Source organism: Dongia sp. (assembly GCF_041905885.1).
Lineage (GTDB): Bacteria > Pseudomonadota > Alphaproteobacteria > Dongiales > Dongiaceae > Dongia.
Genome location: NZ_JAYRKD010000005.1, coordinates 223,384 through 277,350, shown reverse-complemented (window position 1 = coordinate 277,350; position 53,967 = coordinate 223,384). Strand labels below are relative to the sequence as shown.

General features: G+C 65.3%; 62 protein-coding genes (2 of these 62 cut by a window edge). 52 read left to right on the top strand and 10 right to left on the bottom strand.

Annotation, left to right across the window (positions count from 1 at the left end; all coding sequences use genetic code 11):
• A protein-coding gene (locus tag ACH2CY_RS07635) for a DUF445 domain-containing protein (RefSeq protein WP_395017780.1) crosses the window boundary here: on the top strand, positions 1-454 show its final stretch. It extends 803 nt beyond the left edge of the window; only the last 454 of its 1,257 coding nucleotides appear in the window; its start codon lies off the left edge, out of view; it ends in the stop codon at positions 452-454.
• Here the strand turns inward: ACH2CY_RS07635 and ACH2CY_RS07630 are convergent.
• From ACH2CY_RS07630 to ACH2CY_RS07615, 4 genes are all read right to left on the bottom strand, one after another.
• Positions 451-720, bottom strand: a complete 270-nt coding sequence (locus ACH2CY_RS07630; protein ID WP_395017777.1) for a Flp family type IVb pilin — start codon at positions 718-720, stop codon at positions 451-453. The genes ACH2CY_RS07635 and ACH2CY_RS07630 overlap by 4 nt on opposite strands.
• 74 nt (positions 721-794) lie before the next feature.
• Positions 795-1,019, bottom strand: coding sequence for a hypothetical protein (locus ACH2CY_RS07625; RefSeq protein ID WP_395017775.1), 225 nt, complete (start codon positions 1,017-1,019; stop codon positions 795-797).
• Positions 1,016-1,357 (bottom strand): hypothetical protein, encoded by a 342-nt coding sequence (locus tag ACH2CY_RS07620; RefSeq protein ID WP_395017773.1) that lies wholly within the window; start codon positions 1,355-1,357, stop codon positions 1,016-1,018. The genes ACH2CY_RS07625 and ACH2CY_RS07620 overlap by 4 nt, the downstream gene beginning before the upstream one ends.
• 104 nt (positions 1,358-1,461) lie before the next feature.
• The gene (locus ACH2CY_RS07615; RefSeq protein ID WP_395017772.1) at positions 1,462-2,151 is read right to left on the bottom strand and encodes a S24 family peptidase; all 690 of its coding nucleotides are present in this window, start codon (positions 2,149-2,151) and stop codon (positions 1,462-1,464) included.
• Between ACH2CY_RS07615 and ACH2CY_RS07610 the strand changes: the two genes are divergently transcribed.
• The 16 genes from ACH2CY_RS07610 to ACH2CY_RS07535 all read left to right on the top strand — a co-directional run bounded on the left by ACH2CY_RS07610 (position 2,129) and on the right by ACH2CY_RS07535 (position 11,188).
• A complete protein-coding gene (locus ACH2CY_RS07610; protein ID WP_395017771.1) occupies positions 2,129-2,593 on the top strand; it encodes a GcrA family cell cycle regulator in 465 nt (154 codons plus the stop codon). The two genes, ACH2CY_RS07615 and ACH2CY_RS07610, sit on opposite strands and share 23 nt — an antisense overlap.
• Positions 2,590-2,826: a winged helix-turn-helix domain-containing protein gene (locus ACH2CY_RS07605; RefSeq protein ID WP_395017769.1), complete on the top strand. Its 237-nt coding sequence runs from the start codon at positions 2,590-2,592 to the stop codon at positions 2,824-2,826. Before ACH2CY_RS07610 ends, ACH2CY_RS07605 begins: the two co-directional genes overlap by 4 nt.
• The gene (locus ACH2CY_RS07600) at positions 2,808-3,053 is read left to right on the top strand and encodes a hypothetical protein (RefSeq protein WP_395017787.1); all 246 of its coding nucleotides are present in this window, start codon (positions 2,808-2,810) and stop codon (positions 3,051-3,053) included. Before ACH2CY_RS07605 ends, ACH2CY_RS07600 begins: the two co-directional genes overlap by 19 nt.
• A gap of 4 nt (positions 3,054-3,057) precedes the next feature.
• Positions 3,058-3,312: a hypothetical protein gene (locus ACH2CY_RS07595; protein WP_395017767.1), complete on the top strand. Its 255-nt coding sequence runs from the start codon at positions 3,058-3,060 to the stop codon at positions 3,310-3,312.
• Positions 3,302-4,699 carry a hypothetical protein gene (locus ACH2CY_RS07590; protein WP_395017765.1) on the top strand — a complete coding sequence of 466 codons (1,398 nt, stop codon included), beginning with the start codon at positions 3,302-3,304 and terminating at the stop codon, positions 4,697-4,699. The genes ACH2CY_RS07595 and ACH2CY_RS07590 overlap by 11 nt, the downstream gene beginning before the upstream one ends.
• Positions 4,689-5,042 (top strand): hypothetical protein, encoded by a 354-nt coding sequence (locus ACH2CY_RS07585; RefSeq protein ID WP_395017763.1) that lies wholly within the window; start codon positions 4,689-4,691, stop codon positions 5,040-5,042. The genes ACH2CY_RS07590 and ACH2CY_RS07585 overlap by 11 nt, the downstream gene beginning before the upstream one ends.
• Positions 5,043-5,113: 71 nt before the next feature.
• Positions 5,114-5,809: a hypothetical protein gene (locus ACH2CY_RS07580; RefSeq protein ID WP_395017762.1), complete on the top strand. Its 696-nt coding sequence runs from the start codon at positions 5,114-5,116 to the stop codon at positions 5,807-5,809.
• Complete coding sequence (locus ACH2CY_RS07575; protein ID WP_395017761.1) at positions 5,806-6,225, top strand: hypothetical protein; 420 nt, start codon at positions 5,806-5,808, stop codon at positions 6,223-6,225. Before ACH2CY_RS07580 ends, ACH2CY_RS07575 begins: the two co-directional genes overlap by 4 nt.
• Positions 6,222-6,824, top strand: coding sequence for a hypothetical protein (locus ACH2CY_RS07570; RefSeq protein ID WP_395017759.1), 603 nt, complete (start codon positions 6,222-6,224; stop codon positions 6,822-6,824). The genes ACH2CY_RS07575 and ACH2CY_RS07570 overlap by 4 nt, the downstream gene beginning before the upstream one ends.
• A gap of 45 nt (positions 6,825-6,869) precedes the next feature.
• Complete coding sequence (locus ACH2CY_RS07565) at positions 6,870-7,070, top strand: hypothetical protein (RefSeq protein ID WP_395017757.1); 201 nt, start codon at positions 6,870-6,872, stop codon at positions 7,068-7,070.
• 144 nt (positions 7,071-7,214) lie between these two features.
• A complete protein-coding gene (locus ACH2CY_RS07560; RefSeq protein ID WP_395017755.1) occupies positions 7,215-7,532 on the top strand; it encodes a hypothetical protein in 318 nt (105 codons plus the stop codon).
• 41 nt (positions 7,533-7,573) lie between these two features.
• The gene (locus ACH2CY_RS07555; protein ID WP_395017753.1) at positions 7,574-9,277 is read left to right on the top strand and encodes a portal protein; all 1,704 of its coding nucleotides are present in this window, start codon (positions 7,574-7,576) and stop codon (positions 9,275-9,277) included.
• Positions 9,278-9,286: 9 nt separating this feature from the next.
• On the top strand, positions 9,287-9,595 hold the full coding sequence (locus ACH2CY_RS07550; RefSeq protein ID WP_395017750.1) for a hypothetical protein: 309 nt from the start codon (positions 9,287-9,289) through the stop codon (positions 9,593-9,595).
• Positions 9,595-10,428, top strand: a complete 834-nt coding sequence (locus ACH2CY_RS07545; protein ID WP_395017748.1) for a hypothetical protein — start codon at positions 9,595-9,597, stop codon at positions 10,426-10,428. The genes ACH2CY_RS07550 and ACH2CY_RS07545 overlap by 1 nt, the downstream gene beginning before the upstream one ends.
• A gap of 71 nt (positions 10,429-10,499) precedes the next feature.
• Positions 10,500-10,844 (top strand): hypothetical protein, encoded by a 345-nt coding sequence (locus ACH2CY_RS07540; RefSeq protein ID WP_395017746.1) that lies wholly within the window; start codon positions 10,500-10,502, stop codon positions 10,842-10,844.
• Between the two features lie 32 nt (positions 10,845-10,876).
• A complete protein-coding gene (locus ACH2CY_RS07535; RefSeq protein ID WP_395017743.1) occupies positions 10,877-11,188 on the top strand; it encodes a GFA family protein in 312 nt (103 codons plus the stop codon).
• Positions 11,189-11,640: 452 nt separating this feature from the next.
• On the opposite strand, the gene ACH2CY_RS07530 is transcribed toward ACH2CY_RS07535, so the two are convergent.
• On the bottom strand, positions 11,641-12,834 hold the full coding sequence (locus tag ACH2CY_RS07530) for a Fic family protein (protein ID WP_395017741.1): 1,194 nt from the start codon (positions 12,832-12,834) through the stop codon (positions 11,641-11,643).
• Between the two features lie 354 nt (positions 12,835-13,188).
• Between ACH2CY_RS07530 and ACH2CY_RS07525 the strand changes: the two genes are divergently transcribed.
• From ACH2CY_RS07525 to ACH2CY_RS07480, 10 genes are all read left to right on the top strand, one after another.
• Positions 13,189-14,109, top strand: coding sequence for a phage capsid protein (locus tag ACH2CY_RS07525; protein ID WP_395017739.1), 921 nt, complete (start codon positions 13,189-13,191; stop codon positions 14,107-14,109).
• A 71-nt stretch (positions 14,110-14,180) separates the two neighbouring features.
• The gene (locus ACH2CY_RS07520) at positions 14,181-14,675 is read left to right on the top strand and encodes a hypothetical protein (RefSeq protein WP_395017737.1); all 495 of its coding nucleotides are present in this window, start codon (positions 14,181-14,183) and stop codon (positions 14,673-14,675) included.
• A 4-nt stretch (positions 14,676-14,679) separates the two neighbouring features.
• Positions 14,680-14,874: a hypothetical protein gene (locus ACH2CY_RS07515; protein WP_395017735.1), complete on the top strand. Its 195-nt coding sequence runs from the start codon at positions 14,680-14,682 to the stop codon at positions 14,872-14,874.
• Positions 14,875-14,899: 25 nt separating this feature from the next.
• Complete coding sequence (locus ACH2CY_RS07510) at positions 14,900-15,508, top strand: hypothetical protein (RefSeq protein WP_395017733.1); 609 nt, start codon at positions 14,900-14,902, stop codon at positions 15,506-15,508.
• Positions 15,509-15,511: 3 nt separating this feature from the next.
• Positions 15,512-18,292 (top strand): hypothetical protein, encoded by a 2,781-nt coding sequence (locus ACH2CY_RS07505; protein ID WP_395017731.1) that lies wholly within the window; start codon positions 15,512-15,514, stop codon positions 18,290-18,292.
• Positions 18,289-18,804: a hypothetical protein gene (locus ACH2CY_RS07500; protein WP_395017728.1), complete on the top strand. Its 516-nt coding sequence runs from the start codon at positions 18,289-18,291 to the stop codon at positions 18,802-18,804. The genes ACH2CY_RS07505 and ACH2CY_RS07500 overlap by 4 nt, the downstream gene beginning before the upstream one ends.
• Positions 18,801-19,286 carry a hypothetical protein gene (locus tag ACH2CY_RS07495; RefSeq protein WP_395017727.1) on the top strand — a complete coding sequence of 162 codons (486 nt, stop codon included), beginning with the start codon at positions 18,801-18,803 and terminating at the stop codon, positions 19,284-19,286. The genes ACH2CY_RS07500 and ACH2CY_RS07495 overlap by 4 nt, the downstream gene beginning before the upstream one ends.
• 47 nt (positions 19,287-19,333) lie before the next feature.
• Positions 19,334-21,436: a hypothetical protein gene (locus ACH2CY_RS07490; RefSeq protein WP_395017724.1), complete on the top strand. Its 2,103-nt coding sequence runs from the start codon at positions 19,334-19,336 to the stop codon at positions 21,434-21,436.
• A complete protein-coding gene (locus ACH2CY_RS07485; RefSeq protein ID WP_395017722.1) occupies positions 21,433-23,319 on the top strand; it encodes a hypothetical protein in 1,887 nt (628 codons plus the stop codon). Before ACH2CY_RS07490 ends, ACH2CY_RS07485 begins: the two co-directional genes overlap by 4 nt.
• Positions 23,276-25,456, top strand: a complete 2,181-nt coding sequence (locus tag ACH2CY_RS07480; protein WP_395017719.1) for a hypothetical protein — start codon at positions 23,276-23,278, stop codon at positions 25,454-25,456. Before ACH2CY_RS07485 ends, ACH2CY_RS07480 begins: the two co-directional genes overlap by 44 nt.
• Positions 25,457-25,552: 96 nt before the next feature.
• Here ACH2CY_RS07480 and ACH2CY_RS07475 read toward each other — a convergent pair whose 3' ends face one another.
• Both ACH2CY_RS07475 and ACH2CY_RS07470 read right to left on the bottom strand, forming a co-directional pair.
• Positions 25,553-26,860 carry a type II toxin-antitoxin system HipA family toxin gene (locus ACH2CY_RS07475; protein ID WP_395017716.1) on the bottom strand — a complete coding sequence of 436 codons (1,308 nt, stop codon included), beginning with the start codon at positions 26,858-26,860 and terminating at the stop codon, positions 25,553-25,555.
• Positions 26,860-27,111, bottom strand: a complete 252-nt coding sequence (locus ACH2CY_RS07470; protein WP_395017714.1) for a helix-turn-helix transcriptional regulator — start codon at positions 27,109-27,111, stop codon at positions 26,860-26,862. The genes ACH2CY_RS07475 and ACH2CY_RS07470 overlap by 1 nt, the downstream gene beginning before the upstream one ends.
• Before the next feature lie 248 nt (positions 27,112-27,359).
• On the opposite strand from ACH2CY_RS07470, the gene ACH2CY_RS07465 reads away from it, so the two are divergent.
• The 10 genes from ACH2CY_RS07465 to ACH2CY_RS07420 all read left to right on the top strand — a co-directional run bounded on the left by ACH2CY_RS07465 (position 27,360) and on the right by ACH2CY_RS07420 (position 33,292).
• Entirely contained in the window at positions 27,360-28,061 is a 702-nt protein-coding gene (locus ACH2CY_RS07465) for a hypothetical protein (RefSeq protein ID WP_395017712.1), read from the top strand.
• Between the two features lie 13 nt (positions 28,062-28,074).
• Positions 28,075-28,524, top strand: a complete 450-nt coding sequence (locus ACH2CY_RS07460; RefSeq protein WP_395017709.1) for a hypothetical protein — start codon at positions 28,075-28,077, stop codon at positions 28,522-28,524.
• Complete coding sequence (locus tag ACH2CY_RS07455; RefSeq protein ID WP_395017708.1) at positions 28,517-29,116, top strand: hypothetical protein; 600 nt, start codon at positions 28,517-28,519, stop codon at positions 29,114-29,116. Before ACH2CY_RS07460 ends, ACH2CY_RS07455 begins: the two co-directional genes overlap by 8 nt.
• 12 nt (positions 29,117-29,128) lie before the next feature.
• Positions 29,129-29,449, top strand: coding sequence for a hypothetical protein (locus tag ACH2CY_RS07450; protein ID WP_395017705.1), 321 nt, complete (start codon positions 29,129-29,131; stop codon positions 29,447-29,449).
• Positions 29,450-29,462: 13 nt separating this feature from the next.
• Positions 29,463-29,717, top strand: a complete 255-nt coding sequence (locus ACH2CY_RS07445; RefSeq protein WP_395017702.1) for a hypothetical protein — start codon at positions 29,463-29,465, stop codon at positions 29,715-29,717.
• A complete protein-coding gene (locus tag ACH2CY_RS07440; RefSeq protein WP_395017701.1) occupies positions 29,653-30,195 on the top strand; it encodes a transglycosylase SLT domain-containing protein in 543 nt (180 codons plus the stop codon). The genes ACH2CY_RS07445 and ACH2CY_RS07440 overlap by 65 nt, the downstream gene beginning before the upstream one ends.
• Positions 30,195-30,608: a hypothetical protein gene (locus ACH2CY_RS07435; protein ID WP_395017699.1), complete on the top strand. Its 414-nt coding sequence runs from the start codon at positions 30,195-30,197 to the stop codon at positions 30,606-30,608. Before ACH2CY_RS07440 ends, ACH2CY_RS07435 begins: the two co-directional genes overlap by 1 nt.
• Before the next feature lie 40 nt (positions 30,609-30,648).
• The gene (locus ACH2CY_RS07430; protein ID WP_395017697.1) at positions 30,649-30,834 is read left to right on the top strand and encodes a hypothetical protein; all 186 of its coding nucleotides are present in this window, start codon (positions 30,649-30,651) and stop codon (positions 30,832-30,834) included.
• Between the two features lie 123 nt (positions 30,835-30,957).
• Positions 30,958-32,049: an alkene reductase gene (locus ACH2CY_RS07425; RefSeq protein ID WP_395017695.1), complete on the top strand. Its 1,092-nt coding sequence runs from the start codon at positions 30,958-30,960 to the stop codon at positions 32,047-32,049.
• A gap of 37 nt (positions 32,050-32,086) precedes the next feature.
• A complete protein-coding gene (locus ACH2CY_RS07420; protein ID WP_395017694.1) occupies positions 32,087-33,292 on the top strand; it encodes a multidrug effflux MFS transporter in 1,206 nt (401 codons plus the stop codon).
• Here the strand turns inward: ACH2CY_RS07420 and ACH2CY_RS07415 are convergent.
• Genes ACH2CY_RS07415 through ACH2CY_RS07405 form a run of 3 tightly spaced genes read right to left on the bottom strand, consistent with a single transcriptional unit; the run spans position 33,282 to position 36,435 of the window.
• Entirely contained in the window at positions 33,282-33,977 is a 696-nt protein-coding gene (locus tag ACH2CY_RS07415) for a DUF3142 domain-containing protein (protein WP_395017693.1), read from the bottom strand. The two genes, ACH2CY_RS07420 and ACH2CY_RS07415, sit on opposite strands and share 11 nt — an antisense overlap.
• 5 nt (positions 33,978-33,982) lie before the next feature.
• A complete protein-coding gene (locus ACH2CY_RS07410) occupies positions 33,983-36,106 on the bottom strand; it encodes a hypothetical protein (protein WP_395017692.1) in 2,124 nt (707 codons plus the stop codon).
• A 56-nt stretch (positions 36,107-36,162) separates the two neighbouring features.
• Positions 36,163-36,435, bottom strand: a complete 273-nt coding sequence (locus ACH2CY_RS07405; RefSeq protein WP_395017689.1) for a hypothetical protein — start codon at positions 36,433-36,435, stop codon at positions 36,163-36,165.
• 227 nt (positions 36,436-36,662) lie between these two features.
• Between ACH2CY_RS07405 and ACH2CY_RS07400 the strand changes: the two genes are divergently transcribed.
• The 15 genes from ACH2CY_RS07400 to ACH2CY_RS07330 form a co-directional block, all read left to right on the top strand.
• On the top strand, positions 36,663-38,480 hold the full coding sequence (locus tag ACH2CY_RS07400; protein WP_395017687.1) for an IlvD/Edd family dehydratase: 1,818 nt from the start codon (positions 36,663-36,665) through the stop codon (positions 38,478-38,480).
• Positions 38,481-38,803: 323 nt separating this feature from the next.
• Positions 38,804-40,207: a surface carbohydrate biosynthesis protein gene (locus ACH2CY_RS07395; protein WP_395017686.1), complete on the top strand. Its 1,404-nt coding sequence runs from the start codon at positions 38,804-38,806 to the stop codon at positions 40,205-40,207.
• 31 nt (positions 40,208-40,238) lie between these two features.
• Complete coding sequence (pseG, locus tag ACH2CY_RS07390) at positions 40,239-42,482, top strand: UDP-2,4-diacetamido-2,4,6-trideoxy-beta-L-altropyranose hydrolase (protein WP_395017684.1); 2,244 nt, start codon at positions 40,239-40,241, stop codon at positions 42,480-42,482.
• A 20-nt stretch (positions 42,483-42,502) separates the two neighbouring features.
• Positions 42,503-43,567, top strand: coding sequence for a pseudaminic acid synthase (gene pseI / locus ACH2CY_RS07385; protein WP_395017681.1), 1,065 nt, complete (start codon positions 42,503-42,505; stop codon positions 43,565-43,567).
• Positions 43,564-43,917, top strand: coding sequence for a Rap1a/Tai family immunity protein (locus tag ACH2CY_RS07380; protein ID WP_395017678.1), 354 nt, complete (start codon positions 43,564-43,566; stop codon positions 43,915-43,917). The genes pseI and ACH2CY_RS07380 overlap by 4 nt, the downstream gene beginning before the upstream one ends.
• An 80-nt stretch (positions 43,918-43,997) precedes the next feature.
• Positions 43,998-44,660 carry an HAD family hydrolase gene (locus ACH2CY_RS07375; protein WP_395017675.1) on the top strand — a complete coding sequence of 221 codons (663 nt, stop codon included), beginning with the start codon at positions 43,998-44,000 and terminating at the stop codon, positions 44,658-44,660.
• 7 nt (positions 44,661-44,667) lie between these two features.
• Positions 44,668-45,618, top strand: a complete 951-nt coding sequence (locus ACH2CY_RS07370; RefSeq protein ID WP_395017673.1) for a sugar-binding transcriptional regulator — start codon at positions 44,668-44,670, stop codon at positions 45,616-45,618.
• 181 nt (positions 45,619-45,799) lie between these two features.
• Positions 45,800-46,417: a superoxide dismutase gene (locus ACH2CY_RS07365; RefSeq protein WP_395017671.1), complete on the top strand. Its 618-nt coding sequence runs from the start codon at positions 45,800-45,802 to the stop codon at positions 46,415-46,417.
• 156 nt (positions 46,418-46,573) lie between these two features.
• A complete protein-coding gene (locus ACH2CY_RS07360) occupies positions 46,574-47,887 on the top strand; it encodes an ABC transporter substrate-binding protein (protein ID WP_395017670.1) in 1,314 nt (437 codons plus the stop codon).
• A 125-nt stretch (positions 47,888-48,012) separates the two neighbouring features.
• Entirely contained in the window at positions 48,013-48,885 is an 873-nt protein-coding gene (locus ACH2CY_RS07355) for a carbohydrate ABC transporter permease (RefSeq protein ID WP_395017667.1), read from the top strand.
• Between the two features lie 3 nt (positions 48,886-48,888).
• Positions 48,889-49,719, top strand: coding sequence for a carbohydrate ABC transporter permease (locus tag ACH2CY_RS07350; RefSeq protein WP_395017665.1), 831 nt, complete (start codon positions 48,889-48,891; stop codon positions 49,717-49,719).
• A gap of 22 nt (positions 49,720-49,741) precedes the next feature.
• A complete protein-coding gene (locus tag ACH2CY_RS07345) occupies positions 49,742-50,746 on the top strand; it encodes an ABC transporter ATP-binding protein (RefSeq protein WP_395017662.1) in 1,005 nt (334 codons plus the stop codon).
• Complete coding sequence (locus ACH2CY_RS07340) at positions 50,743-51,528, top strand: L-iditol 2-dehydrogenase (RefSeq protein ID WP_395017660.1); 786 nt, start codon at positions 50,743-50,745, stop codon at positions 51,526-51,528. The genes ACH2CY_RS07345 and ACH2CY_RS07340 overlap by 4 nt, the downstream gene beginning before the upstream one ends.
• Positions 51,529-51,558: 30 nt before the next feature.
• On the top strand, positions 51,559-52,332 hold the full coding sequence (locus ACH2CY_RS07335; protein ID WP_395017659.1) for an SDR family NAD(P)-dependent oxidoreductase: 774 nt from the start codon (positions 51,559-51,561) through the stop codon (positions 52,330-52,332).
• A 77-nt stretch (positions 52,333-52,409) separates the two neighbouring features.
• Positions 52,410-53,967 carry the 5' portion of an FGGY-family carbohydrate kinase gene (locus tag ACH2CY_RS07330; RefSeq protein ID WP_395017656.1) on the top strand. 92 nt of this gene lie beyond the right edge of the window, so the window shows 1,558 of its 1,650 coding nt (coding positions 1-1,558); the start codon lies at positions 52,410-52,412; its stop codon lies beyond the right edge, outside the window.

Genomic DNA, 53,967 nt, shown 5'->3' with positions numbered 1-53,967 from the left:
CTCCGACCTGAAGCACGACCCGGCCACCCGCGCCCAAGTCAACGCGATGCGCGATCGCTTCCTCGGCGCGCCGGAGGTGAACGCCTATTTCCAATCCCTCTGGCAGGACCTGCGCGCGATCCTCGAGCAGGAGCTGGCCCAGCCGAACTCGCGATTGCGCCAGGCGCTTTCCGGGATCCTGCGTTCGCTCGGATCGGCGATTGCCGAAGATCCGTCCTTGCAGGCGCGCATGGACCAACGACTGGACGAGGGCATCCAGACCCTGATCGTGCCCTGGCGCAAGGAGATCGGCCGCTTCGTCGCCGACGTCGTCAAGAGCTGGGAGACCGGCACGATCGTGGACCGGGTCGAGCTCGCCGTGGGCAAGGACCTGCAATACATCCGATTGAACGGAACCCTGGTCGGCGCGGCGGTCGGCTGCGCGATCTTCGCGCTGACGCAGCTGCTGCGCTAATCGGAATGCACGGGCGCTCGGTTGTCGTCACGGATCTGGGAATCCTTGACCACCTTATGCACCGGCTCGCGGATGTCGTCGCGGATCTGGGCCTGGCCGGTCGCCGCATCCAGCTTGTTGGAGAGTCGCTGCTGCAGGTCCTTGACCCAGAACAGTCCCGGCACCAGGACGACCGCGACCAAGCCGGCGATCAGGGCGTATTCGATGGCCGTCGCTCCCATCGAGCTGCGGCGGTAATGCGCTAGGGTCCCGAGCAGAGTCATCATGCCGCGCGCTTCGTCGTCACGCCTGCACTAGACTGTCGCCGCCGGGACAGCGGGACAAGTGGCCCTTGGGTCAATCAGGACCCGCGCCGGCGTTCGGCGGCAAGCGAGGCGCGGCGGCCGCCGGTGGCGTGGGGCAGGCGGTTGACCTGCATCTCGATGCGACCCTTGCGGATGCGAATCCTGAAGACGTGGACCAGCCCGCAATCACAGCAAGCGATCTTGCAGCGGCGGTTGGAACGGCCTTCCTGGAACAGCCACCATTCGCCGTCATGCACCTGCTCGTAAGTGGAGCGGCTCATCGCGCGGCCTTGCGCTCGCGCCAGCGCAGCATGCGCCAGGCCTCGACATGCGCCTCGGCCTCGATGCGCGCCCGATCGCGCAAGGCGAACCAGGCGGCATCCGGCCTGCGCACCGTATGCCGTCGCGTCATCGCGCAGAGCAGCCGGAAGGAACGCTTGGCCAGCCGGAACTCCTTGGCGGCGCGGAAGCGCAGGCGCTGCGGCTCGGCCATCTGCGCCATGAGTTGCGCATCGCGCTCGCGCTGCTCTTCCGCGGCGATCACCGCCAGCACCTCCGCCGGGATCGGGCCGTCATACTTGAGCTCGGCGTCGCGGCGAAGACTGAGCGCGGTCGGCATGCGGACTCCCTGCTGGCTGTCGATCATCCAGGGAGTCTAGCAGCAAATTGCGAAAATCGCAATAACGAAGTGCAGTTTGTGCGATGGACGCGGTCGACGGCGCGTCAGTACATGTCGGTGTTCTTCAGCACCAGGTGCAGGTTGCGGATCTTGGAGCGTGCGAGGCGGAAGGTCCGCTCCTTCGGCCGGAATTCGAACAGCTCGACGAATTCCGGTGTCAGCTTGACGATGCGCTTGATGAAGGCGCGGGCCGGGGCGCCGTCGTTATCCGGGAGCAGCTCGACCACGGCATCGCGGCCGGGGAAGGGCTTGCGCGCGGCATCGACGAACAGCAGATCGCCGTGCAAATGGGCGGGCTCCATGGAATCGCCGTCCACATAGATGCAATAGATCCGCGCCTTGCCGGCAAGGCCCGGCGGCCGGTCGACATAGTCGATCGGCTCGCCGTTGTTCAGCTCGAACACGCCGTCGGGTCCCGCTTGGCCGCTGCCAAGCAGCGGGATCTTGCTCTGGCGATCGGGGCGGGGCGGCAGCGGCGCGGCGCGGAGATTCGATGCCGGCAGGTGATCTTCGGCCAGGCCGGTCGAATACGCCTCGCCGCCATCGAGCGGGCGGAAGAAAGCTTCGATCCGCGCATTCTCGTCGAGCTGAAGGCGCCGCCTTCCGGCCAGCACCTTGTTGAGCTTGTCGACCTCGATCCCGGCGGCCTGGGCGAGGCGGGTCTGGGTCACGCGGTGGCGCTCGAGCGCCGCTTTGATCTCGATCGGGGTCATGGCCAGCAGTTTGCGAATCACGCAAACCTCCGTCTATTGCGATTTAAGCGAATATCGCTTGACGCTATATGCGATAATCGCTAAAAGCAAGCCTATGTTCATGGTCGAACGCAAGTCCCCTCCCGCCGCTGCATTCCCTCCCTCGGCGGCGGAGCCAGCGGCCGGCATCGCCTCGACCCCCGAAGAGGCTTACTTGATGCCGGCCGCAACTTTCTTCGAAGCGTCACCCGACACCGGCGAGTCAGCCGTCCGGCAATGGGCGATCGGGCCTGACCAGTGCCGTTGGATCGTCGCCGACGAAGACAAGGCGGCCGAGGCCTTGATGTGCGGCGCGGCCGCCGCGCCGCGCCGGCCGTTCTGCGCCGAGCATTGCGGACGCGCCTACCTGCCGCGCGTGGCGGAGGACGGGGCCGAAGGTGGCGAGGAAGCGACACCGGAAAAGGAAGCAGAGGAGGCAAGATGAATCCGGGCACAGCCGATAACAAAGCAGAGCGAACGCGGCGCGCGATCATCAACCTGCTGGCGCGAGGGCCGGCTCTTACCGCCGACACACTGGCCGAGCGGCTCAAGCTTTCGATCCTCTACGTCCGGCCCCGGGTCTCGGAACTGGTGAAGCGGGAGCGCATCGTCGCGAATGGCGACTTTGGGCTCAATGCCAGCGGCAGGATGGCGAAGAAATGGCGGGTGGCGCGATGAGCCGCTGCAAGTCGCCGGCGGCGTCGCGCCGGGTCGCTCCGATGCCGCCGCTGTTTCGCGCACGAAGCTTCACCGATGCCGGCGGCAAGCAGCGCTTCGGCATCAGCGTCGCTGTGAACGGCAATCGCTTCAGCGGTTCGGTGCTGATGCGCAAGGACAACCGCGCCGATCCCGGCGGCGTCGCCCAGCTGCTGGAATCGCTGGCTTCCTTCGTCCGGGGGGAGTGATTTCATGCAGCGGCGAGGGAAATCGCGCGGCGCGGCGCCAACCGATGCCGCGGCCGCGGCACTGCGCGCCAAGGCACGCGCGGCTGGCAGCGAAGCGCTAGACGGCTTGCTGAAGCTGGTCCGTGAATCCAAGTCGGAAGCGTCGAAACTGGCGGCGATCAAGGAGCTGCTCGACCGTGGCTTCGGCCGCACCCTGCAAAGCGAGCAGGCCGCCGGCGTCGTCGCGCATGTGCTGGTGGAAGACGGCTATGAGGGCTAGGGTCTCGACCGGCCATGTGCCACGGCCGCAGCAGCGGCTGCTGCATGCAGCACCCGGCCGGTTCAAGGTGCTGGTCACCCATCGCCGCTTCGGCAAGACCGTCTTCGCCGTCAATGAGCTGATCTCCGGCGCCAGGGACTGCAAGCTGCGCGAGCCGCGCTTCGCCTATCTGGCGCCGTTCCATATCCAGGCCAAGGATGTCGCCTGGTCCTACCTGAAGCATTACACGGCGAAGATCCCCGACATCGCCGTCAATGAATCCGAGCTCTGGGTCGAGCTGCCGCCGCGGGTCGAGCATGGCGCCGCCGCGGCCGGCGCGCGCATCCGGCTCTACGGCGCCGACAATGCCGATCGGCTGCGCGGACTCTATTTCGACGGCGTGGTGCTGGACGAATACGCGCAGATGCATCCGCGCGTCTGGTCGGAGGTGGTGCGGCCCGCACTTGCCGACCGGCAGGGCTGGGCGCTGTTCATCGGTACGCCGATGGGGCGTAACGGCTTCTGCGACCTGTTCGAGGGCGCGCGCGACGGATTTCTCGACGAAGCCGGTGCCCGCCGGCACGATCCGGACTGGGCGGGCTTCATGTTCAAGGCGAGCGAGACCGGCCTCATTCCGGCGGCGGAGCTGGAAGCCGCGCGGCGGGCGATGACGCCGGACCAGTATGCGCAGGAGTTCGAATGCTCCTTCGACGCGGCGATTCCAGGCGCCTACTACGCGCAGATTCTCGCCGAGGCGGAACGGCTCGGCCGCATCCACCCCTTCGCCCATGAGCCGGCCTTGCCGGTGCATACCGGCTGGGATCTCGGCATCGGCGACGCCACCAGCATCTGGTTCGCCCAGGTCGCGCATGGCGAGCCGCGGCTGATCGACTACTACGAGGCCTCCGGCGTCGGGCTCGAGCATTACGTGGCGCAGCTCCGCGCCGGGCATCGCGCGCATTGGATCTACGGCCAGCATTTCTTTCCGCATGATCTCAAGGTCAAGGAGCTGGGCTCGGGCCTCTCCCGGGTCGATGTGCTCAGGGGCTTCGGCCTGTCGCCGACGGTGTTGCCGCAAGCCAGCGTCGACGACGGCATCAGCCAGGCGCGGTTCGTGTTGCGCAAATGCTGGTTCAACGCCGAGCGCTGCGGGACGGGGTTGAAGCTGCTGCGGCAATACCGCTCCGAATGGGACGATAAGCGGCAGGTGCTGAAGCCGGTGCCGCTGCACGACTTCACCAGCCATTGCGCCGATGCGTTCCGCTATCTCTGCTTCGGGCTGGGGCGCCAGCTGATCGATCGCCAACCTTTGACTGACCCTGCACTCTCTTCGGGTGTACGATCTGCTGGTAGCCGGCCGCGCTTCGCCGCCGGTGCGCCGAAGGGAGGAAGGCCGCATGGGTGGTAGGAAGTGGTTGGTTCTCTGGTTTTTGGTAGCCGCAGCGGGGCCGGCTTGGGGACAGAGCGAGGAACAGGTGATGGCGGCGGCCGGTCAACAGGTCCGGGCTTACACCGAGTGCCTCCGGACGCGCATTGCCGAAATGGCGAAAGCGGATATGGCTGCTACCGAGAAGCAAGTAATCGCCAGGGCAAATTTGGCGTGCGGCAAGGAGCGCGATGCCTTGTGGAAGCAATATCAGAAAGCCCCCTTAAACATGCCGCCCGCAGAGGCCACCCGGCAACTCGATGAGGCGCTTGAATACGCCGAGCCGGATCTCAAAGCAATGATTCAGAAGGCGCGCGCAAGCTGAGAAAAACACACCATTGTGTTATCTTCTGTATCCTGATAAGATCCCCAAACAATGGAACAGAGGCTCGCACGATGCCCGCATACAGCACAGACAAAGGCTTTACCGGTTCGGGATCTGCCTATGGGTCAAAGGACAAAGCCAAGGCAAGTGGTCAAGCCAGTGGGTCAAGGGTGGTCACTGAAAACCTAACCCAGCCGCGCGATCCTGCCGGGCCCAATGGTTCAATCAGCGGCGGCGCCGCTGCTGGTCCTGGGGTGAAGTCCTACAAGGGCACTGGAACTAGCAGCGATTCCAGCAAGGCTAACGCACCGAAGCAGAACATGCCGTTTGGCGTTTCCGACCAGTATACGCCCGGCGCCGTTGGCTACTACTCCGACCCCTCCGTGGGCCAGGTGATCGGGACGGTTGCCCCAGCATTGGTCCCTGGTGGTGGCCTGCTTAACAATGCCCCGAGCTTAAGCAAGGGCAAGTTCGATACTCAAAACAAGGGTGGTTTGCTCGGTGAAGGCATTGACAGCCTGACGGGCCAAAAGCCCGGCTTGCAAACCGGCTGGTCCGAGGATCCCAGCATGTCGAGCACGCGAGGGCGTTCGCAGCGCGGCACAAAGCGTGAGAGTTTCGAACAAACTGCTAGCGGCGCGGTTGGCGGTGCGACGGACGACCCCACACAAAAGGCGGCGCCGCTCCCAACCGAGGAATTTTCCGACATCGCGCTCGCCGATCGTCGCAAGCCGGGATTGAAGCAGATGCTGGAGACCATGCTTTGAGCGGGCGGCTTGGCATGACCGATGCCGAGTTCGATCGCGCGATGACGCCCTTCGCACCGCAGATCGAGCGCGGCTATCGGGCGACCCTCGCGCTCAATCGACTGGCCGGCGATGAGGGCTTCCGGCAGCGATATCTGAAGGGCGATGCCGAGGCGGTCGCGCTCTACAACCAGCTGAGCGCGCTCAAGGCCGCAGGAACGCAGCCCTATCACGACGCGGTCGGCACGATGCAGGCGGCGGAGACTCCCGGCACCAGCGCTGCGGCGCTGGCGCTGATCAACGATGCCGACTTCGTCGCGCGCTACACGGCGGGCGACAGCGCGGCGCGGGCCCAGTGGGAAGCGGCCTCGCCCCACAATTCCCTTGGCTACACCTCGGCTGTCGCGCAAGCGGCGGAAGGAAGCGACAAGGCATGACCGATGTGAAGGCAACACCGGCCTCCCTCGCCGCGCTGGCCGAGGAGGCCGGGCGGAAGCGTGCGGCCGCACAAGAGGAATACGCTCGGCAGAGCCTGGCCGCCGCCGAGGGTGATGCGGAGGCGCAGGAGATCCTGGCGCTGCTCGAGCAGGACATCGCCGCGCTCGATGCCGAGCGGCAACGCCTCGAAGCGGCGCAACGCGAGGCTGCGGTCCGCGCCGAGACCGAAGCGCTCGCCGCCGCGGAGCAGCAGGCCGCGCAACAGGCCGAGGCGGTGCGTGGATTGGTCACGATGCAGCTGACCCATGTCGAGCGGCTGGATGCAGCCGTCGCCGAGCTCCGTGCGGCCTTGCTGGCCATGCGCGACGGCAATACCGCGCTCGGCGACGCCCTCGGCGGCGCGGCTCAGCAGAGCATTCACGACTTCAACCTGAAACTGCCGATCATGATCGACACCGCGCTGGCGATCGGCGGTTTCCAGTTTAAGAGCATGCCCTTCGTCGCCCGCGACGCCGAAGGCCTGCCCGATCTTTCGGCCTGCCGCCTGGCGCCGCTCTATCCCGCGGGCTGGCTGCTGCGGATCGCCGGCGCTGCCTGACGTCCCGGCCTCAACCCTGTCGTCCATCTTTGCAGGAGCTCCAGCATGAGCTTTTTCAAACCGTCGCCGCCGCCCAAGATCGAGCCGCCGCCGACCCGGGACACTGCGGCGGATGCGCTGCAGCAGCAGGAAGACGAAGCCAAGCGGCGCCGCGCCGCGCTGCAGGGCATGGCTTCGACCATGCTGACCGGTTCCAGCGGCGTCGGCGCCGAACTCACCGGCTCAAGGACGTTGACCAATGGGTGATCCCGAAACCGCGCCCGAAGGCGCGCTCGAACCGGCGCCTGAAATCGCCGGCAAGCCGATCGGCGACCGCAAGCCGGAATCGGCCGCGCCGCCCATCACCGATCCCGACACTCCTGAGCTCCAAGACCGACGGAGACCGCAGCCATGAGCAAGCTCTACATCTCTGAATACGCGCGCGTCACTCAGGCGAGCGGACCCGGCAATGCCGTGGTCCAGGCGCCGGAGGAGCCGCCGATCGCAACCCAGGTGGTAGACTTCACCTCCGGCGTGACGCCGTCGGCGGCCTTCAACGCCAAGACCCGCTTCGTGCGGCTGCACAGCGATGCGATCTGCTCGCTGCGCTTTGCCGCCAATCCGACCGCGACCGTCAACGATGCGCGGCTCGCCGCCGGGCAGACGGAGCTCCGCGGCATTCCCGCCGACGGCTCCGCCGCCAAGGTCTCGGCGATCGCCAACACCTGATCGTCCCGCTTCTCTCCCCACTTTACGAGGATCGGCACCGCATGATCGGCACCGAAGCCATTGCCACACACAAGCCCGCGGCGCCGGCTGTACGTGGTCGCGCCAGGATGGACAGCCGGGACATCGCCGGCGAGATCATCCGCCGGCAGCAGCAGCTGGAGGCCGAGCGCGCGATCTATGAGCCGCTCTGGCAGGAGGTCGCGGACTTCATGCTGCCGCGCGCCGGCGTGTTCACCTATAAGGGCACGCCGCAATTGCGGCCGCAGGTCTTCGATTCGACGGCGGTGCTGGCGCTCGACCGCTTCTCCGCCGCTTTCGAGAGCATGCTGACGCCGCGGGCGCAGACCTGGCACATGCTGAAGCCGCTGGACGACGACCTGGCCGACGACGTCGAGGTGAAGCGCTGGTGCAACGAGGTGACGCGGCGGCTGTTCGCCTTTCGCTATTCGCCGCGCTCCAACTTCGCCTCGCAGATCCATGAAGTCTACGGCTCGCTCGGCGCCTTCGGCACCAGCGGCATCTTCTCCGAGGAATCGCCGGGGGCGGGCATCACCTACCGCGCCTGCAATCTCGCCGGCCTCTATGTGGTCGAGGATTACCAGGGCCGGATCCGCACCGCGCATTACAAGCTGGAGCTGACGGCGGAGCAGGCGGCGCAGCGCTTCGGCGCGGACCAGCTGCCCGACCAGGTCCGCGGCAAGCTCGAGACCCGCCCGGACGACAAGGCGACCTATCTCCATTGCGTGCGCCCCAACGCCTCGCGGGTCCAGGGCGGCAAGGGTCGCAGCGGCATGGCCTATGAGTCCTGGTGGGTCTGCCAGGACGCGCGGCAGGTGGTGGGGCAGGGCGGCTTCCGCACCTTCCCCTATGCGGTCTCGCGCTACGTGACGCGGCCGGGCCAGGTCTATGGCGACAGCCCGGGGATGCTGGCGCTGGCCGACACCAAGATGCTGAACACGATGGCGCAGACCATGGTGCAGGAGGCGCAGCTCTCGATCGCGCCGCCGCTGCTGGCGCCGAATGACGGCGTGCTTTCGGCGCTGGGCGACGGCGTCTCGCTGCTGCCGGCGGCGATCAACTATGGCGGCGTCGATGACCAGGGGCGGCCGCTCATCCATGCGCTCAACCGCGGCAGCCAGTTCGCGCCGGTGAAGGAGGAGATCGCCGAGCGCCGGCAATCGGTGAACGCCGCCTTCCTGGTGACCTTGTTCCAGATCCTGGTCGAGACGCCGCAGATGACGGCGACCGAGGCGCTTCTCCGGGCACAGGAGAAGGGCGCGTTGCTGGCGCCGACCACCGGCCGGCAGCAGTCGGAATTGCTGGGGCCGATCGTCGAGCGCGAAATCGACCTGCTGGCGCGGGCCGGTGCCTTGCCGCCACCGCCGCCGGTCATGCTCGAGCGCAACGGCGGCTACAAGCTCGAATATGACTCGCCGCTGACCCGCGCGATGAAGGCGGACCAGGGCGTCGGCCTGCTGCGCACCATCGAGGCGCTGGCGCCGCTCGCCGGCGCCGATCCCGCGGTGATGGACGTGTTCAATCCCGACGAGATCGCCCCGGGCCTCGCCGAGATCAACGGCGTGCCGGCGAAGTGGATCCGCTCCAAGGACGAGCTCGACGCGCTGCGCCAGGGCCGTGCGCAGGCGCAGCAGGCGGCGCAGGCCGCGGCGGCCTTGCCGGCGGTCACCGGCAGCATCAAGGACCTGGCACAGGCCGAAGCGGCGGCCCAGCCGCAACAACAGTAAGGTGCGCCCATGAGTCTGCTCGATCGGGTTCTGCCGCGCGCGGATCTGGTGCGCGCCTATCAACAGGTGTTCGGCGGCGGTGGACTGGCGCGCGACGCCGTCTTGGGCGATCTCGCGGTCTTCTGCGGCGAGCAGCAATCCTCGGTGCGGGTCGGCGGCCAGAAGGCGGTCGATCCTTACGCGATGGCCGTCGCCGAAGGCCGCCGCGAGGTCTGGCTCAGGATCCGCGCCATGCTGGAGATGGAATCCTCGCAGGCCTGGGCGCTGGCACAACGCGAGCGCATCGAGGCGGCTGCGGCACGACAAGGAGGTCGATGATGATGGAAGGCGAGATGGAAAGCGGCCCGGCGAGCACGGTCGAAGCGCCCAGCGATGGCGGCGAGAGCTGGTTTGCCGGCTTCGACGGCGACACGCAAGGCTGGCTCGAAAACAAGGGTTGGACCGCCGAGGGTGGGCTGACGCAAATGGTGCGCGCGCATCGCAGCCTCGAGAGCATGATGGGCCGCGACAAGGTGGTCTGGCCGAAGGACGCGCAAGACAAGACCGCCTGGGCCGAGATCCACCGCCGCATGGGCGTACCGAGCGCGTGGGAAGACTATGGCCTGGTGCCGCTCGGCGCCGACGGCAAGCCGGACGAAGCCGCCGACCGCAGCTATGCCGACGGCATGGCGCAGGTCTTCCTGAAGCTCGGCGTCGGCCGCGAGACCGCCAGCGCGCTGGCGACCGAGCATGCCAAGCTGCAGGCGATGCTGGCCGCCGCCGACAACGACGCCTTCCAGCGCACATCGGCCCAGGATTTCGATGCGCTGCGGCGCGAATGGGGCGGCGAGGCCGACAGCCGCCTCGCCGCGGCACAACGCGCCTCACGTGCCTTCGGTCTCGAGCCCGCGACCATGGGCAAGATCGAGCGCGCGATCGGCACCCGCTCGATGCTGACCCTGCTGGCCGAGATCGGCACCGCCATCTCCGAGGACCGCGGCAGCGGCGCCGGCGGCTTCGGTTCCGGCGGCTGGCTGACCCCGGAAGCCGCCAATGCCCGCCTGGTCGAGCTCCGCGGCGACCGCGAATGGACCCAGCGCTACTTCGCCGGCGACAAGGGCGCGATCGCAGAATACGACCGGCTGATCAGCGCGGTGGCGAACCGGGGGTAGGGCGGAGGGCTGGACTTTCCGGCGAAAACTTGGCCCAATCCTGGGAATGGCCACCACGTTCTGGAGCGGCGATGCGCGCTTTCGGATTTCTGACGGCTACTGTGCTGATTCTCGCCGCTGCGGCCGGCTCCCGTGCGGCCTCTGCATCTGATCTTGCCGACTGCAAGGAAGCCGTTGCGCGCGGAAGCTTTATCAGTGCGATTCCCATCTGCAGAATGGCCTTGATGAGTGCCGAGACGCCCGAGGACAAAATCACAGCGCGCCAGATGATCGCTCAGACGCAGGCCGGAATGGCAGCGTTGCGAGAGAGGAAGCCGCGCGTCTTCGATCAGCGGATGGTCATGAATCCGGATGCCAATCCGCAGCGGCGCGGCGACGAAGAGATCGTCATAAACCGCGGCCCAATGACACCGTGATCACCGGCACCTGTCACTGCGGCTCCGTCAAAGTGACTCTCCCCGAGCAGCCGGCCTGGGTCAGCGATTGCAATTGCTCGATCTGCCGGCGCTATGGCGTGCTCTGGTCCTATTTCATCGCCAAGACGGTGAAGACCGAGGCGGCGCCCGAGGCGCTGGCGCGATACTCCTGGGGCCGCAAGGAGCTGGCTTTCGTCCATTGCAACCACTGCGGCTGCGTCATGTGGTGGGAGCGCGCAACCCCGGACCCTGAGCGGAAGATGGGCATCAACATGCGCATGTTCGATCCCGCGGTCCTCGCCGCAGCGCAGGTCGAGAAGCTCAACGGCGCTGAGGATTGGTAAGCGGCGCTCGTTCAGGAGAAGGCTTCGATCTCCCGCGGGCGATGACACGGTCGGCGTTGCGATGCAGCGACCCTGCGCCGGCACGGAGCAAGAGGCCGCTGATGGCAGGGCCAGCGCACCAGAGCAGGGCGGCGAGATGGGCCGACAAGGGGATCGGCCGGGCTCCGACGGGTCGGGATAGCTGAAGATCGCGATCAGCAGCAGCACCATCAAGGCGGCGACGAGAATCATCTGGGCGCCGAGAATGCCGAGTGCCCGCGACCAGGCGTGAAAGGCGCTCGGTGTCCGGCTCCAGCGATTGGCCGCCACGATCAGCGCCGCGCCCAGTGCCGCCGGCAGTAAGTCCATCAGAACCATGGTCAAAAGAAGGAACATCCTGAGCTCCGCTTCGTTCTTGCGGAGATGAGATCGCATGATCCCGGCTGAACTTGGGCAATTCCGGCGCAGCGCGATTACCGCTCCGGCAGGATCGGCGTCTCGCCGAACGGGCGGTTGATGATTGAGAGCGCTTCCCGCGCGGTGAAGAGGCGATTGTAGTGTTGGCTGACAGGCTCGGCCAGGATTCCCGCCTCGACCAGTTGATCGACGGCGCGACGCGCGGCCGCGGCCGTGACGGCGAGCAGTTTCGCGAGACGGGCAACCGTCAGAACCGGATAGTGCGGGAGCACATCGATTGCACGCAAGGCGGCCGAGCCCACGCGAAATTTGCGGCGTGCGCGCCAGAGACCGGACAGCGTCTGCAGCGCCGAGCGCGTGGCCAGCACTTCGTTCGCCGTGCCGCTGATGGCGCGGGCCATGAAGCCGATCGCCTCCGCCCAGTCGAGGCGTTGCTGTGCTGCCTTCAGCGAGGCGTTGTAGGCGGATTTGTGAGCTTCCACATAGGGTGCCAGATAGAGCGGCGTGCGGCCTTCCGCCGCCATCATCAACGGCAGCAGCAGTCGCCCGACGCGGCCATTGCCGTCGCGGAATGGATGCACGGCCTCGAAATGCGCGTGGCCGATCGCCATTCGCGCAATGAGGCTTTGGGTCATCGCCTGCATCCCGTCGCAGCGCAGATAGGCGACGCTCCCGGCGAGTGCCGTGGAGACGGCAGCGGGCGGCGTCGGATTGTAGATGGAGTAGGCGATGTCGCGCCCGCCGCCGATCCAGACGACGGTGCTGCGCAAGGCGCCGGGCGCGTCTCGATAGGCTGCATCGCCGCGCATGACGGCGCGATGCAGGCTGGTGATGAGGTCGGCGGAGAAGAGAGCATGGCTTTCGGCTCTGGCGCGCGGCAGCAGGTCTTCAAGCACCGTCGCATAGTCGCGCACCTGGGCTGCGGCATCCGATGCTGCGTCGTCCATCGTCTCTTCGAGCGAAAGCAGCTCGTCGAGCGTGCTGTTCGTCCCTTCGATCGCCGAGCTCGACACGGCCTCGCGCCGGGTCAGGATACGGCTGATGAGATAGGGATCTCGAAGCTCTGCGGCGATCGCATCGACGCGCGCCATGGCGTCGAATGCGGCGGCATGCTGCTGGAGAATCTCCGGCTGCAGCGGAATGGAATCTTCCGGTGGGGGCAGCGGCACCACGCCGTAATGCGCGTCGAACGGCGGCGGCAAACGCTGCAGCTGCTTTCGTACCGCCGGCACCAGATCGTCGCGACGCATATCCAACAACCTTCCATTCAGCAGCTGAAAGAAGGATAGAAAGATACGATAGCTATTTAAAGTATCTTTCTACATCGCTGCAGGGCGCAAAAAGATACTCTCCTATCTGTCGATTTTCTTTGCTATCCGCCAAAACTCATACTATAGTGTATCTTGTTGGATCGCGGCGGCGGATAAGCGGCTCTTAGAGCAGCCCCGCTCTTCACCCGATCCCACCGTTCAGCGGACGTCACCCGCGAGAGCGGCCCCGTGCCGTGCCCGATAAGCCGCCACTCCTCCTATAGGCGCGGCCCGGGCCACCGAGCGGACAAGCCATCGACCGTCATGAAACTCCTGACCGTTGAGGCTTGAAACATGTCCGCCAATCTCATCAATCTCCGCACGATTCAGTTTTCCGACAAGTTCGCGCTGCTCTCGCAGCAGTTCGGCTCGCGCCTGCAGGGCCTGGTCGGCCAGGGCCAGTACCAGGGCAAGCAGGCTTCGCCCGTCAACCAGGTGGCGCCGACCGCCGCGGTGGCGGTGACCGAACGCTTCACCCCGATCGACCGCCAGGACGCGACCTTCGACCGGCGCTGGGTCTTTCCGTTGCCCTTTGAGCATGCGCAGCTGGTCGACAAGTTCGACGAGCTGCAGATGCTCGGCGATCCGAAGCCTTCGCTGGTCATGAATGCGGCCAATGCGATGGGTCGCGCCAAGGACGCCGTCATCCTCGGCGCCTTTTTCGCCACGGCCAAGACCGGCGAGCTCGCCGCGGGCTCGGTCGCCTTCGGCAGCACGCTGACCACCGCCGGCGGTCAGAACGTCTCGGTGCAACAGGGCGCATCCGCGGCAACCAACCTCACCGTCGCCAAGCTGCGCGAAGTGGTGAAGACCTTCCTCACCAACAACGTCGATCTCGACCGCGAGCAGATCACCGGTGCCTTGAACGCCAAGGCCCATGACTCGCTCCTCGGCGAAATCCAGGTCACCTCGATGGACTACCAGACCAAGCCGGTGCTGGAGGAGGGGCGGATCCGCCGTTTCATGGGCATCAACTTCGTGCTGACCGAGGAGGTGACCAACGCCTGCCAGGGCACCGACGATCTCGCCGGCAGCAGCATCGGGATTCCCTTCTGGGTCAATTCCGGCATGCATCTCGGCGTCTGGATCGACCAGACCACCAACATCACCCAGCGCACCGATCTCAAGCTCCAGCCCTGGCAGATCTACATGGACATGATGATCGGCGCCACCCGCATCGAAGAGAAGAAGGTCGTGCGCGTCTGGTGCCGCTGATCGGCACTGCTCGGCACGCCTCTCACGCCTCCTGTTAAGCCCGGTGTCATTCCGGCGAAAGGACATCTCCCATGGCCGTCAATGCCTACAAGACCCTCTCCATCACCAACCTCGATGCGACCCCGATCCTGCGCGCCAATCCCTGGGTGCATGGCGGCAATTCCAAGCAGTTCGCCGGCACGGTCGAGGCCGTGACCGGCGATTCCATCGGCTCCACCTATCGCTTCTTCCGGGTCGGCTCCTGGATGCGGCCGGTCTCGCTGACCCTGTTCTGTGACGCGCTGACCGGCGGGGCTGCCGATCTCGGACTCTACCGCGCGGCGGCCGATGGCGGTGCGGTGGTCAGCGCCGCACTCTTCGCCTCGGCGCAGTCAGTCGCCAGCGCCAACGCGACCGGCTTGCAAGCTCGCTTCGAGGCGGATGACGTCGCCAATGTCGAGAAGCGGATCTGGGAACTGCTCGGCCTCACCGCCGATCCCAACCTGGAATACGACGTGGCCCTCACCCTGACCGCGGCGATCTCCGCCTCGGGCACGCTCGCCCTCCAGGGCGTGTTCTCGTGGTGATGCCATGTCGATCCAATACATCGGCATCAACCGCGGCCAGCAGAACGCGGACATCGCTTCCGGTACGTCCACGACCGGCCGGCAGATCGAGCTCGCGGTGAACGACGCCGTCGGCATCACCCGCAAGGAGGTGCTCGACAGCCTCGACAAGCTCCGCGACTTCATCGTCAACACCCGCGCCACTCCGTTCGCCCAGTAGCGCGGCAACTTCCCAGGGATTCGCAATGGCCTCACAGACTTCGATCTGCAACCGGGCGCTCGAATGCCTGGGCGATGCGCCGATCGTCTCGATCGACGACGATACCAAGCAGGCGAAGGCGCTGCGGCGTGTCTACGACATCACCCGCCGCGCCTTCCTCTGCGATCACCCTTGGCATTTCGCCAAGAAGCGAGCCTCGCTGCCGGCTTCCGCGGCAACGCCGGTCTGGGGCTTTGCCCGCGGCTTCCCGGTGCCGGCGGACTTCCTGCGCCTGCTCGCGGTCCGCAACGGGCCGGATTTCAGCCTCGAGGCCGACACCACCGGCTCGCAATGGATCCTGAGCGATGCCTCGGCGCCGCTCGACATTCTCTATCTCTACGATGTGACCGATGCCGGCCGCTTCCCGCCGCATGCGGTCGAGGCGCTGGCGCGCTGGCTGGCCTACGACCTGGCCGAGGACCTGACGCAGTCCAACACCAAGAAGCAGGACGCGGCGCAGGCCTTGGGCATCGCACTCACCCGCGCCAAGCGGATCAACGGCATGCAGAAGCAGCCGGAACCCTATCCGACTTTCTCCTTCCTGCAGGCCCGCGAGCAATCCACCCAGTTCCCGATCCTCACCACGAACGGCTGACGCATGGTTAGAGCCAGTCCGAACTTCAACGCCTTCGATGCCGGCGAGTTCGCGCCGATCACCGAGGGTCGCACCGATCTCTCGCGCTACGGATTCGCCTGCCGGATCCTGGAGAACTTCATTCCCCGCGTGGTCGGCCCTGCCGCGCGGCGGCCGGGCACGTCCTTCATCGCCTCGACGCGCTTCCCCGTCCAGGACGCGCTGCTGGTGCGGTTCGAGTATTCGACCGAGCAGGCCTATGTCCTCGAGTTCGGCCATCTCTATGTGCGCTTCTACCGCAATGACGGGCCGCTGCTGGAGGCGACCAAGCCGATCTCCGGCGCGAGCCAGACCAACCCGGTCGTGCTTACCATCCTCAACCACGGCTACGCCAACGGCGAGGATATCGAGGTCAGCGGTATCGGCGGCATGACGCAGCTCAACGGCCGGCGCTTCCGGGTTGCCAATGTCAACACCAACACGGTCGAGCTCACCGACCAGCATGGGAGCCCGGTCAACGGTGCCGGCTACTCCGGCTATACGTCCGGCGGCACGGCGGGGCGGGTCTATACGCTCACCACCACCTATCAGGAAGGCGATCTCAACCAGCTGAAATTCGCGCAGTCGGCCGACATTCTCTACATCGCGCATACCGAATACGTGCCGCGCAAGCTGCAGCGTTACGGCGCCACCAACTGGGTGCTGTCGCAGATCGACTTCCAGGACGGACCCTATCTGCCGGTCAACAATGCCCAGACGACATTGACGCCGTCGGCCGCCTCCGGCGCGGGAATCACGATCTCCTCGGCGCTCTCGGTGGCGATCACGGGGGCGGCCAACAACGGCGCCGGCGCCATCCGCATCACCTCCGCCAACCATGGCTGGAAGACCGGCGACAAGATCGACATCACCGGCGTCCTCGGCACCACCGAGGCCAATGCCACCTGGACGGTCAGCCGCGTCAACGCCAACACCTACGATCTCAACGGCTCGTCGTTTGCCAATGCCTATGTGAGCGGCGGGACGGCGAAGCCGCACGTCTTCGAGCCGACCGATCTCGGACGCCTGGTCCGCATCCAGCATGCCAGCAGCTGGGGCTATGCCAAGATCACGGCCTATTCCAGCGCCGTGTCGGTGACCGCGGATGTCCTGAGCAATTTCGGCGGCACCACGGCCTCGTCCAGCTGGCGGCTCGGCCTCTACAGCCAGGGCGGCGGCTATCCTTCCTGCGTCACCTTCTACGAGGGACGCCTGTTCTGGGGCGGCTGCCCGCTGACGCCGACCCGGGTCGACGGCTCGATGTCGTCGAACTACGAGACCTTCTCGCCCTCGTCGACCGCCGCCGTGGTCGCCGACGACAACGCCGTCGCCTATCCGCTGGATTCCGGCGACGTCAACAACGTGCTCTGGATGAAGGATGACGAGAAGGGCCTCCTTGTCGGCACCAAGGGTGGCGAATGGGTGGTGCGCGCCAACACCCTCAACGGCGCGCTGACGCCGACCAATGTGAAGGCGACCCGCGCCACCACCTACGGCTCCTACGAGGGCTCGCAGCCGGTCAGGACCGGCAAGGACGTGATCTTTGTCCAGCGCAAGCGGCGCAAGATCCGCAACCTCAACTACACCTACGAGATCGACGGCTTCAACGCCGGCGATCTCACCATCCTCTCCGGCCATATCGGGCGCCTGGAGTTCGGCCAGCTTGCCTTCCAGTCGGAGCCGGAGGGCTGGGTCTGGATGACCCGCGGCGACGGGCAGCTCCCGGTGCTCACCTATGACCGCGACGAGCAGAAGATCGGCTGGTCGCGGCAGATTCTCGGCGGCTTTCAGGACGTCGCGCGGCGCCGCCCGCCGATCGTGCGCTCGGTCTGCACCATCCCCGATCCCAACGACGCCCGCGACGAAGTCTGGCTGATCGTGCAGCGGATGATCAACGGCCGCGTCGAGCGCTATGTCGAGCTGTTTGCGCCGGAATGGGAGAACTCTGACGACCAGGAACAGGCATTCTACGTCGATTCCGGCCTGATCTTCGACGGCCGTCAGGCGCAAACCCTGCAGCCCGGCACCGGCGCGACGGCCAAGGGCACCACCGGCGTCGACTTCACCGCCGGTGGCGACGTGTTCAAGCCATCGGACGTCGGCCGCGAAATCTCGATGCGCTGGTTCGACTACGCCGCTTTGGACCCCGAGGACCCGGCGGTGCAGGGCGCCTGGATCTCGGCCAAGGCGCGAATCACTGCATTCGGCTCCCCGACGCAGGTGACGGCGACCATCCTGGCGGCGTGGCCCAGCCTCGATCTCGTTCCCGCCAACGGCTGGCGGCTCTCGGCGAGCGCGCTCTCTAACCTCTGGCACCTCGAGGGCGAGACCATCTCGGTCAACGCCGAGGGTGCGACGCATCCCGACATCGTGGTCGCCAACGGCCGTGCGCCGCTGACCCGCGCCGTCGGCTATGCGGTCGCCGGCCTGAAGTACAACTCGCGGCTTCAGACCATGCGCATCGAGGCCGGCGCGGTCGACGGCACGGCGCAGGGCAAGGTGAAGCGCATCAACGAGGTCACCTTCCGCGTGCTGCAAAGCCTCGGCGGCGAGGCGGGGCCGGACTTCACCAGCATGGTGCCGTTGAAGTACCGCACCACCACGATCCCGATGGGCGAGGCGCCGCCGATCGGCGACGACGACTGCCGCGTCCTTTGGGAGAAGGGCTACGAGACCAAGGGCCGCATCGCGCTGCGCCAATCGGCGCCGTTCCCGATGACCGTGATCGCGGTTCTGCCGCAAGTCACGACTTACGACAAGGGGTGAGCCGCTTGCTGATTGTTCCCTACGCTCCGCATCACCTGCACCGGCTCGCGCTGCAGCCGCATCAGGAGCATCTCGGCGTGGCCTTGCGCGAGCAAGGCTGGGCCGAGCGGGTGAGCGACGCGGGTCCCTGCTGGACCGCTCTGGGCGATCAGGAGCCGATCGCCTGCGGCGGATTTCAGGAATGCTGGGAAGGCCGCGCCATCGCCTGGGCGATCCTCGGCGAGACCGCGGGCCGCCACATGCTGGCGCTGACGCGCGCGGTGCGCCGTAGGCTCGATCGCCATCCCGCGAAACGCATCGAAGCCCAGGCGCTGATCGGCTTTGTGCCGGCTGCGCGCTGGGCCGGGCTGCTCGGCTTCGCGGGGGAATGCGTGCTGCGCCAATACCACCAGGGCCGCGACTACCAGGCGTTCGTCTTCCTCAAGTCCGACACGGGCATGCGATCAATCATGCATGAACCGATTGTTCGACAGCGCCGCGGAACGGTGCTTGGCGAAAGAGGTGCCGCATGACCTGGATCCCCATCGCGGCGGCAGCGGTACAGGCGGTTGGCTCGATCGTCTCGGGTGCTTCACAGAACGCACAAGCCAGAGGTCAGGCGGCATACTCCAAAGCCAATGCCGGCCTTGCCGAGCAGCAGGCACAGACTCAGGCGCAGGCAATCCGCGAGAAGGCGCGCCGGCTCGCCGGTCAGAATCGCGCGGCGATCGGCGCCTCCGGTGTCGATCTTGCAGGTTCCTATCTCGACGCGCTCGCCGACAGCGATATCAATGCCGAGCTCGATGCGCAGACCGCGCTTTGGAACGGCAAGGTGGAGGCGGCGAATCACCTTGCTCAGGCGAAGGCCTCTAAAAAGGCCGGCAGCAGCGCATTGGTCGGCGGTCTCTTCGGCGCCGGCACTTCCGCCATCTCCGGTTACGCCAACTGGTACGACGCGAAGGCGCGGGACGATATCCGCAACAAACTTGCGGCTGGTTTAGACGCGCCCGGCTAAGGGCCTCGCTACCTAGATCCGAGCGCCAACAGCAAAGGCTTCAAGTGATGACAGACTTCCAGTCATGGAACCGACAGGTCCTGCCACAGGGCGGTCTCGTCGCACCGCGAACCGGACCGAGCCTCGCCGAATCCTTCGGCAAGGGTTTCGTCGATCTCGCCACCGCCGCATCCGGCGCTGTCGAATCCATTCGCAAGACGGACGAGTGGCACGACGAGAAGGAGTGGGAGGTCATCGATCAGCCGAAGGCGGCTGCATTGATCAACGACCTTCAGCTACGCCTCGCCGAGCAGCTTCCGGAGCTCAAGTCCAAGGCGGCACCCGGCCTCGCCGACTACCCCGACCTGATCAACGACGCTGTTACTCGCACGACGGACGAGGCGCTGAGAGACAATTCCAATCCGCGCTTTCAGCGCTACGTGCGCGCGCATATGGACGGTTACCGGGTCTCGGCGATCGAATCAGGCGTCAAGGACAGAACCGTGGCCAGGTTCGCGCTCGACGCTGGAGCATTGCACGACCTCGTTAGCGGGCAGGCCTCTCAGGTGGCCGACGACTTGGGCCGGCTCGAATCCGCGACCAAGCTGGTAGATGACATGATCAATGGCAACCAGCACTTCACTGCCGACCAGAAGGCGGAACTCAGCCGCATCAGCAGGGCGGCAATCGTTTCGGCCGGACTGAAGGGTCTAAAGAGGCGGAACCTCGATGCAGCGTTGCAGGAGGTGAGCTCCGGAAAGTATGACAAAGAGTTGGGCGTCGATGGCAAACAGGATCTGCTTGCGTCCATTGAGCGCGAGCAGAAGCTGCGCGACCTCGAGATAAAGAACGAGCATGAGCAGGCGAATGCGAAATCCAACAGCGACACCCTGGCTGAGCTGGATAGGCAGCTCAATGAGGCCGGGACCAAGGGGACTTATGACGGCATCGCTTTCGACAAGTTGAAGAAAGCCCTGGGGAGCGAGAAGGCAGCATATGATGCAATCGCCGAACTCGCCTTCAGAGCCGATACCCACGCCGACTTGGTCAAAGTCGAAAAGCAGTCGCTTTCTGAAGACCGGATCCTTCTCGATAGCCTTCAAAAGGCGGATGAGGCGCAACATACCGAACACAGTCGGCGCCGGCTGGAGTTGGTCACCGACGCTATTGTGGCCAAGAACAAAGCGATCCAGGCCGACGCGGCGGAATATGCCAGCACGACAAATCCCCACGTACGCGCCGACTGGGATGACGTCCTTGCGGGTGGCGCCGCCCCGGAGAAGGTCACAAAGGCCCTCATCTCCACCCAGCAAGAATTGCGCAGACTGGGTGTGCCGGCCGAATCCATGCGGCCGATCCCACTCAGGATTGCCAATGGATTGCAGGACCAGCTTAGGCGGAAGGGCAACGCGTCCAACATTGCTTACCTCCAGCGGAGCTTCGGTACCGACTATCCGCACTTCGTGGCGGCCCTGCCGCCGACCGCGGATCCATACTTTGCGACGGCATTGCTCCTCGAGCCGCATCAGGGGGAGACACAAGAAATCCTGCTTGCTCTCAGCCGCGATCCAAAGGCGTACGCCGATCTTGAGCGGAATGCGAGTCTGACAAAATCCCAGAAAAGCGTTCTCGAGAGCGAAGTCTACAAAGGAATGAAGGACCTCAAAGCGAGCTATGCGGAGCAGCCGGCGGGAAGCACTATCTCAGCCAATCTGGAGAGATCGGTCCAGGCACTCGCCCTGTATCAGGTTTACCACAACCAGAAGAGTCCCGCCGAGGCAGCTGCTATCGCTGCGCAACAGCTCGGTGCCGGCGACTTTGCCTTCCGACAATTCCGCGGTTATGTCTATCGCGTCCCTCGCGCGTATCAAGTGGGCCTGATCGCGAGCGGCGCTGATGAATACCTGGAGCAGCTCGCCACGCTGCCGCTCGACAATACGGTCGACCGGGAAACTCCTCCCGACAGAATTGTAGGCACTCTGCAGGACCACGGCTTCTGGGTCACCGCGTCCGATGAAAGCGGTCTGGAGCTGCGTTTTTCCTCGAAGCATGCGGCCAAGATCGCTGGCAAGCCGATCAAAGTGAGCTGGGCAGAGCTCGCCCGCCTGGGAATGAGCAGGCGCGCGCGGCAAGCCAAAGGATCGCGCACGACGGGTGCCAATTCGCAATGACCCAGTATATCGCGACCTATGGCAATCCCGATCCGCCGCTGCTCTCCACCAACATTGTCACGCCCATCGACGAGGCGCTGGGCGCTCAGTTCAGCCTGACGTGGATGAAGGGGCCGATATCGCGCCTCGACTTCTACGGCGAGCTCAATGAAGCCCAGTACGGGCGAGTGACCGGCGGACGCTTCGGCACGCACGAAGCGCCGACTTCACGCAAGCTGACACTCCGCGAGGCGGAGGAGCAGGTCCATCAAGCAGGTCTCGATGGGCGGGTCGAGGTCGAAGAGGGCATGCGGCAGGGGAAGCTCGATCTATTGATGGAGCGGAGCCGCGAGGAGATTGAAAACGAGACCCTGGTCGCGCGCGCGGACAGAAGCCTCGGCACTCAACTGATGCTGGGGGCAACCGCGCTTGGCGCCGAGTTTGTCGACCCGATCAACCTTGCCACCTTGTTTGTACCCGGGGTCGGAGAAGCAAAGCTTGGCTATTGGATTGGAAAGGCGACGGCAAGGTTCGGTTCGGCGCTGAGCAGGTTTGCCGCGCGGGCCGGTGTCGGGGCCTATGAGGGGGCGACCGGAACGGCAATCACCGAGCCGCTGGATTATGCGTTGGGTCGAGCCACGGGCGACGACTACGACTTGGCCAGCAGCCTGATGAATGTTGGGCTTGGCGCGGTCGCGGGTGGCGTGGTCCACGCCCTCGGGGGAGTTGGAATCGATCTCTATCGCGGCATGCGTCTGCGCCGCGACCTGAGCCTGGACGCCTTTGGCCGAGTCATCGACGATTCTGCCGGGCGGCTGGGCGCAGCGGAGAACAGCGAGCCGTTCGCTACTGCCGCCGCGGAGCACGGGGCGACGGTCACTTCCGACCCTGTTGAAGGTGAAACATCAGGATTTATCGCCAAGGCGTCATCGCTTCCTCCCGACACTTACATGGTGGTGCCAAGCGAGGCGATTGATCTGGGTGATCTTGCCGGAATCAAAACCATGCTTCGCGACTATCTCCCCGTTAGGAAATCGGCGACGGAGGAGATTTATCGCAAGACTAGTGGCAACGACATACTTGAATATTCCCAAACGGAAAGCGCCTCGGAAGGTCGGGAAACATTCCTGGTTCGGCGTCTCAAGCCTGATGATCCGAACTATGCCGGCCCTCTCTCTGAGCGAAGGATGGTGGAAGACGCAGAGGCATCGCGGCGGGCCAGCCGGTTGCTCTATATGAAAGCGCCGGAGGAACTCAATCGTAAGCTGACGCATGTGCAAATGTCGGAAGTGGCGAAGCTGAATGCAGAATTTGATGACGATCCCTTGAAGCTCTATCCACCTGAAGCGGACGGGGGCCACAAGGTCGACAACGCAATCGGTACCGCTGCTCACACCGGGTTGGGCGGCTATGCCGATGGCAGCAAAGTTCTGCATCGAGCCTTCAAGTTGGATAACAAGGTGCCTGATAGCTTCTTGAGCACGGATCACGTCCCGCTGGCCGTCGAAATGAAACCGGAGTCACTCAGCGGGATTCTCAAAGGCAAAAAACAAGCTCTCGGATACCAGGAGACGTTCGGAGTGGAGGCGGTGGTCTTGCTCTATCGGGTGGATGTCGTTCGGCCGCACATGGATGCACTGATCCAGAAGGTCGTCGGAGCATGGGACCAGTACAATCCTCTATGGCGGGAGTTCCTGACGAAAGCCGGAAAGAAGAAGCTGGTGGCCGCTGGCAAAGATCCCAGGCAGTACCTTCCGAAGCGCGGACCTCATCAGCCCGCATCTAGACCTCGGCCCGATGTTCTGGTACAAAAAGTGAACAATAGTCGGAACGGGAGAAACAACCATGACGAGAAAGCCCGTGAGCGAGATGACGGACGACGAGATCCGCGCGGCAGTCGCTGAGCACGAGACTGCGCACAACGAGCAGCATGGCCACGTCCTGATCGATTATCTGCTTCAACGCGGGACCGACGATCTGGCCGCGGGGCTCCAGGCTGCGCTCATTGGAGATCCAGACACTCTCTCGCAAGTCAAAGCCGGAGGGCCGGTACCCTTCTGGTCGGCAAAGGCACGGCACCACGGGCTGTTGGTGCTCCTGCTGGGCGCGCTGGTTTCCGACCTTGAAAAGCGCAATCTCTATACGCTTTGGACCAGCGGCGGGCCGGATTTCGACCGAGCTGTCGCCCGTGCACTCTGGCAGCTGTCCGGTGCGAAACATCCTGCGAGCGCGAACGGTCATCCTCCGGCACAAGCGGTCGCGATGGCGGAAATCATTGCGAACTATGTCAGGATCGCGCGCAAGGTGCAGAACAAGGAAGGCGGCTATCGCCATGCCTATCCTGGCGAGTTGATCGGCGGAAGCCACGACAGCCTGAAGCTCAAGCGGGCAGGCAAGGAGAGCTGGATCTCATTCATCGAGCCCCTGCTCGACGATCGGACATTCGAGCATATCCGTCGCGATGTATTTCTTGATCTCGCGTTCGACAGCATCGGCCTGTATCAGGATGACCCGAGACTTTTCCTCTATTTCAAAGATGCCGACAGCTGGATCGAATACAACCTGCGCTTCGGCTTGGTAACATTGCGCGATGCGGTGGTTGCCGGACTCGAACGCGCCACGCGGCGCGCGGGTCTCACCGCCGTGCTCGGTACGCAGCCGGCCGAGGTTTTGAACGGCGTTCTCCGCGCATTTGAACAGGAAACCAAGAAGACGTTCGATCCACGGGTGACGATGCTGCTTCACGGTACCCTGTCCGGTCTGGAGCCGATTTGGCCCGGTCATCTCGACGCGCAGACCGAACGCGAGATTACGGCTGCAGCACGCCAGAATCTGGTGAACCTCGGCGAGGCGTTGTTTCCGGAGCTCGAGGACATGCCGGCGTTCAGCGCGGATGTGCCGTTCTATGGAACCACCTTGTTCGATGCGATCGACGTGCAGCTCGGAAAGTTCATCGCCGGCGCCGGTGTAGACGCGCCAGAGCGGCGGCCCGATTTCGCTCTCGGGGTAGGCATGTTCGGCACTGCCTTCAACGCAGCGCTGGCGGATCGTTTTGTTTCGCTGGATAGCCCGCCCGGCAGAGCGGCGGAGCTCTTGCGCCAGTTCCTTAAGCTCAATGTTGTGTTTTGGTGGACGGAAGTGACGCGACGCGCCTCGCATATCGCGCTCAGCGCATTCCTGGGCGAAAAGATGCGAGTGGGCTTCTCGAAAATCGATCCGGCTTTCGCCGCCACGCTGTCGCAATACGGTATCGATGCCGGGAAGTGGGAGGTGGTTCGAGCAATATTCGGGGTCGTGCGCCTCGATACACCGCCGTCCGAAACGGTATTGAGGGAGGCGCGCAGCGGGACGGACGCGTGGCTGAACGATCGGATCGTTGTTGCATCGCTTGGTATCGAGGAGGAAGCTCACCGCCGCTTCATGCGGGGCGTGGCGGATTTTACGGCCGAAGGCGAATTGCTCCGCTTTCTCGCGCAGTTTCGCCAGTTTCGCGCGCCCTTCTTGCCCAAGGCGCATGGCAAAGCGGAGGTGCGCGAGGCCGATCAGGCCATGCATAAGGCGATGGCGGAGGGCGATGGACTTCCGGCTCTCGCAAGCCTCCTCACGTGGACCGTGCTTTTTGCACGGCTGAGACAGTTAAGTTTCGATTTCATCCGTGACGGTGCATCCACGCCGCCGGGAGTAAAAAAGGGAGATGATGAAGAGGGCGATGATGCACCCTGGTTCGAAGCGGCGATGGCCGGCGGCGCGCTGGGGCTTTGCGCCGATCTCCTATTCGGCGATACGACGGGCCTGAAATCGACGCCGCTTTCCGCCATGACGGAAATACTCAATCCCGCATTCGCGTCGGCGCTCCGTATTTGGCGTCAGGCGAGAAACGGCGATGACGTGCGCGCCTCCTTGGCTGAATGGGCCAAAGGGCAGGGTACTGCTCTCGATAGGCTGCAGGTGACGCGCCGAGTGCTCAACACAGCATTGCTGCATCAATTCCAGGACATGATGTCGCCCGGCTACCTGCAGCGGACAATGAAGGAAATATAGGCGCGAACCCGCGATGCGTATTGGCGTTGGCCGGGTTGTGATGATCCTTCGGATGAAGGTTGATCAAGAGGCGCCGGGACCGAGCGTGTTCGGGTTCTAAGGCTTGGTCGGTTCGAGCAGCTGCAGACGTTTCCGGACGGCCGTTTTGACGGAGGCATGGATCGCCTCCGGAAAGGCTTTGGGCAGTTCGCTCTCCACTTTGTCCAGCGCTGCTTCCGCCTGGTCGACCATCGCTTCGATGGAATTGCGGATCAGGATTCTCGGCAGGCCCGCGGCTTCTCCGGTCTGCTCGAAATGCCGGCGAGCGATCCGATCGATCTGGTAGTGACGGTCGGTCCCAACCGACATGGCGAGCTTCATCTGCTTGGGCTGGATTTGGCCCGCATCGAGGCTGGGTTGTGCCGTAAGCACGTCGTAAAGCGGGGTAAGGCGGTAGCCGTTGGGCGTCAAGAAAATGCTGAAATTCTTGGCATGACCATCGGTAGCGCCGATCAGCCAGAACAGGATTTGTGCCTTGAATATCGTCGCTCGATCGGCGGCAGGTTCATCGCTGCCGTTCAGTAGGGTAAGCAGCTGCTTCAGGCTCGGACCACCTTCGCTCTGGTATTTGCGGGTCGGCGGTACCCCGAGTGCCTGGCAGCTGTCTTCCTGTGGCAGGCGCAGCAATCGGCCGTCCTTGGTCCAGATGCGATCAAATCTTTCGATCACCAGTGCGGTCGCTTCGCCGAAGGTCGTGATCTCGGCCTGGTTGACCGGCAGACCGAAGGCAGCCGCCAGCCTCAGGCAATAGAACTCGTTCTCGACGCTGTTTGAAAGATCGATCCCATTCGGCAGCGTGCCGATCTGCTTCTTCAGAATATGTGTCGTTGCATTGGCTCCATGCGGCTTGAGCCATTTTCCCTTATGCCGCAACAGCGCGGTCTTTTCCTGAGCTCCGGCGACCGAGATGCGGAAATCATCATCACGCGAAAGGCCGAGCGGCGTCTGGGTCAGTCCCTGCAACAGCTTTTCGATGGCGGCTGCATTGACGGGCTCGCCATGGATTCCTTGCGGGTCAGGCTCTTCCTCGCCGTGGAGGAACTGCAGGGCACCGACGCAATCATGGCCGATCGCCGCAAGCAGGCTGTAGGTGTCTGCACCGTCCGCTCCAACCTTTTCGGCGACGCGCCTTCGCAGGGCTTCGGAATCCGGCAGCAGATTGTCGAACACCGCGGCGACTGTTTCACCGCGGAAGGCATCGTCGCGCAAGGGCAGGGAGAGCGATACCGGCAGCGCATGCTCCCAGTCCAGCCAGCGCGGGTCATAGCGAAACTCAATGGCCCCGTTGAGCGCCTTGTGGAGATGGCCCACGAGACGATTGTTCAGGCAGACGCGCAGCGGCGCATGGCGCGGGTGCCTTGGCATCAGAAGATGCTCTCGATCGTGAGGTCGGAGCCCTTGCCTCGGGGACCGATGCGAAACTCCAGCTCCAGCGCCGAGAGCACCACGAGGAGAGTTTCCAATCTGACCGCGGGGTTGCCCGTCTCTATCAGCGAGATCGTCTCCTGGCGGAGACCAGCCTGCTCACCAAGCTGGGTCTGGCTGAGCCCTCGCCTCTTGCGAGCGCGCCGGATCAGGTTGCCGATCTGGCTTGGGGTGCGCGCTAGGTCCGCCATGGGTTGCCTCCAGGTTGATTATGCGGCAGATCCGATAAAGCAGCAATATGAGAATTGACGCATATTCTTAATTCATGTGTCGATTCCGATAAAATAAAATTATCGACTATGGCACATAAACATCCATTCGGCTCCGTGCAATTTCTCCTGGATTTCCGCAAAAAATATCACTATAGTGTATCTTTCTGAAGCACAGATCGCTCGGAATCAGGCGCAGCGGCGCTTGCGGTTACCCCTGAAAGGACAGCATGACCGTCTCCAGCACCATCAATCGCGAGCAATACGCCACCAACGGCATCACCCCCGCTTTCACCATCCACTTCCCCTTCTTCAACGACACGGATGTGAACGCGGTCTTCGTCGATGCGCTCGGCAACGCGACGCCGCTTGCGCTCAACGCGGATTTCAGCGTGACCGGCGGCGGCGGCACCGGTGGATCGCTGATCGCGACGGTGCCGCCGGCCGCCGGCGGCACGCTCACTCTTTATCGCGAGATCCCGTTCACGCAGGAAGACGACTATGTCGAGGACGATCCGCTGCCCGCGGATACGCTGGAAGGCGGCTTCGATCGCGCCGTCATGCGCGACCAGCAGCTGAAGGACGGACAGGATCGCGCGCTCACCTTCCCGGTGACGATCGCGGCAGGCGTCTCTGCCGTGCTGCCCAATCCTTCCGGCGGCCGGCTGCTCGGTTGGTCGGCCGACGGCCTCGCGCTGGAGAACAAGGATGTGGCGCTGCAGGGCGCCGTAACCAACGCGACCGAGGCTCAGGCCGGCATCGCCCGGATCGCCACCCAGGCGCTGGTCGATGGCGGAACCAACGACACCGACTTCGTCACCGCCCGCAAGCTCGCGAACTCCGCGCTGGCCGCGACGCTCGCGGCGAACACGGCGCTGCTGGCTCAGCTTCAGATCGCCACCCGTCTCGCGCAATTCACCCTCAGCCGTTGAAGGGAACCACCCCATGACGATCCTCAATCACAATCCGGTCTATGGCGCGACGCAGAAGACCGCCACGGCGAAGGCGAGCAGCGCCACCGCCATCGCCAACACCGATCTCGACGACACCCCCACCGGAACGGCCCTGCTGATGACGGCGCCGGCCGGCGGCTGTGCGGTGACCCGCCTCTCCGCGCAGCTGGTCGAGCCCAATCTCGCCACCGCCTGCCAGCTCAACCTCTATCTCTCCAAGGACGGCGGCACGACGATGCGGCGTCTGAAAAGCGTCGCCCATGCGGCCTATACATGGGCCGTGACCACGGCGCCGGCGGCGGATGATTTCGGCTACAGCGAGACCGCGCCGCTGCGCCTGGAAGCCAGTGACCGGCTCTATGCACAAGTGCGCGCCGGCTCCGCGGTGACCGACGCCTTCGCTTTCACCGCCGAATACGCCGAGCTGGTGCCGGATGCCTAACCCGTCTCCCGCCCGGCCGCCGCTGATCGCACGGCCCTATCCGGTGCGCGGCACCAACGCGCGCTCGGGTCTTCCGCCATTCATTGCCCCCGGCCGCGGTGTCGCCCAGGCGGCGAAGCCGATTGCCGACTACGCGCATATTCTCGGCCAGGGCAACCGAACGGGTCTCATCACCGTCAGCGGCAGCTTCACGCCGGACGGCGGCACCTTCGACAACCTGGTGGACGGCGGCACCGCGACCGGCTCCAGCGATGCCATCGACATGCCGGGCACCGGCAGCACCGCGATCGCCGACGGCGACAATATCCTGTTCGATTTCGGCGTCCCGGTGTTCATCGAGGAAATCAGCATTGACTTCAAGCTAGGCGCCAACATGGGCGCCTGGGGCTGGTGGGCTAGCCCCGACCTCGGCAACTGGACCCGCTTCGGCGGCAACACCTGGAATGCCGACACTTTGGTGACGCCGGTCTCCGGCTATCCCTTCGCCGGCCTGCGCTACGGCAAGTGGATGAAGGAGGGAGCGGGGGTGAACTTCACCAACAATTGGCTGACCGAGTTCACCTTCAAGATCGCCTATGGCAATCCCGCCTGACCGGAGCAAGCGATGACGCCTGAGTTCTGGATCCAGCTCGCGACCCTGGTGCTCGGCGGGGCCGGCGCGCTCGGCACGGTCTACGGCGTGCTGAACAACCGCATCTCCGGCTCCGCCGCCAAGCTGCACGAGCGGATCGACCGCGCCGAGGCGGCCGACGCCGAGCTCCGGCGCGACTATGTGCGCCGTGACGACCTGCGCGAGGACATCCACCGCCTCGAGCGCGGCCAGGAGGCGATGACGGCGAAAGTCGATCAGATGGTCAGCAACCTCGTCCCGGTGCTCGCACGCCTCGCCGAAGCGGCGATCTCGATGAGCGGCAAACAGCCATGAAAGGACTCCACGGATGCTTCCGATCTTCCTGGCGCAGCTGGCTTCGCTGGCTGCCAATCTCGCCTTTGCTTTCGCGGCCATTCTTGGATGGTGGGGCGCGCTGCGCTTCCTCGACGTGCTCGCCGGCGGCTGGAGTCATTTCAAGGGGCAGGGCGGGCCGCTGGCGCTCATTCTCACCGATCCTCGTGCCGCCGCTGATTATTATGGCAAGCGCAACATCGGCGCCGCCCTGCTGGTCGGACTCGTTCTCGCGACGGTTCGATTCTGAGTTCCAGCGCGCCGCGGCCCACTGGCTTCAGAACGGTCCGGACTGGCGCTGGGCCAAGGCGCAGGGCGTGCAGGAAAGCGGCCTCGATCCCGACGCCGTCTCGCCGGTGGGGGCCCGCGGCATCATGCAGGTGATGCCGGGCACCTGGGCGGAGATCCAGAAGGCCCTGGGCTGGCGCGGCACCTCTCCGCATTCGGCGCCGCACAACATCTTCGGCGGAGTCTGGTACCAGGCGCGCATGGCGCGAATCTGGTCCGGCCGCGATCGCACGCCGATGCAGGCCTATGACCTCGGCCTCGCCAGCTACAATGCTGGCGCCGGCACCATCCTCAAGGCGCAGGAGCACTGTGCAAACGCCAGGCTCTGGCCGGCGGTTGCACCTTGCCTCGTTGCCGTGAGCGGTCCGGCGAATGCACGCCAGACCACCGACTATGTGCGTCGCATCGCGCGCTGGCGCGGCATGATGGAGGCGGAGTGATGTTCGGGCTCTCCAGCATCAGGCTCTACGTCTTCCTCGGCATGGTCCTGGCGATCGTCCTGCTCGGCGCGACCAGCGCGGTCCTCTGGTCACGCCTCGGCGCCAAGCAAGCGGTTATCGTCAGCCTCACGCAACAGCGCGACCTTGCCGCCGGCGATGCCGCGCGCTGGCAAGGCGCTGCGGCGCAGCGACAGGGCGTGATCGACAAGCAGACGCAAGCCTTGCGCCGCCTGGAGAGCGACGGGCAGGCCGCGCGTGCCATCGCCGCAGCCAACACCGAGAAGGCGGAACAGCGCATCGCGGCACTCGAAGCCAGGATCTCGCATCTGAAGGAGACCGCCCATGCAAGGCCGGACGACGTTCGCCCGCTTGGCCCTATCGTGCGTGACGCTCTGCCAGGCCTGCAGCACTGACGCTTACCGCGCGGCGCCGCTTCCGCCGACGGTCCAGACCGTGACGGTCTATCGCGACTTGCCGGACAGCTTGCTCGCAGCCTGCGCCAAGCCGCGCTGGACCCCGGCCGAGATCGAGACCGATGTCGATCTCCTCGGCCTCGCCGCGCGCCTGCAGGACGCGCTGGAGCGCTGCGCCGATCAGGTCGAGGGCATCCGCTCGGTCTATCTACAGGCGGCGCCCTGACACAAGACCATGCTCCCAGGCGGGTTAGTCTCGGCCGGAGAAAACCTCGCGCCTCTTGAATATCCCGGCGGCGTGATCAAGATAGCGATCACCTCCTCCCGCTGATCACAGGAATCCCCGCATATGCCGACCCTGTTTGACCCGATTGAGCTTGGGGCCATTCACGCGCCCAACCGCATCCTGATGGCGCCGCTGACCCGCGGCCGCGGCACCCGCGATCATGTCCCCACGCCGATCATGGGCGAATACTACGCACAGCGCGCCGGCGCCGGCCTGATCATCTCCGAGGCAACCGGCATCAGCCGACAGGGATTGGGTTGGGCCTATGCGCCCGGCCTGTGGACCGAAGCACAGGTCGAAGGCTGGAAACCGGTGGTCGCCGCCGTGCATGCGGCGGGTGGCCGAATCTATGCGCAGCTCTGGCATATGGGTCGCATCGTCCATCCGAATTTCCTCGGCGGCGCCAAGGCGGTCTCGGCTTCTGCAACCACCGCGCCCGGCGAGATCCGGACCTACGACGGCAAGGTGCCTCATGCCGAGGCGCGCGCGCTGGCGCTCGACGAAATCCCCGGTGTCATCGAGGACTATCGCAAAGCGGCGCGGAACGCGCTTGCCGCCGGCTTCGACGGCGTGCAACTCCATGCCGCCAACGGCTATCTGATCGACCAGTTCCTGCGCGACGGCACCAACCGGCGGAGCGATGCCTACGGCGGCGCGATCGAGAACCGCATCCGCCTGCTGCGGGAAGCCGCCCAGGCCCTGGTCGAGGTCGCCGGCGCCGATCGGACGGCGGTGCGGCTCTCGCCCAATGACGATCCGCAGGGCTGCGGCGATTCCAATTCCGAGGCCCTGTTCCTGGCCGTGGTGAACGCGCTCAACGATTTCAATCTGGCTTTCCTGGAGATGCGCGCCTCGCGGCCGGAGAGCACCTTCCGCCCCGGCACGCGCGATCTCGTGCCGCAGATCCGCAAGGCCTATCGCGGCACGCTGATCATCAATTCCGACTATCACCTCGAGGATGCCCAGGCGGCGCTCGCCTCGGGCCGCGCCGACGCGATTGCCTTCGGCCGCACCTTCCTCGCCAACCCGGACCTGGTCGCGCGATTGAAGGCCAACGCGCCGTTGAACCCGGCAAACCCGGAAACATTTTACACGCAAGGGGCGGAGGGCTATACCGACTACCCGACCCTCGACCGCGCCGCCGCCGCGCAATAGCCCCAGCATCGGAACACCCGATCACCACGGCCCTATCATGAATCATTATCTGCGCATGGCCGTGGTGCTGGGTCTCATCACCGCTGTCGGTCCCTTCGCCGTCGATATGTATTTGCCGGCACTGCCCACGATCGGCGCCAGCCTGAACGCGAGCACGGCGGCCGTCCAAGCCAGCCTGTTGTCCTTCTTCATCGTGTTCGGTTTCTGCCAGCTGTTCTACGGTCCGATCGCGGACATCTTCGGCCGCAAGCTGCCGATCTATGCCGGCCTGGTGCTGTTTGCCATCGGCAGCGTCGGTTGCGCACTGGCGCCCGACATCGAGACCCTGATCGCCTTCCGCGTCCTGCAGGCATTCGGCTCCTGCGCGGGGATGGTGGTGCCGCGGGCGATCGTGCGCGATCTCCACACCGGACATGAGGCGACACGCCTCATGTCGTTCCTGCTTCTGGTGATGAGCGTCTCGCCGATCATGGCGCCGCTGTTCGGCAGCGGCGTCATCGCCGTGATCGGCTGGCGCGGCGTGTTCTGGGCGCTGACCGTGGCGGCATTGATCGCGATCCTGCTCGCCGTCTTCGCGCTCGAAGAGACGCGGCCGCACGCGGCCCGCCGCGGCAGCAGCTGGGGCGGCGCCTTCCGCGCCTATGGCTTGCTTCTGAAGGACAAGAGCTTCATCGGGCTCTCGATGGTCGGCGCCTTCGGCCTCTCGGCCTTCTTCGTCTACCTCGGCAACTCGCCCTTCGTGCTGAAGGAGCAATACGGGCTGTCGGAATGGCAGTTCAGCCTCTGCTTCTCGTTGAATGCGGCATCGTTTTTCGGGGTCAGCCAGCTCACCGGCTACATGACCAAGCGTTACGGCCTTGCGTCGGTGGTCCGCGTCTCGGTGGCCGGCATGGCGGTCGCGATGACCATCCTGGCGGTGATCATGCTCTCCGGCTTCGACGGCCTGCCGGTGATGATTGTCGGCCTGTTCGTGGGCTACGGCTTCCTGGGCCTGGTCCTGCCGACGGCCGGCGTGCTCTCGCTGGAGCACCACGGCGCCATCGCCGGCGCGGCTTCGGCACTTGGCGGCGCGCTCGGCATGATGACCGGCGCCGTCATCATGTCCCTCAGTGGCCTGTTCGCCGAGGCGGGCGCCAAGCCGATGGTCGCCATGATCGCGCTCTGCGCCATTCTGGCCTGCGTGACCACGTTCTTGACGCTCCGCAAGCCGCAGGCGGGGAGCCTGGCGCGCGCTACTCGTTGACCAGGAAGACGACGTAGCCGCGGAACCAGGGATTGCCGGCGAGATGATCCGGTGCCTCCCAGTCGCCGCCCTGCAGCAGCCCGATGCGGAACGGGAGCTCCAGACGCTTGAGCGCGGCGAGATAGCCGGCATAGCCGGGGATCACGCGCCGTCCCTGATAGATCTGCAGCACGACTTCATCCACCACGCCGCCGAGCGCCGCCAACCCTGCCGGATCGCCATTGCTGCTCCAGTCGAGGAGGCCGGTGATGGAGAGAAGGCAATCCGCCGGCAAGCGCTGCTTCAGGTCGCCGAGGAAGGCGGCATAATTCTCCAGATGCCGCGTGCCCGCGTCGAAATCGATCTGGATGCCGACCACCTTGTTGCCGGCGGCGCGCCAGCGCCCGAGCGCCGCCAGGACTTGGCCATAGACGGTTTCCGGCCAGTCGAGTGTCTCGACGCGGACCACCATCCAGACATCGGCCTCGGCGACACGCGGCAAAGCCTGGCGCTGGGAGACCAGGCGGACGGGATCGCCGTCATCGACCTGGCCCTGCAAGAGATAGAGATCGCGCGCCTCGGCCAGCACCGCTTGCGGCTTCACACCCGCCCAGAGAAAGAAGGCATCGTAGTCGCGGGCGTCGGTCGGCGCTGCCAGGGCCGGCGCTGCCAGGACAATCAACAATGCCGCCAGGACGGCACGCATCGGCGTTACCAGTAGCCCTCCAGCTGCTTGGCCCATTTCGAATTGGGATAGCGCTTCTTCAATTGCTGGAACCAGGCCTTGCGCTGCGACGGTTCGACGTCCTCGCCGCCGCAGGAGTTGATCTGCGCCGGCGCATAGCAACGGACCGCGCGATAGAGCGCATACGCCTTGTCCTCGGCCGGCGTCTTGCCGCTGGCAAGCAGCGCCTTGTAGACGTCGAACCGCGCATAGGGTCCGCCCTTGAACAGCGACGCCGTGCTGCCAAGCTGGTCGCCTTCCGGTGCGGTGTCGAGCGTGTTCTGGTCGAAGCCGTTCGCCCGCATGAAATCGGCGAGGCAGAGCAGCGGCTTCGGCGCCTTCGGATTCTTGGCGAGCTTGGCTGCCGTCTCCTTGAGTGGGCCGCAGCCATAGTCGCCGAGCGTCGTCGTCTGGGTGAAGACGCCGAGCGGCACCGGCTCGCTGGTGCTCAAGCCTCCGGCATAGCCTTCGACCGGTGCATCGGCGCGGACCAGGGCAAGGTCCTTCAGGAAATCGGCATAGTGTCCGCGCGTCACCTCCTTGTAGAGCAGCACATAGAGCGCGGTGTCGCGCTCATGCTGCGGCAAGGATTCGTCCTTGGCCTGGCGTCGCAGGAGATCGGCATCGGCGATCTTGCGGAGCAGGATCTCGCGCATGCTGGCATTGGTGATCGGGGAACCGGCCGCGAACACCTTGTCGAGCGCACCGGCGCGCTCGTCGTGCAAGGCCAGGGCCAGTTCGACGGCGGGGCGCTGCATCGGCTGGGTGGCGGCGGGCAGCAGCGCCAGCCAATGGTCGCGGGCGCCGGCACCCTGCACCGCTTCCAAGGCCATTCCGCGCACCATCTGCCGGCTGAACTCGAGATAGCTCAGCGGTGCTCGAGAGGTCATGGGCGGGATGGCGGCCAGCACGGCTTTGGGCTCTTGGTATAAATCATAGACCGCGAGGATGTACTCGAAGAGCGAAGGATTGGCTGAGAAGGAATCGCGCTGCCGTTCCAACGAGACACGCGCGATCCGTGGAAGGCATTTACTCTGATCCTCATCGTGGCAACGTAACAATACGAGATCGACGACGGCCAGCAAAACCGGGTCTTTGCCGAGCCGCGCGGCATCATCGATCGTGAAATCCAGACCGCCCTCGCTGGATCCGAGATATTTGTTGTCGATCTCGTCCAGCAGGGCGATGTCGTCCTGCCCGCCCGGGCTCGCGCTTTCGGCGCTAAGACTTGCATTGTAGGCAGCGGCGAGCGGGTCAGTGCGCTTGCCGAGCCAATAGACCCGGCGCAGTAACCCGCGCGCCGAAGCGGCATAAGTTCCCTGCGGATAAGCGGCGAGATAGTCTTTGAAACCGGCTTCCGCGGCATCGATGACCGTGGCATCCGCCGCTTCGTCCTTCCGATAGCCGTATTCGTCGAAGGCATCGATCTGCGCCCGGTTAACCTCGACGCGGGCCAGCATGTAGCGCGCGGTCTCCGCCAGCCAAGGCTGAGTGACGGCGGTGAGACCGGAGAAGTGCGTCTTCGCCGCGTCGTAGTCACCGTCGTAGAAAGCCTGCGCGCCCTGGAGATAGGCGGCGAAGCTCTTGCCGAGCGGCGACTGCACCGACTGCAGCGTTTCCGACAAAGCCGCGCCACCGATGGGAGCCGCCGCGCAATCCGGCTGCAACCCCTGGCGTGCGGCGATGAGGGCGGCGCGCTCGGCTTCGGATATTTCGGCGGCGGCATTCACCTGCTCGACGAAGGCGGCGGTGCCGGTTTCGTTGCTGCGGCAGCGCGAGCCCTCGCCATAGGCGTATTCGTCGTTGCCCTCCTCATCGGCGGGCGCGAGGGTGAAGCGGTGAGCGAAGAGCGGCCATTCGGCGAAAGGGTCGGGTGTCCCGGTGCCTGTCGGCGCCTCGATCGCCCTGCCGCGTTGGTCGAGCAGCAACAGCAGCAGGTTCACCCGCGTGTCGTTGCCGGGCGCGAGGATCGCCATGTCGTCGCACCCGGGCCCATCCCTATGAACCAGCGTCCAGGACGGCTCGCACCACATGTCGAAGCTGGCCGCCGCCGGGCGATGCCAAAGCGCCGCCGCAAGCAGCAGGACGGAAAAGCCGAACAGCCGGATCATCGCACATGCCCCCGATCGCCAATGCGGAGGGACTTTGGTCGGCGGCTTAATCTCCGTCAACCACGGTGGGTGTGATCCTCGTCATCCGGCTGCGCGGCCCCGGCGTCGAAGCCGCTGCGTGCGCTGTAGAACGAGAGCGCGAACAGGCCGCCACCGACCAGGAAGGTGAAGAAGGTCCCGAGGGCCACGGCGGCGCCCAGATGGAAGGTGACCGGCCCGGTCGCCGCCAGCATGACCAAGGCCAGGCCCGCGACAATCAGACCGGCGACAGCGATGCAAATCAGGCGCAGCTTCAATGCAGCGGTGAGGGCGGGTCGGTCCGGGTCCATGCAGCGCCAATGGAAGCCGATTGGAAGAGTTCCGGCGTTTCCAAGCCTGGCTTGCGTCGCCGCGCAACTGTCACAGTTCAGCTTATCGCCAGCGGCGCGGTTTCGCTGCACTGCGGCAGAGCCTATTTCTCGTACAAATACCCGGAATGGGCTCTTGACGCGCCCCGCTCGGGCGAAATACTTCAAGGTCTTAAAGTCCTCAAAGCACCCCTGCCAGAAAGCATCTCATGTCCAGCAAGAAGGCCAATGGTCACGACACGGCGGCGCGCAAATTGCGGTCGCGCGCCTGGTTCGACAATCCCGACAATGTCGACATGACGGCGCTCTATCTCGAGCGCTATCTGAACTACGGCTTCACCCTGGACGAGCTTCAAGGCGGCAAGCCGATCATCGGCATCGCGCAGACCGGCTCCGACCTTTCGCCCTGCAACCGCCACCACATCGAGCTGGCGAAGCGGGTTCGCGAAGGTATTCGCGAGGCGGGCGGCATCTGCATCGAGTTTCCGGTCCATCCGATCCAGGAAACCGGCAAGCGGCCGACCGCGATGCTGGACCGCAATCTCTCCTATCTCGGCCTGGTCGAGGTGCTCTACGGCTATCCGCTCGACGGCGTGGTGCTGACCATCGGCTGCGACAAGACCACCCCCGCCATGCTGATGGGCGCCGCCACGGTCAACATCCCGTCGATCGCTCTGTCTGTTGGACCCATGCTGAACGGCTGGTTCAAGGGCGAGCGCACCGGTTCCGGCACCGTGGTCTGGAAGGCCCGCGAACTGCTGGCGACCGGCGAGCTGGACTATAAGGGCTTCATCGAGCTGGTGGCGTCTTCGGCGCCCTCGACCGGCTATTGCAATACGATGGGCACGGCGACCACCATGAACTCGCTCGCCGAGGCCTTGGGCATGCAGCTGCCGGGCTCGGCGGCGATCCCGGCGCCCTACCGCGAGCGCCAGCAGATGGCCTATGAGACCGGCCGTCGCATCGTCGAGATGGTGAAGGAGGACCTGAAGCCCTCCGACATCATGACCAAGAAGGCCTTCATCAACGCGATCCGGGTCAATTCCGCGATCGGCGGCTCGACCAACGCGCCGATCCACCTCAATGCCATCGCCCGCCACCTCGGCGTCCGGCTCGACGTCGAGGACTGGCAGACCTACGGCCGCGATATCCCGCTGATCGTGAACCTGCAGCCCGCCGGCGAGTATCTCGGCGAAGACTACCATCATGCGGGCGGCGTCCCGGCGGTGGTGGCGGAGCTGATGAGGCAGGGCCTGATCGAAGAGGACGTGCTGACCGTCAACGGCAAGTCCATCGGCGAGAACTGCCGCGGCGCCAAGATCATGGATCCGAACGTCATCAAGACCTTCGGCGATCCGTTGAAGAAGGCCGCCGGCTTCGTCGCGCTGAAGGGCAATATCTTCGACAGCGGCATCATGAAGATCAGCGTGATCTCCGACGAGTTCCGCCAGCGCTATCTCTCCAACCCGAAGGACCCCGATGCCTTCGAGGTGACCTGCTTCGTGTTCGACGGACCGGAGGACTATCACCACCGGATCGACGACCCGAAGCTCGGGATCACCGCGGATTCGATCCTGGTGATCCGCGGCGCCGGGCCGATCGGCTATCCGGGTGCGGCCGAGGTCGTGAACATGCGGGCGCCGGCCTATCTCATCAAGGCGGGCGTTCACTCGCTCCCGACCATGGGCGACGGCCGCCAGTCCGGCACCTCGGGCTCGCCGTCGATCCTGAACTGCGCGCCGGAGGCGGCAGCCGGCGGCAATCTCGCGATCCTGAAGAATGGCGACAAGATCCGCGTCGATCTCAAGAACAGCAAGGTCGACGTCCTGATCTCCGAAGCCGAGATCAAGGCCCGTCGCCAGGCCCTGCTCGATGCCGGCGGCTACAAATACCCGGCGCACCAGACGCCGTGGCAGGAGATCCAGCGCGGCATCGTCGCTCAGCTCGACCAGGGCATGGTCCTGCAGCCGGCGATCAAGTACCAGCGGGTCGCCCAGGAAAAAGGCCTGCCCCGCGACAACCACTGAGGTCGCATAAACACTGTCTATCCAACGGGGTCGGGCCGCTGCCCGGCCCCGTTTCGTCTCCGAATATCCTCCGCGACCCGCTCGCCCCGCCGATCCGTCAACAAATCGCCGCTTGAAGCGGCTAGAATGCCCGCAGCTGCGGCTTCCTGACACCACTCTTGCGGGCTTTTTCCCTTTTGCCTGGATGGTTTAGGCGGTAAGAAGTCCATGGCAAACCGGCGTTCGGCTCGGTAGAGTCTGCTGGTGCTCGATCCCGGCTGTGCCGCTCGGGGGAGAAGCTGCGGTGCAATTGTTCAACGATTCCGGGTTGCGTTCTCGGCAGGATGAATAGAATCCTCTATCTACCGATGGAAATCGCCTCGCGGGAACTCGATTCCCGCTTGCTGCTTTCCGTCATCGCCCTGACCTACGGATTTGAAGTCGTCATCGGCCAGAAATGGCTGATCGAGAGCAACATCCGGCGGATGCCGGGCGGCGTCTATCTTTCCAAGACCATGACCCGCCGCGACGCCGAGAGCCTGGCGAAGGCGCGCGCGCGCGGCTACTTCCCGGCGGCGATCGACGAAGAGATGCCGGGCCTGGTAACCAAGCCCGAGGAGCTGCGCTGGATCGCCCCCGAGGCGGTCGAGCAGAGCGAGGCGATCTTCATCGCCGGCGAGGGCAACACCCAGTCCTTCATGGCCCGTTTCCCGGCCGCCAAGGCCAAGGTCCATATGGCGCTGAACCCGCGCTGGGACCTGCTGCGCAGCACCTTCCGCTCGCTGTTCGACGAGGAAGTGGGGCGGATCCGCGACGCCTACGGCGATTTCATCCTGGTCAACACCAACCAGGGCTTCACCAATTCCGAGAAGGGCAGCAAGGACGATATCCTCAGGGAGCAGGTCCGGCTCGGCAAGATTGATCCCGCCAACACCGAGCACATGGCCTATGTGAACTCGATCGTGGAGATGGAGGACGCCAACAAGGCGGCGATCCTGAAGGTCGTCGGCGGTCTCCGGCAGGCGCATCCCGATCGCACCCTGGTCATCCGCCCGCACCCGAGCGAGCGCATCGCGACCTGGACCGAGGCCTTCCCCGGCGATGCCAGGATCAAGGTGGTGCGCGAGGGTTCCGCCGTGCCCTGGATCCTGGCGTCGACGCTCCTGGTGCACACCAATTGCACGACCGGTACCGAGGCGATCGCGCTGGGCAAGCCGGCCATCTGCGTCATGCCGCTCGATAACGCCATCTGCCAGCGCTATCTCTCCAACCGGGTCAACCCCGTGGCGCGCTCGGTCGAGGAGGCGCTGGCTTTGGCCGAGCGCATCTTGTCGGGCGGCGTAGCCAACCTCTACACGCCGCAGATGATCGACACGTTCCATCACGCCATGTCGTTCGAGGACGACCGGCTGGGCGCGCAGATCATCATCGAGCAGCTTGTCAACGCGGTGGAGCGCCGCGAGCCTTTGAATGCGCCCGGCAGCGCCAGCTCCTGGCGCCCGGACCAGAACTATCGCTGGCACATCCCGGACAAGAACGTGCGCGCCGAGCTCTTCCCCAGCCTCGACCGCGAGGCGGTGGTGCGCCGGCTGCAGAAGATCGCCATGGCGCTCGGCATCGACCTTATGCCCGAGGTCGAGTATTGCGGTAGCAAGGTGCTGCTGATCAGCAACCACCGCATGGCGCCCTTCGTCCGCTTCCGCCGCTCGCTGGCCGGCGCCTTCTACGACTTCCGCACGGGGACGTGACGCCGGACCGGCCTCACGGTATCTAAGTTCCATGACCAGGACTGTCGCCATCATCCAGGCGCGTTTCGGCTCGACGCGGCTGCCGGGGAAGGTGCTGAAGCCGCTCGGTTCGGGCATCGTGCTCGACCACGCGATCCAGCGCTGCCGCGCCATTCCCTCGGTGGATGAAGTCGTGATCGCGACCACCGACCGCGAGGAAGACGGCGCGATCGTCGCCGCGGCCGAGCGGGCCGGCGCGCAGGTGCACCGCGGCTCCGCCGAGGATGTGCTGTCGCGCTATGCCGGCGCCGCCAGGCAAGCGAATGCGGATGTCGTGCTGCGCGTCACCAGCGACTGCCCACTGATAGATCTCGACATCTGCGATCGGGTGATCCGGCTGCGGGCCGAGACCGGTGTCGACTACGCCGCCAACAACATGCCGCGGCTCTATCCGCATGGACTCGATTGCGAGGTCTTCACCCGCGCCGCGCTGGAACGCGCCGATGCCGCCGCCACCGCGGCCTATGACCGCGAGCATGTGACGCCCTGGCTGCGCCGCACCGCCGACGTCACGCGCACCAGCCTGATCGGCCCCGGCTGGCCCGCCGTGCAGCAACGCTGGACCTTGGATTTCCCGGAAGACTACGACTTCTTCGCGGCACTCTTTCCACTGCTGCCGCCGGATCGCATCGCCGGCATGGACGAGGTGCTCGGCATCCTCGCCGCGCATCCGGAGATCGTCGCGATCAACGCCCATCGCCGGATCGGCGGCCCCGGCGCGAAACCGGCTTCCGCGCCCGCGGCCATCTTTCGTTTCGAGGCCGACCAGAAGATCGGCATCGGGCATGCCATGCGTTCGAACGCCTTCGCCAGCCTGCTCGACCACCTCGGCTGGCGCGTGTTTTGGGCCATGTCGGAATCATCGGCTGCCTTCCTGAAGGAGAGCACGGCCCCGGGCACGGTCATCGGCATCACCCAGGGCTCGCCGGAGGAACAGGCCGCAACCCTCTTGCAGGGCTGCGGCGGCAGTTGCGAGCTCCTGCTGGTCGATCACTATGGCGCGACGCTCGACCTCCAACGCGCGATGGCGCGCGCCGGGGCGACCGTAGCCGTGTTCGATGACCTGATCGAGGCGCAAACCGACGCCGACGTCATCCTCAACCCGACCCCGGACATCGCACTGAAGGCCTACAGCGCCATCGCACGACCGGAGACGCGCTTCCTGCTCGGCCCCGAGAATGCCGTGCTGCGCGCGCAGTTCTCGTCTGTCCGCTCACGAGCCAGAGCGCGCATCGCCGGCCAGGGCAAGATCGAACGCGTGCTGATCGCCTTCGGCGGCACCGATCCGGCCAACGGCACCGGCATCGCGCTCGCGGCGCTGGCATCGACGGACATCCCGCGGATCGATGTGATGCTCGGCGCCAAGGCCACCCATCTCGATGCGGTCCGCCAGCAATCGGCCGGCATGGGCGGTCGCGTTCAACTGATGCTGGATGTGGCCGAGGTTGCGGAGACTTTGGCCAAGGCCGACCTCGTCATCGGCGCGCCGGGAACCGGAACCTGGGAGCGCGCCTGCCTCGGTCTGCCGAGCCTCCTGCTGGGCATCGCGCCCAACCAGAAGCTCAACGCCGAGACGGTCGCCGCAAGGGGCGCGGCTTTGGTCTGTGGCTTCCTTCCCGCCGACACGGAGGACCAGGTTGTCGCTGGCTTGCGCCTCCAGCTCGACCGCCTGCGTAACGATCCGGAACTCTATCTACTTATGCATCAGGCGGCCCTGGCGCTGTCCGATGGTCGCGGCGCGTTGCGCCTCGCCGCGGCAATCGTGCCGGCCGCACGTCTGAAGGATGGTGCGCCCCTCAACCTGCGCCTGGCCGAGATGGCGGATGCGCGGTTGCTCTATGACTGGCAGCAGGCGCCGGAAACGCGGCGCTTTGCCCTGAACCAGAAGCCCTTCTCCTTCGAGGACCATTGCCGTTGGCTGCAAGCCAAGCTGGAGAATGGCCGCGACCTGCTGCTGATCGGCGAAGCGGGAAACCAGCCCAAGGGCTTCATCCGCCTGGACTGGTTCGGCGCCGACAAGAGCAGCGCACAATACCTGGTCTCGATCGCCGCGGCCCCGGGGCAGCAGGGGCGCGGCATCGGCTCGGCCTTGCTGAAGGCGGCGCGCAGCCTGGCACCGGGGGCGCATTTCTATGCCAAGGTCCTGGCCGAGAACGCGGCGTCCCTTGCGCTCTTTCGCGGTTGCGGCTACGCCCTGGGGCCGGACGGCTATTTCCACTCGGAAACTTTGGACTAGGGCGGGGAGGCAGAAGACCCATGGGCACGATTTCCGCCCGTACGATTTCAATAGGGGGGCGCAAGATCGGCCCCGGCGAACCGCCCTATATCATCGCCGAGATGTCCGCCAACCATAACGGCAGCCTCGATCGCGCGCTGGCCATCGTCGAGATGGCCAAGGCGTCCGGCGCCGACGCGATCAAGCTGCAGACCTACAAGGCCGACACCATCACCATCGACCATGACGGGCCGGAATTCCTGCTGAACGAAGGCCTCTGGGCCGGGCGCCGGCTCTATGAGCTCTATCAGTCCGCCGCCATGCCCTGGGAGTGGCACGCGCCGCTGTTCAAGCGCGCCAAGGAAATCGGCATCCAGATCTTCAGCTCGGCCTTCGACGCGACCGCGGTCGACCTGCTGCAGTCGCTGGACGCACCGGCCTATAAGGTCGCCTCGCTGGAGACCGGCGACGTCGCGCTCATCCAGCGCATCGCCGCCGCCGGCAAGCCGATGATCATCTCGACCGGCGCCTCGGAAATCTCGGAGATAGAGGAAGCGGTGGCGGCGGCGCGAGCCGGCGGCTGCAAGGACCTGATCCTGCTCCAATGCACCAGCGGCTATCCCACGCCGGCGTCCGAGAGCAACCTGCGCACCATTCCCGACATGGCGGCGAAGTTCGACTGCCTGGTCGGACTCTCCGACCACACCTACGGCACGGCGGTGCCGGTGGCCGCGGTGGCGCTGGGTGCCTGCGCCATCGAGAAGCATGTGACCTTGCGGCGCGCCGACGGCGGCGTCGATTCCGATTTCAGCCTGGAGCCCGAGGAGTTGAAGCGCCTGGTGGACGATTGCCGCACCGCCTTCGAGGCGCTCGGCCGCGTCCATTACCAGGTCTCGCCCAGCGAGCGCGCGATCCGGCCGTTGCGCCGCTCGCTCTATGTGGTGAAGGACCTGGCGGCGGGCGAGGCGATCTCCGAAGCCCATATCCGCTCGATCCGGCCCGGCAAGGGCCTCGCACCCAAGCATCTCAAGGCCGTGCTCGGCAAGAAGGCGGCGAAGCCGCTGAAGCGCGGTCAGCCCCTCGACTGGTCCATGGTGGAATCATGATGTTGCGGATCGCCTCTCTCACGCTGCTCTGCCTCTGCGCTTCCATAGGGCTGGCCCGATCCGCATCGGCCGAGATGACTGTCGGCATGCTGGCGGAGATCTGCAAGAGCCACGAGCTTCCCGATCGACAGATGTGCGGCTCCTACCTGCTCGGCGTCATGGACGCCTTCAAGACCTCGGCGACGCAATACAAGGCGAAGATTCCCTTCTGCTATCCGAAGAGCGGGCTCAGCGCCGACGACATGAGCCTGGCATTCCGCCTCTGGGAGTCCACCAACCCGGGCGAGAAGACCAAGCCTGCGATCACCGGCATCGTCACCGCGATGACCGAGCGCTTTCCCTGCAAGTGATGCGGGTGATTGCCCAGCCCTTGGGCATATGATCTATTTTCCACATGGGTGACAGGGCCGGGCAGGGGGTGCCCGAGGTTATGAGCGGGTTCGATCTCATCATCTTCGATTGCGACGGCGTGGTGGTCGACAGTGAGATTCTGAGCTGCGGCTGCCTGCTCACGCTGTTGCGCCAGCACGAGATCGAGATCGATCTCGCCGAAGTCTACCAGCGCTTCCTCGGCCGCAATTTCCAGACCGTCGCCGACCAGTATCGGGTTTGGCGCAACGAGCCTGTGCCGGGGGATTTCCGCGCCAAATGGGAGGCGGCGATCCGGCTCGCCTTCTCGGCCTCGCTCGCCGCCATGCCGGGCGTCATCGATCTCCTGAAGAGCCTGCGGACGCCGGTCTGCATCGCCTCGTCCAGCGACCTGGACCGGGTCACCTTTTCTCTGTCGCTCGCCAATCTGACGGAGTTCTTCGGCGGCCACGTCTTCACCTCTCAGATGGTGAAGCGCGGCAAGCCGGCGCCGGATCTCTTCCTGCACGCCGCCGCGGTCATGGGCGTCGCCCCGGAGCGCGCGCTGGTGATCGAGGACAGCGTCGCCGGCGTCATCGCCGCCCAGGCGGCCGGTATGACCGTCTGGGGTTTCACCGGCGGCGCCCATTATGCGGGCCGGGAAGGCCGGACCGCTTTGGAGACTTCCGGTGCCGCGCAGGTCTTCGATAAGATGAGCGATCTCAAACGCTCTCTGGTCTCCTGATTTCGCGATGGCCGCCGACAACGAACGCTCCAAGCTCGAAGACGCGGCGCGCGCCGGCTGGCTCTATTACATCGCCGGCAATACCCAGGACGAGATCGCGAAGAAGCTGAAGGTCAGCCGCGCCACCGCGCAGCGCCTGGTCTCGCTCTGCCTCTCGGAGCGGCTGATCACCTTCAAGCTGGAGCATCCGATCGCCGCCTGCATGGAGCTGGCGGCCCGGCTCACCGAGAAGTTCTCCTTGCGGCTTTGCGAGGTGGTGCCGACCGACGCCGTCTCGCCCAACGCGGTGACCGGCGTCGCCAACCGCGCCGCGGCCCTGCTGGAATCCACCTTGCGGGCCGAGAAGCCGGCTATCGTCGCGATCGGCACCGGCCGCACCATGCGGGCCGCGGTCGAGCAGGTGCCACCGATGGACTGCCCGAACCACCAGCTGGTCTCGCTGGTCGGCAACATCTCGCCGGACGGCTCGGCCAGCTTCTTCGACACCCTGGCGCGGCTGGCCGATCTCACCAAGGCGAGGCACTACCCGGTGCCGCTGCCGGTGTTCCTGGCCTCCGATGCCGAGCGCCAGCAGGTTCTGAAGATCGCGCCGGTCTCGCGGGTGCGCGAGCTCGCCGAGAAGGCGGATCTGCGCCTGGTCGGCATCGGCCAGCTCGACCAGGATGCCCAGGTCTATCGCGATGGCTTCGTGACCCGCGACCAGCTGCTGGAGATGCTGCGGCTCGGTGCGGTGGGCGAGGTCACCGCCTGGGCGATCGATGCCGAGGGCCGCGTGATCAACGGCGGCACCAACAAGCGCCTGACCAGCATGCCGCTGCCGATCCCGGCCAAGAACCTGACGGTCGCCGCGGCGCTCGGCGCCTCGAAAGTCGTGCCGATCCGCGCGGCACTCGCCGGCCGCATCGTCAACGGTCTGATCACCGACGAAGCTACTGCGCAGGCCTTGCTCAAGAGCTGAGCATATTTCATGCGCAACTGCTGGCACTTGCCTGCATTGCTGTCATGTCGATACCGATACCCTCGGATGATTGTGGCTGACTTATCTCTGGGCTAGGACGCTCTGGCCCGCAGCCCCTCATCGTCCCTGAGGGCGCGGCGACTGTGCTTCCTGCCACCACAGCTCCCGGAAAGGATCATCCATGGCTCTCGAACTCCCGCCGCTTCCGTTCCCGATCGATGCGCTTGCGCCTCACATGTCGCGCGAGACCCTGGAATTTCACCACGGCAAGCATCACAAGGCCTATGTCGACAAGGCCAACACGCTGCTGGAAGGCAAGGATCTGGCCGCGAAGCCGCTGGAGGAGATCATCCGCGCGGCGGCGAAGTCGGGTGACAAGCCGCTGTTCAACAACACCGCGCAAATCTGGAACCACAGCTTCTTCTGGAACTGCCTCGCTGCCCCCGGCCAGAAGCCGGAAGGCGAGCTGAGGAAGGAAATCGACAAGAGCTTCGGCTCGCTGGAAGCCTTGCTGAAGAAGCTGCAGGACGAAGCGGTCGGCCATTTCGCCAGCGGCTGGGCCTGGCTGGTGGTGAAGGACGGCGCGCTCGCGGTGACTTCCTATCATGACGCCGACACGCCGATCGCCCATGACGGCGTGAAGCCGCTCCTCACCCTCGATGTCTGGGAGCACGCCTATTACATCGACTATCGCAACGCCCGCCCGAAATTCGCCGAGGCGGTGCTGAACAACATCGTCAACTGGGACTTCGTCGCCCGGCAGCTCAAGGCGGCGCAGTCGCTCAAAGCCGCGCAGTAAGCGCGGCGCGTTCAAGGAATGGGGCCGGCGGAGCGATCCGCCGGCCCTTTCCATGCTGCGCTGCATCAACGATTCGGCATTGACTCTGTCGCGCGGGGGTGTGAGCGTATGCTCAACGTCGGAGCGAAAACTCACGACGGTAACTGGGAGGACATAATGAAAAGGCTGATCGGCGCCGCGCTGAGCGCGGCGGCATTGCTTGCCGCCATCCCGGCATTCGCGGAAACCACCTTGACCGTCGCCACGGTCAACAACGGCGACATGATCCGCATGCAGGGCCTGACCTCGGACTTCGAGGGCAAGAACCCGGACATCAAGGTGAAGTGGGTCACGCTCGAGGAGAACGTGCTCCGCCAGAAGGTGACCACCGACATCGCCACCAAGGGCGGGCAGTTCGACGTCCTGACCATCGGCACCTATGAAGTGCCGATCTGGGCCAAGAAGGACTGGCTGGTGGCGCTCGACCAGCTGCCGGCCGATTACGACGTCGATGACCTGCTGCCGAAGATCCGCGACGCGCTCTCGGTCGACGGCAAGCTCTACGCCGCGCCGTTCTACGGCGAGAGCTCGATGATCATGTACCGCACCGATCTCATGGAGAAGGCCGGCCTGAAGATGCCGGACAGCCCGACCTGGGACTTCGTCATCGATGCGGCCAAGAAGATGACCGACAAGGCGAATGACGTCTACGGCGTCTGCCTGCGCGGCAAGGCCGGCTGGGGCGAGAACATGGCCTTCCTGACCGCCATGTCCAACTCCTTCGGCGCCCGCTGGTTCGATGAGAAATGGGAACCGCAGTTCAACTCGCCGGAATGGAAGGACACGCTCACCACCTACGTGAACCTGATGAAGGAAGCCGGCCCTCCGGGCGCCAGCTCCAACGGCTTCAACGAGAACCTTGCCCTCTTCAATGCCGGCAAATGCGGCATGTGGATCGACGCGACCGTGGCGGCCTCCTTCGTGACCAACCCGAAGGAATCCAAGGTCGCCGACAAGGTCGGCTTCGCGCTGGCGCCCAACAAGGGCCTCGGCAAGAACGCCAACTGGCTCTGGGCCTGGAGCCTCGCGATCCCGGCCGGGTCGCAGAAGACCGAGGCGGCGGAGAAGTTCGTCGCCTGGGCGACCTCGAAGGGCTACACCGAGCTGGTGGCTTCGAAGGAAGGCTGGGCCAACGTGCCGCCCGGCACCCGCACCTCGCTATACAACAACCCGGAATACACCAAGGCCGCGGCCTTCGCGAAGATGACGATCGACTCGATCAACTCGGCCGATCCCAGCCATCCTACCGTGAAGCCGGTGCCCTATGTCGGCGTGCAATACGCCGCCATTCCCGAGTTCCAGGGTCTCGGCACCACCGTCGGCCAGCAATTCTCGGCGGCTCTATCGGGCGCCACTTCCGTCGATGCGGCGCTCGCGGCGGCGCAGAAGGCGGTCGAGCGCGAGATGAAGCGTGCCGGCTATATCAAGTAAGCGAGCCTCCCACATCATCGTGGACCGGGTAAACTCCACCCGGTGACCTAGGGCCATCCGACCGACCACGCACCCGGTCGGATGGCCGCCTTGTTTCGGGGATGAGCCCAGGGGGAAGATCGGTCATGGCGACACAACAGACACGCACCCTGGGTCGGGTCCTGATCGCGCCGGCGGTTGCGCTGCTCTTCGTCTGGATGATCGTCCCGCTGGCGATGACCATCTACTTCTCGCTCCAGTACAAGAATCTGCTCAATCCCGGCGAGGAGAGCTTCGCCGGCCTCGACAATTTCGAATACTTCCTGACCGATCCCGCCTTCCTCACGGCGCTGTTCAACACCCTGGTCCTGGTCGGCTCGGTGCTGCTGATCACCATCGTGCTCGGCACCTTCATCGCGCTGCTGATGAACATGCCGATCTGGGGTCGCAACATTGTGCGCCTGATGGTGATCGCGCCCTTCTTCGTCATGCCGACGGTGAGCGCGCTGGTCTGGAAGAACCTGCTGATGCACCCGGTCTCCGGCCTGTTCGCCTGGCTGATGACCCTCATCGGCCTGGAGCCGATCGACTGGTTCGCCGAAGTGCCGATGCTCTCGGTGATCCTGATCGTGGCCTGGCAATGGCTGCCCTTCGCGACCTTGATCTTGCTGACCGCCTTGCAGTCGCTCGACGAGGAGCAGAAGGAGGCGGCGGAGATGGATGGTGCGGGGGCTGTCTCGACCTTCTTCTACATCACCATCCCGCATCTCGCGCGGCCGATCACTGTGGTGATCCTGATCGAGACCATCTTCCTGCTGACGGTCTTCGCCGAGATATTCGTCACCACCGGCGGCGGTCCGGGCCTGCAGACCACCAATCTCGCCTTCCTGATCTACCAGGCGGCGCTGCTGCAATTTGACGTCGGCAGCGCCTCGGCGGGCGGGCTGGTCGCGGTGGTGATCGCCAATATCCTCGCCTTCTTCCTGGTCCGCATCGTCGGACGGAACCTGGAGGCCTGAGCGATGGCAAGGAAAACCACAGCCACAAAGACGGCGGTCTCGACGGCGGCGGCCTGGCTGGTCGGCTTCATCATCTTCTTCCCGATCCTCTGGATGATGCTGACCAGCTTCAAGACCGAGCTCGACGCCTTCGCGATCCCGCCGCAATTCCTGTTCTTCCACTGGACCACGGAAAACTACGGCGTGGTGCAGGAGCGCAGCGACTACATGCTGCATGCGATCAATTCGATCGTCACCGCCGGCGGCTCGACCCTGATCGCCATGCTGATCGCGATCCCGGCCGCCTGGGCGATGGCCTTCGCACCCACCAAGCGCACCAAGGACATCCTGCTCTGGATGCTCTCCACCAAGATGATGCCGGCGGTCGGCGTGCTGGTGCCGATCTACCTCCTCTACCGCGACTTCGGCCTGCTCGACACCAAGTTCGGCCTGGTGGTCGTGCTCTGCCTCGGCAACCTGCCGATCGTGATTTGGATGCTGTTCACCTATTTCAAGGAAATCCCGAAGGACATCCTAGAGGCCGCGCGCATGGACGGCGCCACCATCACCAAGGAGCTCATCTTCGTGCTGACGCCGATGGCCTTGCCCGGCATCGCCTCGACCTTGCTCTTGAACGTGATCCTGGCCTGGAACGAGGCCTTCTGGACCTTGAACCTCTCGAGCTCGGCGGCAGCGCCGCTCACCACTTTCATCGCCTCCTATTCCAGCCCGGAGGGACTGTTCTGGGCCAAGCTCTCGGCCGCCTCGACTCTGGCCATCGCGCCGATCCTCATTCTCGGCTGGTTCAGCCAGAAGCAGCTGGTGCGCGGCCTCACCTTCGGCGCCGTGAAATAGGAAGACACAGGGGAACCGGCATATGGGAAGCATCACTCTGGAAAATGTCGAGAAGGCCTTCGGCGCCACCAAGATCATCCAAGGCGCCTCTCTCGAGATCGAGGACGGCTCCTTCGTGGTCTTCGTCGGCCCCTCGGGCTGCGGCAAGACCACCTTGCTTCGCCTGATCGCCGGCCTTGAGGATGTGACCGGCGGCCGGATCCTGATCGACGGCGCCGACGTGACCAACGTGCCGCCGGCCAGGCGTGGGCTCTCCATGGTGTTCCAGTCCTACGCGCTCTACCCGCATATGAGTGTGCGCGGCAACATCGCCTTCGGCCTGAAGATGGCCGGGACGCCGAAGGCCGAGATCGACCGCAAGGTCGAGAGCGCCGCCTCGATCCTGAATCTCACGCCCTATCTCGAGCGCAAGCCGCGCGATCTCTCCGGCGGCCAGCGCCAGCGCGTCGCGATCGGCCGCGCCATCGTCCGCGAGCCCAAGGCCTTCCTGTTCGACGAGCCCTTGTCCAATCTCGACGCCGCCTTGCGCGTGCAGATGCGCCAGGAAGTGACCCGGCTGCAACGCCAACTCGCCACCACGGCGATCTACGTGACCCATGACCAGGTCGAGGCCATGACCATGGCCGACCGGATTGTGGTGCTGAACGCCGGCCGGATCGAGCAATACGGCTCGCCACTGGAGCTCTATGAGCACCCGGCCAATCTCTTCGTCGCGGGCTTCATCGGCTCGCCGAAGATGAACTTCATCGGCAAGCAAGTGGCCGGGCAGTTCGGTGCCGCCACCATCGGCGTCCGCCCGGAGCATATCACGGTGGCGCGCGACGGCGACGGCTGGGAAGGCACGGTCGGCGTGGCCGAGCATCTCGGCAGCGACACCTTCGTCTATGTGGACGTGCCCCAGATCGGCACCCTGACCGCCCGCACCATCGGCGAGATGGGGATCCGGGTCGGCGACCGCATCAAGCTGCGCCCCGACGAGCGCCGCATTCATCGCTTCGACCCCGAGGGCAGGACACTCGCGGCATGAAGCTCGAAGGCAAGGTCGCCGTCATCACCGGGGGCGCGCGGGGCATCGGCGCCGCGATCGCGGCGCGTTATGCCGCCGAGGGTGCTGAGGTCGTCGTCGCCGACCTGTTGGCGGATGACGCGGCGGCCACGGCCAAGGCGATCGGCGGCAAGGCCTTCCCGGTGCCGGTCGATGTCACCCGCATTGCCTCGATCGAGTCCATGGTGCACGCCGTGGTCGCGCGCACCGGTGGCATCGACATCCTGGTCAACAACGCGGCGATCTTCGACATGGGGCCGGTGGTCGAGGTGACCGAGCAGAGCTGGGACAGCCAGTTCGCGGTCAACACCAAGGGGCTGTTCTTCACCCTGCAGGCGGTCGCGAAGCGGATGATCGCCCAAAACGAGGCCTCACCCAACCGCCGCGGCAAGATCATCAACATCGCCTCCCAGGCCGGCCGCCGGGGCGAGCCGCTGGTGGCGGTCTATTGCGCGACCAAGGCGGCGGTCATCAGTCTCACCCAGTCCGCCGGCCTCGGCCTGATCAAGCACCGCATCAACGTCAACGGCATCGCGCCCGGCGTTGTCGACACCCCGATGTGGGAACGCGTCGATGCCCTGTTCGCCAAATACGAAGGACGCCCGATCGGCGAGAAGAAGCGCCTGGTCGGCGAGGCCGTGCCCTTCGGCCGCATGGGCCGGCCCGACGACCATGCCGGTGCCGCCGTCTTCCTCGCCTCATCCGATTCCGACTACGTGGTCGCCCAGACGCTGAACGTCGATGGCGGCAACTGGATGAGCTGAACCTCTCACCGAAGCCAGAAGAGAAGCATCATGTATCTCGACAAATTCAAGCTCAACGGACGCAATGCCCTGGTGACCGGCGGCGGCCGGGCCATCGGCCTGGCCTGCGTCGAAGCCCTGGCCGAGGCGGGCGCCAAGGTCATCATCGCCGACTTCGATGCCGCGGTCGCCGCCGAGGGCCAGAAGGCGATGAAGGCCAAGGGCTATGACGTCGAGACGGTGCTAATGGACGTGACCAAGACCGACCAGGTCGGCAAGGTGGCGAACGATGTCGTCAAGCGCCACGGCAAGATCGACATCCTGGTCAACAATGCCGGCATCGCCCGCAGCGAGACTCCGGCCGAGACGGTCACCGACGAGCATTGGCTGAACGTGCTCGACGTGAACTTGAACGGCACCTTCTGGTGCTGCCGCGAGTTCGGCAAGCATATGCTGGCGCGCAAATCGGGCGCCATCGTCAACATCGGCTCGATGTCCGGCTTCATCGTCAACAAGCCGCAGGAACAGTCCTATTACAACGCCTCCAAGGCGGCGGTGCATCACCTGACCAAGTCGCTGGCGGCGGAGTGGGGCGCCCGCGGGGTGCGGGTCAATGCGGTCGCGCCGACCTATATCGCGACGCCGCTCAACGAGTTCGTGAAGTCCAAGCCGGACATGTACAACGCCTGGATCGGCGGCACGCCGATGGCGCGCCTGGGCGAGGTCGAGGAGATCGCCTCGGTGGTGCTGTTCCTCGCCTCCGACGCGGCCAGCCTGCTGACCGGGAGCATCGTCCTGGCCGACGGCGGCTATACCTGCTGGTAGCGCCGCAAGCGCCATTTCCCTCCGGCCGCAACACCCTCTAAGATCGGTGCAACAAACCGGATCGAGGGGAAGCGGGCGTGCGGGTGGAGAGCGGGCGAGCCTTCATCGGGGTCGATGTCGGCACGACGAGCGCGAGAGCCGGTATCTTCGATCGCGCCGGGACCTTGCTTGCGACCGCGCGACACCCGATCCTGGACTGGCACGAGCCCGGCGACATTGTCGAGCAGTCCTCCGAGGATATCTGGCAGGCCTGCGCGACCGCGATCCGCGCCGCCATGGCCGAGGCGAAGCTCAGCCCCGATGCGATCGGCGGCATCGGCTTCGACGCCACCTGCTCGCTGGTCGCCCTGGCTGAGGGCGACCGGCCGCTCACCGTCAGCCGCTCCGGCGATCCGCAACGCAACGTCATCGTCTGGATGGATCACCGCGCCACCCAGCAGGCGGAGCGGATCAGCAAGACCGGCCATGCGGTGCTGCGCCATGTCGGCGGCATCATCTCGCCAGAGATGGAGACACCGAAGCTGCTCTGGCTGAAGGAGCACCTGCCTGAGACCTATGCCGCCGCGGCGCAGTATTTCGATCTCGCCGACTACCTCACCTACCGCGCCAGCGGCGATGCCGCGCGCTCGATCTGCACCGTCACCTGCAAATGGACCTATCTCGCCCATGACGACGGCTGGGATGACGGCTACTTCCGCGAAGTCGGCCTCGCCGAACTCATCGCCGACAACTATGCGCGCATCGGCAACCGCATCGTCGAGCCGGCGACGACACTCGGCAGCGGATTGACTGCACAGGCCGCCGCCGATCTCGGCCTGAAGCCAGGCACGCCGGTCGGCGCTTCGCTGATCGACGCCCATGCCGGCGCGGTCGGCACGATCGGCGGCAGCATCGTCGCCCGGGAAGGCGAGACCGTCGATGCGCTGGACCGCCTCGCCTACATCATGGGCACATCGGCCTGCATCATGGCTTCGACCGCCGGACCGCGTTTCGTGCCCGGAGTCTGGGGTCCCTATTACTCGGCGATGCTGCCCGGCCGCTGGCTGAATGAAGGCGGGCAGTCGGCGGCGGGCGCCGGCATCGATCACCTGGTCAGCGCGCATCCGGCCTTCACGGAAGCGGAGCGGGCGGCGGAGCAAGCGGGGCAGGGCATCCTGGAGTTCCTGGAACGCCGCGTGCTTGCGCGCAGTCCATCGCTTTCCGATGCCGCGCGTCTCGCCAGGGAGTACCATGTGCTGCCGGAATTTCTCGGCAACCGCTCACCCTTCGCCGATCCCGATGCCCGCGCGATCATCGCCGGGCTGGATCTCGAACGGACGATCGAAAGCCTCGAGCAACTCTATGTCGCCGGGCTCTGCGGTCTCGCCTATGGCCTTGCCGACGTGGTCGATGCGATGCGCGCGCAGGAGATCCAGTGCGGCTTGATGGTGATCAGCGGCGGTGCCGCGCGGAGCCCGCTGGTCCGGCAGATCATGGCGGATACCACCGGGCTCGCGGTGGCGCTGCCGGCGACGCCCGAGCCCGTGCTGCTCGGGTCGGCGATGCTGGGTGCGGTCGCGGGCGGTGCCTATCCCTCGGTCGATGCGGCGATGTCTGCCATGTCGAAGATCGGCGAGAGTGCCGACCCGAATCCCG

What these genes read in the sequence shown, in the direction of transcription:
- ACH2CY_RS07590 (WP_395017765.1), top strand. Translation starts at nt 3,302, where the DNA reads ATGAGGGCTAGGGTCTCGACCGGCCATGTGCCACGGCCGCAGCAGCGG.
- ACH2CY_RS07460 (WP_395017709.1), top strand. Translation starts at nt 28,075, where the DNA reads ATGACGATCCTCAATCACAATCCGGTCTATGGCGCGACGCAGAAGACC.
- ACH2CY_RS07515 (WP_395017735.1), top strand. Translation starts at nt 14,680, where the DNA reads ATGTCGATCCAATACATCGGCATCAACCGCGGCCAGCAGAACGCGGAC.
- ACH2CY_RS07555 (WP_395017753.1), top strand. Translation starts at nt 7,574, where the DNA reads ATGATCGGCACCGAAGCCATTGCCACACACAAGCCCGCGGCGCCGGCT.
- ACH2CY_RS07405 (WP_395017689.1), bottom strand. Translation starts at nt 36,435, where the DNA reads ATGGACCCGGACCGACCCGCCCTCACCGCTGCATTGAAGCTGCGCCTG.
- ACH2CY_RS07565 (WP_395017757.1), top strand. Translation starts at nt 6,870, where the DNA reads ATGAGCTTTTTCAAACCGTCGCCGCCGCCCAAGATCGAGCCGCCGCCG.
- ACH2CY_RS07550 (WP_395017750.1), top strand. Translation starts at nt 9,287, where the DNA reads ATGAGTCTGCTCGATCGGGTTCTGCCGCGCGCGGATCTGGTGCGCGCC.
- ACH2CY_RS07560 (WP_395017755.1), top strand. Translation starts at nt 7,215, where the DNA reads ATGAGCAAGCTCTACATCTCTGAATACGCGCGCGTCACTCAGGCGAGC.
- ACH2CY_RS07355 (WP_395017667.1), top strand. Translation starts at nt 48,013, where the DNA reads ATGGCGACACAACAGACACGCACCCTGGGTCGGGTCCTGATCGCGCCG.
- ACH2CY_RS07510 (WP_395017733.1), top strand. Translation starts at nt 14,900, where the DNA reads ATGGCCTCACAGACTTCGATCTGCAACCGGGCGCTCGAATGCCTGGGC.
- ACH2CY_RS07545 (WP_395017748.1), top strand. Translation starts at nt 9,595, where the DNA reads ATGATGGAAGGCGAGATGGAAAGCGGCCCGGCGAGCACGGTCGAAGCG.
- ACH2CY_RS07525 (WP_395017739.1), top strand. Translation starts at nt 13,189, where the DNA reads ATGTCCGCCAATCTCATCAATCTCCGCACGATTCAGTTTTCCGACAAG.
- ACH2CY_RS07625 (WP_395017775.1), bottom strand. Translation starts at nt 1,019, where the DNA reads ATGAGCCGCTCCACTTACGAGCAGGTGCATGACGGCGAATGGTGGCTG.
- ACH2CY_RS07470 (WP_395017714.1), bottom strand. Translation starts at nt 27,111, where the DNA reads ATGGCGGACCTAGCGCGCACCCCAAGCCAGATCGGCAACCTGATCCGG.
- ACH2CY_RS07490 (WP_395017724.1), top strand. Translation starts at nt 19,334, where the DNA reads ATGACAGACTTCCAGTCATGGAACCGACAGGTCCTGCCACAGGGCGGT.
- ACH2CY_RS07345 (WP_395017662.1), top strand. Translation starts at nt 49,742, where the DNA reads ATGGGAAGCATCACTCTGGAAAATGTCGAGAAGGCCTTCGGCGCCACC.
- ACH2CY_RS07335 (WP_395017659.1), top strand. Translation starts at nt 51,559, where the DNA reads ATGTATCTCGACAAATTCAAGCTCAACGGACGCAATGCCCTGGTGACC.
- ACH2CY_RS07600 (WP_395017787.1), top strand. Translation starts at nt 2,808, where the DNA reads ATGGCGGGTGGCGCGATGAGCCGCTGCAAGTCGCCGGCGGCGTCGCGC.
- ACH2CY_RS07465 (WP_395017712.1), top strand. Translation starts at nt 27,360, where the DNA reads ATGACCGTCTCCAGCACCATCAATCGCGAGCAATACGCCACCAACGGC.
- ACH2CY_RS07595 (WP_395017767.1), top strand. Translation starts at nt 3,058, where the DNA reads ATGCAGCGGCGAGGGAAATCGCGCGGCGCGGCGCCAACCGATGCCGCG.
- ACH2CY_RS07475 (WP_395017716.1), bottom strand. Translation starts at nt 26,860, where the DNA reads ATGCCAAGGCACCCGCGCCATGCGCCGCTGCGCGTCTGCCTGAACAAT.
- ACH2CY_RS07580 (WP_395017762.1), top strand. Translation starts at nt 5,114, where the DNA reads ATGCCCGCATACAGCACAGACAAAGGCTTTACCGGTTCGGGATCTGCC.
- ACH2CY_RS07400 (WP_395017687.1), top strand. Translation starts at nt 36,663, where the DNA reads ATGTCCAGCAAGAAGGCCAATGGTCACGACACGGCGGCGCGCAAATTG.
- ACH2CY_RS07620 (WP_395017773.1), bottom strand. Translation starts at nt 1,357, where the DNA reads ATGCCGACCGCGCTCAGTCTTCGCCGCGACGCCGAGCTCAAGTATGAC.
- ACH2CY_RS07415 (WP_395017693.1), bottom strand. Translation starts at nt 33,977, where the DNA reads ATGCGTGCCGTCCTGGCGGCATTGTTGATTGTCCTGGCAGCGCCGGCC.
- pseI (WP_395017681.1), top strand. Translation starts at nt 42,503, where the DNA reads ATGGGCACGATTTCCGCCCGTACGATTTCAATAGGGGGGCGCAAGATC.
- ACH2CY_RS07450 (WP_395017705.1), top strand. Translation starts at nt 29,129, where the DNA reads ATGACGCCTGAGTTCTGGATCCAGCTCGCGACCCTGGTGCTCGGCGGG.
- ACH2CY_RS07485 (WP_395017722.1), top strand. Translation starts at nt 21,433, where the DNA reads ATGACCCAGTATATCGCGACCTATGGCAATCCCGATCCGCCGCTGCTC.
- ACH2CY_RS07375 (WP_395017675.1), top strand. Translation starts at nt 43,998, where the DNA reads ATGAGCGGGTTCGATCTCATCATCTTCGATTGCGACGGCGTGGTGGTC.
- ACH2CY_RS07370 (WP_395017673.1), top strand. Translation starts at nt 44,668, where the DNA reads ATGGCCGCCGACAACGAACGCTCCAAGCTCGAAGACGCGGCGCGCGCC.
- ACH2CY_RS07360 (WP_395017670.1), top strand. Translation starts at nt 46,574, where the DNA reads ATGAAAAGGCTGATCGGCGCCGCGCTGAGCGCGGCGGCATTGCTTGCC.
- ACH2CY_RS07610 (WP_395017771.1), top strand. Translation starts at nt 2,129, where the DNA reads ATGGCCAGCAGTTTGCGAATCACGCAAACCTCCGTCTATTGCGATTTA.
- ACH2CY_RS07440 (WP_395017701.1), top strand. Translation starts at nt 29,653, where the DNA reads ATGGCAAGCGCAACATCGGCGCCGCCCTGCTGGTCGGACTCGTTCTCG.
- ACH2CY_RS07530 (WP_395017741.1), bottom strand. Translation starts at nt 12,834, where the DNA reads ATGCGTCGCGACGATCTGGTGCCGGCGGTACGAAAGCAGCTGCAGCGT.
- ACH2CY_RS07380 (WP_395017678.1), top strand. Translation starts at nt 43,564, where the DNA reads ATGATGTTGCGGATCGCCTCTCTCACGCTGCTCTGCCTCTGCGCTTCC.
- ACH2CY_RS07350 (WP_395017665.1), top strand. Translation starts at nt 48,889, where the DNA reads ATGGCAAGGAAAACCACAGCCACAAAGACGGCGGTCTCGACGGCGGCG.
- ACH2CY_RS07455 (WP_395017708.1), top strand. Translation starts at nt 28,517, where the DNA reads ATGCCTAACCCGTCTCCCGCCCGGCCGCCGCTGATCGCACGGCCCTAT.
- ACH2CY_RS07340 (WP_395017660.1), top strand. Translation starts at nt 50,743, where the DNA reads ATGAAGCTCGAAGGCAAGGTCGCCGTCATCACCGGGGGCGCGCGGGGC.
- ACH2CY_RS07605 (WP_395017769.1), top strand. Translation starts at nt 2,590, where the DNA reads ATGAATCCGGGCACAGCCGATAACAAAGCAGAGCGAACGCGGCGCGCG.
- ACH2CY_RS07445 (WP_395017702.1), top strand. Translation starts at nt 29,463, where the DNA reads ATGCTTCCGATCTTCCTGGCGCAGCTGGCTTCGCTGGCTGCCAATCTC.
- ACH2CY_RS07520 (WP_395017737.1), top strand. Translation starts at nt 14,181, where the DNA reads ATGGCCGTCAATGCCTACAAGACCCTCTCCATCACCAACCTCGATGCG.
- ACH2CY_RS07395 (WP_395017686.1), top strand. Translation starts at nt 38,804, where the DNA reads ATGAATAGAATCCTCTATCTACCGATGGAAATCGCCTCGCGGGAACTC.
- ACH2CY_RS07630 (WP_395017777.1), bottom strand. Translation starts at nt 720, where the DNA reads ATGATGACTCTGCTCGGGACCCTAGCGCATTACCGCCGCAGCTCGATG.
- ACH2CY_RS07435 (WP_395017699.1), top strand. Translation starts at nt 30,195, where the DNA reads ATGTTCGGGCTCTCCAGCATCAGGCTCTACGTCTTCCTCGGCATGGTC.
- ACH2CY_RS07570 (WP_395017759.1), top strand. Translation starts at nt 6,222, where the DNA reads ATGACCGATGTGAAGGCAACACCGGCCTCCCTCGCCGCGCTGGCCGAG.
- pseG (WP_395017684.1), top strand. Translation starts at nt 40,239, where the DNA reads ATGACCAGGACTGTCGCCATCATCCAGGCGCGTTTCGGCTCGACGCGG.
- ACH2CY_RS07425 (WP_395017695.1), top strand. Translation starts at nt 30,958, where the DNA reads ATGCCGACCCTGTTTGACCCGATTGAGCTTGGGGCCATTCACGCGCCC.
- ACH2CY_RS07540 (WP_395017746.1), top strand. Translation starts at nt 10,500, where the DNA reads ATGCGCGCTTTCGGATTTCTGACGGCTACTGTGCTGATTCTCGCCGCT.
- ACH2CY_RS07410 (WP_395017692.1), bottom strand. Translation starts at nt 36,106, where the DNA reads ATGATCCGGCTGTTCGGCTTTTCCGTCCTGCTGCTTGCGGCGGCGCTT.
- ACH2CY_RS07495 (WP_395017727.1), top strand. Translation starts at nt 18,801, where the DNA reads ATGACCTGGATCCCCATCGCGGCGGCAGCGGTACAGGCGGTTGGCTCG.
- ACH2CY_RS07505 (WP_395017731.1), top strand. Translation starts at nt 15,512, where the DNA reads ATGGTTAGAGCCAGTCCGAACTTCAACGCCTTCGATGCCGGCGAGTTC.
- ACH2CY_RS07585 (WP_395017763.1), top strand. Translation starts at nt 4,689, where the DNA reads ATGGGTGGTAGGAAGTGGTTGGTTCTCTGGTTTTTGGTAGCCGCAGCG.
- ACH2CY_RS07365 (WP_395017671.1), top strand. Translation starts at nt 45,800, where the DNA reads ATGGCTCTCGAACTCCCGCCGCTTCCGTTCCCGATCGATGCGCTTGCG.
- ACH2CY_RS07420 (WP_395017694.1), top strand. Translation starts at nt 32,087, where the DNA reads ATGAATCATTATCTGCGCATGGCCGTGGTGCTGGGTCTCATCACCGCT.